Raw genomic sequence first — 55,680 nt, 5'->3', positions numbered from 1 at the left:
AACAAGCCTTCTTGGTAGTGTGGGCGGCCAATTAAATAATAGAGTTGGTCTTTGTTCATGCCCGCTTCAATTTGGCGCACGTTGTCCCAGTTTGGCCATGTACCGTATTGGGAACCAGAGAAGTTAACACTGGCATCTTCAATCTTCGGCCATTTTGGCTCATCGGTTGTGCCGTTCTTTTTCACATCACTTAAGTTGCCGCACGCTGCCACAACGCTGGCTGCCAACAATGGCAATGCCCATTTTGCTAATTTTTTCATTGCTTTTCCTTATCAAAAGTGACCGCACTTTAAGCAAAAAGTGCGGTCGTGGTGATTACCATTGATAGCCTACACCAACACCAGCGTTTGTGCCACCTTTAGAGTCGGTTGAACCGCTCAATTTGATGATCACATGGCCACTGTCAGAGATGCGTGAAACACCCACCGCTACAGCATTTGCGCCACGGTGTGTACCCGCTGCTACAGCTACCATAGAGTGACCTGGAATGTACGCTTGTGGCAAGTTCGCCATGGCGGTTGAACCTGCGATACCACCGCGTGCTTTGCGATCAACATCGCCAATGCGGTTGCCCACAGCGTTGAGTTGGTTCACGTTTACCGCATCAGTACCTTTCACACCTGGTGCTACGTTGGTGATACGGTTGCCACCGTTATCAAGACCATTAGCAGTCAAGCTCACGTTGCTTGGTTTGCCCGCTGCGTTAGTGCCAGTGATGTTCACGCCATTGCCAGTCACGGTGGTCGTGTTGCCTGCTTGATCTTTCAGCTCAACACTGTTAAGGCCTTTGAGGTCTTTCGCAAGGTCAACTTTCACTTTCGTGCCTTTCGGTGTATCCACTTTGCTCACCACAGTGTTGCTGCCGTTAACGAAGTCAACGGTATCGCCGTTTTTGATTTCTTTAGCTTGAGCATCATCACTATTTGCAGTCACTTTAAAGCCGGTCATTTTCTTATCTAACTGGCTCTTATTCACCGCATCATTCGGATTTACACCATCCGCCACATTAGTGATGGTATTGCCACCATTGTTCAAGCCGTTTTGAGTCAAGCTAACATTTTTCGGATTATCCGCTTTGTCATCAGTAGCGTCTTTACCTTTCAGCACAATGCCGCCATCTTTAACAATAACGGTGTTGCCGTCTTTGTCTTTGAACTCAGCACCTTCAAGGTCTTTCAGCATTTTCGCCATTTTGATGATTAACTCACCATTTTCAACATCCACACGGGTGTTGGCTGCGGTGGCATCAGCATCATTTGCCAATTTGCCTTTCACTGCCACGGTTTCGTTGAGTTTTTTCTCAATGGTGTCACCTTTATTGCCTTTAAATTTCAAGCCGTCGTTCAGTGTTGCTACTTCTTCTTGGCTGCCGTCTGGTTTGGTGTAAACCACGCGAGTTTTGCTTTCGCCGTCTTTACCGTCGTTGCCGTCAAGACCTTTAGCGCCGTCTTTCACGCTGATAGAAGCAGAAGCACCATCTTTGCCGTCGGCGCCTTTCGCACCAGTAAGGCCGATTGAGCCGTCTTTGCCGTTCAAGACCGCACTTGCGCCATCTTTGCCAGTGGCACCAATTGAGCCGTCAACGCCATCTTTGCCGTCTTTACCCACAGTGATGTTGTCAGCCAAGTTGACTTTTACATCCACGCCAGAACCATCTTTTTTCGGTTCAGTAGTCACTTTGGTGTTGTTGCCATCAGTGAAGTTTACTTTGTTGCCTTCGGTGATGGTGGTTGCATCGCCATCATTCGCCGTAACATCAAAGCCGTTCATGCCGCCTGCTTCAGCTGCTTTCACATCGATAGTGATGGTGCGAACGCCATCTTTGGTTTCGCCTGTTACTTTCGCAGCGCCAGTACCCACAAAGTTCACTTGGTTGGCATTTTTCACTTGCTCGGTGTAGCTGTTGTCTGGTGCGCCCACAATCCAGCCCATGTTGCGCAAATCGCCCACAGTGGCAGCAGAATTGTCAGGTACATTCGTGTTATCCAAGTTGACCAAACCATTTTTTGGCACGTCTGAATCAGGGTAGGTGTTCAGGCCATTATTGATGTTGGTAATCGGTTTGTTGCCCGCGTTGATGCCGTCTTTGCCGATTGACACCGTGTTGCTCGGATCAGTTGGTTTGCCTGTTTTCGGATCAACTGGGCCAAAGGTTACGCTGTCTAAATCTTTCAAGTCTTTAGCCAGTTTCAACACCAATTCTGCATCGTCGCCGCTTTGATTGGCTACCACACCGATATTGCCGTCTGAAAGTTTGTTTTCATCTTTGGCATTGCCTTTGATGTTGGTCACTTTATTCAGCTTGATGGCTGCGCCTTCGCCGAAGTCGCCAGCGTATTTGATGCCATCGTTGAGGGTGGCCACTTCTTCGCCGTTAACTTCAAGGCGAGGTTTGGTGTCTTTGCCATCTTTGCCTTTGCCGTCAACGCCTGGTTGGCCATCTTCTTTCACGGTGAGGCTCACGCCATCTTTGCCGTCTTTGCCAGCGATGCCAATGCCAGGTTTGCCGTCGCCTGCATCACCTTTGATGCTCACGCCGTCTTTGCCATCTTTACCAGCCACGCCGATAGAGCCAGCTTCGCCAGGTTGACCATCTTTTGCTGGTTTGCCGATGGTGATGTCTTTATCCAAACCAATTTGCAGATATTGATCGGTGATCTTGCCGTCATCATCTTTTTTGGTGACAACAGTTGAAGTCACACCACTGCCTTCTTTGCCTTTAATTTGGATTTGTTTGCCCAAATCTTGGTTGATAACGTTATTATTATCGTCTTTCAACCCAAAACCACCACCGTTGTTGGCGTTTTTGATATTGTCAGACACATTTTTCAGGTCAGAGACATTCACCGCTTTGTTTGGTGTTTTATCAGCAGCATCGTTTAAGGCATTAGTAAAGTCATCGCCTGATTTATTACCATCAGGGTCGACCGCACTTTTCACGCCATCAAGGGTTTGTGGATCTTTCTCACCCTTACCGTTCACCAAAGTGGTGCCTGCTGGCTCAACGTTAGCATTTTCTTTGCCATCGTTCACTTTGCCGTTAGTGACATCTTCTGCTTTATAGAATTTATCACCCACTTTCACCAATGGGTTGCCTTCAGTGTCGGTGTAGGCGATTGGCAAGCCTGTTACGTTGATGCGAATGTTGCTTAACAATTCGCTCGTAGTATCCACCACCGCGATGGTGTTTGCGCCGTCTACAAAGTTAACGGTGTCATACGGTTTCACGAAGTCTTTCGCTGTGCCGTTGTTTTGCAAGTTCCAGCCTGCGTTCAACACATCACCCACCGTGGCGGCATTGTTTTGCATTTTCTTGACTTCTTCCGCTGTCGGCGCAGTGCCTGCGGTCGTTGGTGCTTGTGTATCTTTCTTCGCACCTGGCAAGTTGCCTGCGATATTGGTCAATGTAGTTGGGGTAGTGGTTGTGCCATCTGGGTTGTTCATTGAGGCAATCACTTCGCCTGCTGGTACTTCTGTACCGTCAGCTTTCACAAATTTGCCTTCAGGTGTTTTATACACTTTATTACCATCTTTATCTGTATAAACCACTGGCATTTGGTTAGTTAACCCTTCAGACACCAAATACAATTGCGAACCGTTGATGGCATCAGTTGAAGTTTTAGAGATTTCACCTGGCGCAACATTGATGATTTGACGTTCAGCATCTTTTTTGCCCACGCTGACCACCGCACTTGCTTTACCAGCAAAACCACTGTACCTTACGCCTTCAACAGTTGCATCATTAATTTGTACCGCTTGACGATCTACAGATCCAGAACCAAGAGAAACGTTATTCGCAAGAGTTGCTTTAGCATTTTCACCAATTGCAACTGTTGCCTGATCCTCTGTTTTTGCACCTTGTCCAGCTGCAAATGAAGCTCTAGCCAAGGCTTGTGCCTTAAAACCAACTGCTGCTGCACCGACACCATCAGTCACAGTTTGTGGGCCAATAGCCGTGTTATAGAAATGCTGAGCTTTTGCATCTTTACCGATAGCGATAGAAGTGTGAGCATAGGTTCCAACTTTTGCATTTGTACCAATCGCAATTGCATCAGGTGCAAAATATTGAACGGTTGCACCATCACCCATTGCGATAGAGGATTTATTAGGTGCTTGCGCATTATTACCAATTGCAATTGCATTAGCTTCTGGCACATCATCTAGATTAGTTGCAAAACCTTTTGGACCGCGCCCGCTGCGTGCATTTTTACCAATAGCTACTGTGCCATCACCATAGGCCTTAGCTTCTGTGCCTTGTGCAATGCTATCTTGCGCTTGAGCACTTGATTGTTTACCTATCGCAGTTGAACGATCGCCAATGGATTCTGCTGCCGTTCCTACGGCAATACTATGTTCACCCGTAGCTACTGCTTGTTTCGTATCTTCATTAATAGAACTTTCTTTAATGGATGAGTCACCGTATTGATTGGATTCGGACGTATATTCTAATCCCGTCGCTGCCCCCAACGCAATCGCACCCACTGCTTTTGCTTCTGCATTAGAACCAATCGCAATTGCCGCTTCTTTCGTTGCTTTAGCGCGTTCACCAGCTGCTAAAGAACTACCGCCCAATGCTTCCGTACGGAAACCAAGTGCCGTATCATTCATCTTAGTATTGGCAAAACCACCAACACTACCGCCGTTGCCCGTCTTCACTTTGGCTTCTTCTTTAGTACCAGCCCAGCTATCACTACCTAGTGCTACGTTACCATTGCCCGTAGTGCGAGCGCCATTACCTAATGCTACTGTACGGGACGCCGTTTGATGACTACCTGCGTAGTTACCCATGGCTACGTTCAAATCGCCATTAACGAAACTGCCGGAGATATTACCCATAGCCGTGTTGCCACTGCCCAAGGAGTTTTGCAATGCTTTCCACCCCAAGGAAGAGTTAGAGCTACCTTGTGTATCCCATTGCGCATTAGGACCAATCCCTACGTTAAAGCCTGCCATGAAAGAAGCCGCTGGATTATTAAAAGATCCATCGGGTCTTAAATATTCTTTACCACCCCAGGAAGCTTGCTTGAAATTATTTCCATCCACAATGCCGGAACCACTGCGAACCCCCGCATCTGCACCGATGAACACGTTGTTAGTTCCATACGCATCCTTCATGTACGCAGCTGCATTCGTACCCATCCCGATATTGCCATAAGAAATGGTATCCGTTCCGGCATTTTTACCGATGAATACGCTTGGGATACGACCGCCATCATTAGGTTGTCCTAAATTATTAGTTCCCAAGGCTGGGTTATTAAGTTGCTCTTTTTGTTTCTTTTCTGAAAGTGCTCCAGCTTGAAACCCGATAGCAACACTGTAATCTTTTTTAGAACGAGCCCCTGCTTCAGTACCAATATTAACGTTTTGAATATTCCATGCATCTACCGTACCCGTTCCGGCATTTTCACCGACGGAAATATTACGACCACCCATAGCCGTCGCGCCAGATCCGATGGCAATATTATTTTGCTTGCCTATCCACGTACGCTTAACCACATCATTATCATTTGCTTTAAGGATGTAATCGCGCATTTCTTCAGCACTAGTAAATGGTGCTTTTGTCTTAGGGTTAATGACGCTAGCATAATTTGCCGTCATATCCGAGTTACCGGACACCGCGTTGTTACCGATTGCAATCGAACCTGTCGTTTCCGCTTTTGCTGGTACGCCAATCGCAATGCCACCATTTTGAACTGCTTGAGAACCTTCTCCATTAACGATATTATCCGCCATCACCGCACTTGAGCCGAGTGCGAGGCTCAATGCTGCGCCGATACGGGTGAGGTTAAATACGCGGCGAGAAGTACGCGCGCTGGATTTGGTATGGCCTTTCGCCAATTCGGAAGCCACCACAAATGATTGAGTGGCGTGGTTCCAAATAATTTTGAAAATTGTATTCATAATTTTTCCTATGTTGTTTCTAAATTTTAGTGATTAAATTTTGTCGTACTCTAGCACAAAAATTTTCCATTTGTAAGCCATAATGAAAATATTTACAAAACAGATTCTAACTCTAGATTATCGCCTATTTTTCATGTTTTTTCATAACTTATTTATTTTTAAATAATTTTTATTTTTTAAATGTAAAAATTTTGTTTTGTTTTGTTTTGTTTTGTTTTGTTTTGTTTTGTAAATTATGGTAATTTTTTAGATTAATGCAAGTTTGGTGGATAATTTAGAAAATTTACGATAAATTAGCTGTTTTCACTTGCCAAAAGCAAACAAGTGACTAAGCCGTAATTGCAGTCATGATACGGTATGATGAAAATAAAAGTGCGGTAAGAAAAAGGCAGTTGCCTAATCTATTTGTGCCAACACTCGACGTACAGGAGCAAAAGATCGCCTGTGCTCGCTCAATGGGCCAAATTCACGAAGTTTTTCTAAATGTAACGCTGTAGGATACCCTTTGTGCTTATCAAAACCATATTCCGGATACTTTTCATGCAAAGCCATCATCTCCGCGTCACGTGCCACTTTGGCTAGAATTGACGCAGCTGAAATCTCTGCCACAAGGCTATCACCCTTGACCACCGCCTGCGCTGGTTGCAGCAGATTTGGCGGCAGGCGGTTGCCGTCCACCAACACAAAGTGCGGTTGCACAGGCAAATTGACCACCGCACGCTGCATCGCCAGCAAACTGGCCTGCAGAATATTCAGCTCATCGATCTCACTAGCTTCGGCGCGGCCGTATGCATACGCCAATGCATTGGCTTTGATCACCTCTGCCAGCATCTGGCGTTTTTTTTCACTGAGTTTTTTAGAGTCCGCCAAACCTACAATAGGGCGTTTTGGATCTAAAATCACTGCCGCCGTCACCACTGCACCAATGAGCGGGCCGCGCCCGACTTCATCGACTCCTGCGATTAAACCGACGCCTTGTGGGTATTCAAAGCTGGCCATTAAGTACCTCCACCACCGCTTGTGCCGCTTGCGCGTCAGCATTGCAGCGAATTTGCTGATGCAGCTGTTTAAACCGCACTTTGAGCTGTTCGGTTTGTTCAGGGTTGCCGAGTATATGGCTAATTTCCTCGCAAATGCGCTCACTTGTGCACTCATGCTGAATAAGCTCTGGCACCAATGGTGCATTGGCAAGTAAATTCGGCAGTGAAATATAAGGCGTTTTCACCAGCCGCTTGGCGAGAAAATAAGTCAGCGGTTTCATTTTGTAGCACACAACCATCGGCGAATTGCACAGCATACACTCCAATGCCGCTGTACCTGAGGCTAACATTGTCGCACTGGCCAGCTGCATCGCCTCGCGGGCATGGCCGTCAAGGATAATGAGCGGAAGATCTGGCGCAATGCTGGCTTTCAGTTCATCAAATTGCGCTCGACGCTGGGCATTCACCAGTGGCACAAGAAATTGTATGTCACGGAAATGCTGTTTAAGCCATTGCGCGGCCTGCAAAAAAGTTGGCGTCAGTGCAGCCACTTCCGCGCCACGGCTGCCAGGGAGCATGGCAATATAGCGCTGATTGGGATCTAAATGCAGTTTTTGCGCCACTAAAGTGCGGTCAACATCAAGTGGAATGGCGTCTGCCAAGGTGTGCCCAACAAAACGGCACGGCACGTTAAAACGGTCGTAAAAAGCTTTTTCAAAAGGTAAAAATGCCAGCACTAAATGCGTCGCTTTGGCGATGGTATGGATACGATTTTGCCGCCACGCCCATACGGATGGGCTAACATAGTGAAGGGTTTTGATGCCCTGCTCTTTTAACACTCGCTCAACGGTAAGGTTGAAATCAGGCGCATCAATGCCGATGAAGACATCGGGCTTTTGCGCCAGCAGGTAAGCGATCAGTTCTTTGCGTCGTTTGAGCAAGCGCGGCAGATGTTTGACTACTTCAACTAGCCCCATCACCGCCAGCTCTTCCATATCAAATAAGCTCGACATGCCCGCTTGCTGCATCCGCGCCCCTGCAATGCCGATAAAACGCGCATTAGGATAATGCTGCTTCAGCGCTGTTATCAGCCCTGCTCCTAAAATATCACCTGAAACTTCACCTGCCACAATGGCAATACACGGCTGTTGTGTTGTCATCGTTTTCCTTATGCTTGTTGATCAATCCACGTGCGCAAGCGATCGAACTCTGCACGCCAGTCTTGCATTTGAGCCACCCATTGCGCAATGTGAGCGCCCCACTGTTCACGTTCACAATGTTGGGCAAGCTCCGCGACATCACGCAAAGAAGCCAGCCCAATTGAGGCAGCTGCGCCTTTAATTTTATGCGCGCACTCGCCGACACTGACCGCACTTTGCTTTTGCTCATCGACCACATAACGTTGATACGCCGTGTTAAGCTCATCAATGTAGCCTGGCATGCTGTGCTCAAACAAGGCTAAACTTTCTACCACTTGTGCCTTGCCTAAGAGTTCCAGCAGCTGATGCAATAACGGTTGATCAAATTCCCCCGTGGCTTGTGTCAGCTTTGTGCTGGCTGTGTTTGGCTCAATGCCATCAAATAGCGCGTGCAGCGTGGCATTGAGTGCATCAAGCGAAAGCGGCTTAGCGAGTGCGTCATCCATGCCATGCTCAAGATAATAGGTTTTATCACGCATCACATTGGCCGTCAGTGCTACCAATGGCGGAAGATAGTCAATTTCATCATTTTCATAACGCTCGCGTAGCATTTGGGCAATGTCAAAACCACTCATATCGGGCAGCTGAATGTCGAGCAACAGCAAGTCATAGCTGTTTTGTTCAAATTTAGCGAGCGCTTGTGCGCCGTTTATTGCCACGTCTACCCGATACCCCATTTTCTCAAGAATGGATTTGGCCACAATAATGTTGACTTCAATATCTTCCACCAGCAAGATGTGCAGTGCTTCAATATTCGGCGACAGCTCTGCTTCCGCCTCTGGCGCTAAGCTGGGGGCGAGAATATCTAGCGTGAAAGTGGTGCCCTGCCCTAGTGTGCTCTGCACTGTCAAATCGCCGTGCATTAATTGTGCGAGAGTTTTGGCCACATTCAACCCAATGCCACTGCCCAATGCGCGCATATTGCCATCGCCACGCACTTGGTAATACATTCCAAAAATTTTATCTTGCTCATCAGGTGCAATGCCAATGCCGCTGTCGCTAATCGCAAAAACGAGGCGATTTTCCCCCGATGGCGAAACAGCAAGTTTAACCCAGCCTTTTTGCGTGAACTTAACGGCATTATTGATCACATTCCACAAAATTTGATTAAGGCGAATCGCATCCACTAAAATCCAGTTTGGTAAATTAGGCGCTAATTCAAGTTTAAATTGCAACTGTTTTTGTGCCGCCATCACGGAGGCAATGTTGTTGATGTCGTTTAATAATTGATTGAAATCACAACGTTTTTCAAACAGTTCTATCCGTTGGGTTTCAATTTTTTCTAAATCCACTAAATCATTGAAAATATGCCCCAGCGACACGGCGCTGACTTTGATGGTTTGCAAGTAATCCCGTTGCTGCTCAGTCAAATGGCCATCGAGCAAAATACGACTAAGACCAATGATACCGTTAAGTGGTGTTTTCAACTCGTGGCTGATGGTAGTCATCATCTGGGTTTTATCGCGGCTATTTTTCTCCACCATCGCTTGGTAATTGTATCGTTCGGTAATATCTCGCCCAAACCCGATCACAAGACACTGTTCGCTGGCTTTATCGAAGTAAGGCACTTTCACAATCTCAAAACATGCCTGCTCGCCATTAGGGTAGATCAAATGCTGCTCATAGCTGAGCTTGCGCCGCGTTTGACGCACCAAAATATCGCTGGCTTGCGCCTGAGCGGCATTTTCATCACTGAAAATATCCATTGGCGTGAGATGCTTAAGCTCGGCTTCTGTTTTGCCCGTGAGCCGCTCCACCGCCTTGTTTGCGCCACGATAGCGGTGATCCTCTCCTCGATAAAACACCAAATCAGGCGAAGCATCAAAAAACGAACGTAACAATTGTGCGTTACGTTCTAATTCCAGCTGTACCCGCTCACGCTCCTTCACCTCAGCACTGAGTTGGCGGTTTTTTTCATTCAATTCACGGTTGAGTTGATTGTCATGCGCGCGCAACGTTTGCAGCTGCATCAGTGTTTTTTCGCTGTGCTGGCGTGACAGCTCTAAACGCTCAATGATGGCGGAAAAAAAGTAGATCGCAAAGGGCGCAGAACATAGCCCAAACACCACAGAGCGGATAATATCTTGCCAGTAGAGGTTGCCAGTGAAAATGAGTGTTGTGATTGCTTGGATAAGCAGCGCATAGCCTGCCAAAAAAATTAGCCCCAGCAGTGAGAAGCGGATTTTCCCAATACGGATTATCCAATCAATATAGCGTTGCAGGTAGGTTTTGACGTTTTTCATGGCGCTTGTTGGTGATTGCAGTTACCCCGATTGTAGGCAAAGGCACGCCATAAAGCAACCGCACTTTGACTGCAAAGTGCGGTTGTGACAATTAAGCGGTGAGAATATTGAGTGCTTCGCGGTATTTCGCGACCGTTTTTTCAATTACCTCAGCAGGCACTTTTGGCGCAGGTGGGCGTTTGTTCCAGCCACTTTGTTCAAGCCAATCACGCACAAACTGTTTGTCGAACGATGGCGGATTAGTGCCTTCTTGGTAATTTTCCACAGCCCAAAAACGGCTTGAATCCGGGGTAAGCACTTCGTCCATCAGCGTTAACGTACCGTTTTCATCAAGGCCAAATTCAAATTTAGTATCACAAATAATGATGCCTTTACTTAATGCGTACTCCGCCGCCGCAGTATAAAGCGCAATCGCCTTTTCTCGCACCTCGGCGGCCAATTCTTTGCCTATAAATTGCTCGCATTGCTCATAGGTGATGTTTTCATCATGATCGCCCACCGCCGCTTTGCTTGACGGGGTAAAGATAGGTTCAGGTAATTTGCTTGCCTCAACTAAACCTGCTGGCAATTTGATGCCGCAAATTTCGCCCGTCTTACGATAATCTTTCAAGCCACTGCCAGTTAAATAGCCGCGCACAATAGACTCAATTTTAATCGGTGTCAAGCGTTTGCACACCACTGCACGGTGTTGCAGCTGTTCAGCTTGGTCGTGAGGCAAGACATCAAACACCGTTTCTCCAGTAAAGTGGTTCGGCATGATGTGGGCGAGCTTATTAAACCAAAAATTGGAAATTTGGGTTAAAATTTCACCTTTTTTCGGAATAGGATCATCTAAAATCACATCAAATGCGCTGAGGCGGTCACTGGCCACCATAAGCATACGTTTATCATCGATTGCGTAAAGATCTCGCACTTTACCAGAATAAATTTTGTCTAAGCTGATGTCCATTTGCTGTACTCTTTTTGCCAATAAAAAAGCCATATTCGAAAATATGGCTTGAGTGATTAAATCATAATTTGTGCTGGGGCAACATAGCCTTGTGGAATACGAGTTTTTTCATCAAAGGTGATGTACTCCCAGGCCTCGCTGTCAGCAAGCAATGCGCGCAACAATTTGTTATTCAGCCCGTGGCCAGATTTAAATGCGCTATATTCGCCAATGATATTATGGCTTGCCATGTAAAGGTCACCTACGGCATCAAGCAACTTATGGCGCACCAATTCATCTTCAAAACGCAAGCCGTCTTCGTTTAAGATACGATAATCGTCTAGTACAATCGCATTGTCTAGGCTGCCGCCTAGTGCAAGACCTTGCGCTTGTAAGTATTCGATATCTTTCATAAATCCAAAGGTGCGCGCGCGGCTGATTTGCTGGATAAACGCTTGGCTTGAAAATTCCAACTCATAGTGCGTAACGTTTTCGGCAATCGCGGGGTGTTTAAAATCGATAGTAAAATTCAAACGAAATCCACTATAAGGTTTCAATTCTGCCCATTTGTCGCCGTCTTCTACTCGCACCGTTTTTTTCACGCGCAAGAATTTTTTCGCTGCGTTTTGCTCTTCGATACCCGCATCTAACAAAAGATAGATAAATGGCGCTGCGCTACCGTCCATAATTGGGATTTCAGGTGCATCAACTTCCACAATAATATTGTCAATGCCTAGTGCAGCAAGCGCAGCATTAATGTGTTCAACGGTTGACACCCGCACGCCGTCATCATTGACCAAGCAAGTGCAAAGCATCGTATCGCGAATAGCATCCGCATTCGCCACAAAACTCACAGGCGGGTTGAGATCAGTACGGCAATAAATCACGCCTGTATTTTCTTGCGCAGGACGCAATGTCAGGGTCACTTTTTTTCCACTGTGCAGCCCAATGCCTGTGACTTTAATACTTTGTTTCAGTGTTCGTTGTTTTAACATAACCGTTTCACTTAGCACTAAAAGTGCGGTAATTAATCTGCTTGTTTTCTTAAGAAAGACGGCACATCAAAAAGATCTTTTTCTTCTTTTGGTGCAGGGGCTTCGGCGCCAACCGCACTTTTATTATTATAATTGCTGCCAGTATAAGCGCTATTAGTTGGTGAGCTGAGACTACCGTTATCAAAGCCTGTATTTGGCTTAACCAACACCACTTCTTCTGTTTCACGCATACCACCAATGCCTGTTGCAACGATGGTAACACGGATTTCGTTTTCCATTTCTGGCACCAAACTTGAACCGACAACAATGGTCGCTTCAGAATCAGCAAAGGCTTTCACTGTGTCACCAATGGTGTAGAATTCATCCAAGCTCAAATCAGGCCCTGAGGTTACATTGACTAATACACCGCGCGCACCAGAGAGATCAATATCTTCCAATAATGGGCTTGCCACAGCTTCTTGCGCCGCTTGATCAGCACGACCGCTGCCAGCTTCACCTTGCCCGATACCTGTGCCCATCATAGCGTTACCCATTTCTTGCATCACAGTGCGCACGTCAGCAAAGTCAACGTTAATCAAGCCTGGAGAGGTGATTAGCTCTGAAATACCACGCACAGCGTTACGTAAAATTTCATTGGCGGTAGCAAAGGCATTAATTAGGGAGATGTTTTTGCCTAGCACCTTCAATAATTTATCATTTGGAATCACGATCAACGAGTCAACATGCTGAGAAAGGGCTTTGATACCTTGTTCTGCAAAGCTCATACGACGCTTGCCTTCAAAACCAAACGGCTTTGTTACCACCGCGACAGTCAAAATACCAAGCTCTTTGGCAATTTGCGCCACAACGGGAGCAGCCCCTGTCCCTGTGCCGCCACCCATGCCTGCGGCGATGAAAACCATATCTGCCCCATCAAGGCAATTACGAATAGCTTCTTTGTCGTCTTCTGCCGCTTGGCGACCCACATTCGGATTCGCGCCAGCCCCCAAACCTTTTGTGGTTGCACCACCAATTTGGATCGTTTGTTGCACGAGGCTTTTACGCAATGCTTGAGCATCGGTGTTGATTGAATAAAACTCCACGCCGTGCATATCTTCTTGCACCATGTGGTTGACAGCATTACCACCACCACCACCAACGCCGACCACTTTAATTACAGCATCGGTAATATCTTCATACACTGTAGGCTCAAACATAGATTCTCCCTATTATGTTTGCTTTCTAATTTTTTGCTAATTGTTTCTATTCTAAGCTAAATGCGCCAATTATCAAAACTGATTTTTCACCCAATTGGCCATTTTTTTGACACTGCCGAGGAAATTAAACCCATTTGCCCCTTTATCATGTCGGGTTAAATCGTCTGGCGTGTCGTAATTGTGGTGTAATAATCCCAGCACTGTTGCATATTGTGGCTTGTTGACGTAATCAGTTAGACCCGTCAAATTCAGCGGAGTTCCCACCCGCACTTGTGGGCCAAACACATTTTCAGCACAGCTCAAAATATCGTGAATTTGCGCACCGCCACCAGTGAGCACCACACCTGCGATCATATCGGATTTAATATGCTTAGCATCAAGCTCTTGTTTAAGTTTAGCTAACTCATTGTTGACTAAGCCTAAAAGCTCACTATAGCGATCTGAAATCACCTCAGATAGCATGCCACGTTTGAGCACACGAGGCGGACGATTGCCAATGCTTGGCACTTCAATTTTCTTTTCACTCTCAGCACGGAGCTCTTCATCTTTACCTAAATTAATCGCGCTACCAAAAGCTACTTTGATTTTTTCTGCCTCAATACGTGAGGTGCTGAAAACATACGCAATGTCATCGGTCACACGGTTGCCTGCGTAAGGAATCACCTTGCTAAAGCGCAACGCACCGTTAGTGTAGCCGATGATGTCAATGGTGCCACCGCCGATGTCAATCAAGCACACCCCGAGCTCTTTTTCGTCTTCGGTCAGTACGGAATAGCTTGACGCCAAACCTGAAAATACGACTTCATCAACTTTAAGGTTGGCACGCTCTACCGCTTTTTTCAAGTTGTTGAGCAAATTTTGGTTAGCTGCAATCAAATGCGCTTGTGCTTGCAAACGCACACCTTGCAGCCCTAGTGGGTTTTTAATATTCGGTTGATTATCGACCGAAAATTCTTGTGGAATAACGTGTAAAATGCTTAATCCTTCACCGATTTTGACTGATTGCGCAATTGTCATCGCATCATCAATTTCGTCTTGGGTCACTTCCCCATTACCAATCGGCACCCAACCACTTTCATTAAGGCTACAGATGTGATCCCCGGTAATAGCCAACGACACACTGACAATCTGACAATCCGCGATAGACTCCGCCCCTTCAATGGCGCGCTGAATAGAATTGACTACCGCATCAAGATCGGTAATGCTGCCGCGGTCAATGCCTTTTGATGGGCTACTGCCCACCCCTAGCACGTTGACAACACCATCGGGCAACACTTCCCCTACTACGGCAACGACTTTGGACGTGCCGACTTCCAAACCCACTTTAATTTTTGAATCAACGATTTTTGCCATAATTGTCACTTCTTGCCCATGGTTATTCTGTTAGCTGTTCAGATGCGCTGATCGGACGAAACCCTACCGCCGCACCACTTGCATAGCGTAAATCAATATAATCAATTGCCTGATTTTCAGGCACTTCAATCTGCGGAAAAATTGTCGCTAAGCGCTCAATCTTTTGCTTCCACTCACCGCGCCCCAGTTTTAGCGTCACGCCACTGTCAAGCGTGACCTGCCAAGCACCACGGTCATCAATCATCAGCGATTGCAGCGCCATATTTTTTGCCTTTAACGCTTGGCTAATTTGATGCCAAGCACTGAGCACTTCACGGCTTTGAAAATCATTACCGCGCAAAACTGGCAACATCAAATCTTGCCGTTTTTCCAGCGGCAGGCTGAAAATAGACCCGTCGGCAGCCAGCAGTTGGTTATCATTCCAATACGCCACTGGAATATATTCTGCCACGGCAATGCTGAGCTTATTCGGCCAAATTTTACGCACCAGTGCACCACGCACCCACGGCATCAGCTCAATTTGTTGTTTGATTTTGCTGACATCTTGGGAAAAATAGCCTTTAAGTTCGCCAAACTGCGTCAAACTGCTGCGAATATCTTCAAAAGTAGTGTATTTCGGATGACCAATAAGCCCAAAGGCACTGATCGGCTGGTTGTCTAATTTCTCCAAAAACTCGTCCCAGTGGGCATAAGCGAAATACGCAAGCACCATACATAGTATCATAAATAGCGATTTAAGCGGAAAAAACTTAAATCCACTTTCGCCTGCATACACTTTGGCTTTTTTCGGTTTTGGACGCGGTTTAACAGCCATATTATTCGCTCAATTGTAAAATTTTCACCACCAATTGAGCAAAGCTTAAGCCATGCACTTTGGCTGACATTGGGAACAGACTATGGCTAGTCATGCCTGGGTTAGTATTAACTTCAACCAACCGAAATGCGCCGCTCGCATCTTCCATCACATCAATTCGGCTCCAGCCCCGACAGCCCACACTCTCAAAGGCTTTTTTTACTAACGCGCGCAATTCGTGTTCGCGTGCTTCGCTCAAGCCTGCAGGGCAAAAATATTGGGTCGCATCAGAGAGGTATTTCGCCTCATAGTCATAAAATTCGCCTTGTGGCACAATTTTCACCGCAGGCAACACTTCACCGCCCAGCACGGGCACAGAATACTCTGCCCCGGCCAACCACTCTTCAATTAGTGCGGTTCGGTCAAATTCGAGTGCGTAGTCAACCGCACTTTTCAGTTGTTGTGCACTATTGACTTTCGTCAGCCCCACGCTAGAGCCTTCCAGCGATGGCTTCACCATCAACGGCAAGCCTAAACGGGCGACGACGGCATCCGTATCCAGTGCATCGACATTGTCGCGTGTCACCACTTCCATTTCAGCAATCGGCAAACCTAAACCTTTCCACAATAATTTGGTGCGCAACTTGTCCATCGTTAGCGAGGACGCCAGCACACCACAGCCCGTGTAAGGCACTCCGATACATTCCAAAAGCCCTTGTACAGTACCGTCTTCACCCCCACGACCGTGCAAAATATTGAACACGCGGTCAAAGCCGTCTTGCTTTAAATTCGCTAACGGATAATCTTGTGGGTCAATGCCGTGGGCTTCAAAGCCTGACGCACGTAAGGCCTCAATGATCGCGCGCCCTGAGGCAAGCGAAACGTCACGCTCTTCAGATGTGCCACCGTATAGCACGGCAATTTTTTGTTGTTCTAATGTTTTCATCGCACGACTCTTTTTATTGTTCGTATTTCCACAATTCCACTAATTGGCGCGATAGCTTACTCACATTGCCCGCGCCTTGTGCCAATACCAAATCACCATCTTGCAAAACTTGTTCCATAATTTCAGGCAATTTGCTGACATCTGACACCAAAATCGGATCTACCATGCCGAGATTACGAATAGAGCGACACAACGCACGACTATCCGCGCCTGCGATCGGCTCTTCACCTGCGGGATAAACATCCAGCATCAGCAAAACATCAACTTTTGACAACACCTGCACAAAATCATCAAACAAATCACGCGTGCGCGAGTAGCGGTGTGGCTGAAACAGCATCACCACGCGCTTATTTTGCCAGCCAGCACGCGCCGCTTGAATGGTGACATTCACTTCCGTTGGATGGTGGCCATAGTCATCAACCAACATCACGCTGCCACACGCGCGTTTGAACGTTCCAAGCTGATCAAAACGCCGCCCCGCGCCTTGAAAATCAGAAAGTGCGGTCAGAATAGAAGCATTATCAATCCCCTCTTCTTTCGCCACCGCCAACGCAGCTGTTGCATTAAGGGCATTATGTTTGCCAGGTACATTCAGTACCACGCTGAGCTTTTCACCGCTTGGGAAAACCACATCATAAAGCCCTTGAAACGCCGTTTGACGGTAGTTTTCAATGCGATAATCGGCTTTGTCACTAAAGCCGTAGGTGATCACCTGCCGCCCAATTTGTGGGATCAATTCTTCAATCGTTGCGTCGTCTGCGCACACCACCGCAAGGCCATAAAATGGCAAGTTATGCAAAAAATCAATGTAAGTTTGCTTCATGCGAGCAAAGTCGCCTTGGTAGGTTTCCATATGATCGGGTTCAATATTCGTGACCACAGACACCATCGGCTGCAAATGTAGAAATGAGGCATCGCTTTCATCGGCTTCCGCAATTAAATAGCGGCTCGCCCCCAAATGTGCGTTGGTACCTGCCGATTTCACTAAGCCGCCATTGACAAAGGTGGGGTCAAGCCCTGCTTGAGCGTAGATCATCGCAATCATCGCAGTGGTGGTGGTTTTACCATGAGTGCCTGCAATCGCAATGCCGTGACGAAAACGCATAATTTCCGCTAACATTTGCGCCCGTTGAATCACAGGAATGCGCGCTTGACGTGCTGCTTGCACCTCTGGATTGGTATTTTTAATCGCACTAGAGACTACCACCACGCTGGCATCAGTCACGTTTTCAGGTGCGTGTTGGAAATAAATCGTCGCCCCTAATTTTTGCAAGCGGTCGGTAACCGCACTTTGATTAATATCCGAGCCTGTGATTTTGTAGCCCTCATTGAGAAGCACTTCCGCAATGCCACCCATGCCCGCACCGCCAATGCCAACAAAATGAATTTGCTGCACGCGACGCATGCTTGGCACAAACTCACGGATTTTTTTGTGTAATTCGTTATTATTCATTGTTTCCTACTTATCTTTCGCCACGCTCACAATCACCTCAGCCACGCGCTGCGCAGAATCTGCTCTCGCCTGTGTTTTGGCATTTTGCGCCATTTCACACAAGCGCGCACGATCGAGCTGTTGCAGCAAGCCCACCATGCGATCAGGGTTTAGCTGTGCTTGTTCGATAATTTCCGCCGCGTCGCTGTCGGCTAAAAATTTGGCATTGAGATACTGTTGGCGATCTTTGTGTTGAAACGGCACAAAGACCGCACTTGCGCCCACTGCGGCAATTTCACACACTGTCAGCGCGCCGCTGCGACAAATAATCACGTCCGCTTCGGCATAAGCTGTTGCCATATCGTCAATAAATTCGCTGACCTCAACATCAACACCGTCGGGATAAAAAGCCTGCACGGCCTCCACGTTGCCCTTGCCAACTTGGTGGCGAATGCGCAATTCAGGCATTTTTTTGGCCACCTCAGGCATCAAAAAGTTTAACACGCGCGCGCCTTGACTGCCACCAACAACCAGCACTTTCAGCCCACCTGTACGGCTTGCAAACCGCACTTTAGGTTCACCCTGTTGGAAAAATTCGTCTCGTACAGGGTTGCCCACCACTTCAGCATCTTTAAACGCATTTGGGAAAGCCTGAAGCACGCGCGTGGCGATTTTTGCAAGCCATGAATTGGTCAGCCCCGCCACGGCATTTTGCTCATGTAATACAATCGGTACGCCACACAATTTAGCGGCAATGCCACCAGGACCTGACACATATCCACCCATGCCGAGCACGGCGTGCGGCTTGTATGCACGGATAATTTTCACCGCCTGCCATACGGCACGCGTGATAGCAAACGGTGAGCCCAAAAGTGCGGTCAGCTTTTTGCCACGCAAACCTGAAATTTTGATAAATTTGATGTCGATGCCGTGTTTGGGCACCAGCTCTGCCTCCATGCGATCACGCGTGCCTAACCAGCAGATATCCCAACCCAGCGCTTGTAATTTGCGTGCGACCGCAATGGCAGGGAACACATGCCCGCCAGTGCCACCCGCCATCACTAATAAGCGTTTTTTTTCCATTTATTCTCCTTAATCTTCCCGCAGGTGGGCATGCGCGCGTGCTAGGCGATTTTCATGATCGATGCGCAAAATCACCGCAATCACCAGCGCGCTGATCATCAAACTCGATCCCCCATAACTGATAAAGGGGAAGGTGAAGCCTTTTACTGGCAACACCGCCATGGTCATGCCAAGATTATAGCACCCTTGAAAGAAAAACCACGCCACCGCACCGAAGGCAAAATAGCCACCAAAGCGCTGCCCGAGCAGCAAAGACTCTTTACCAATTTTCAGCACTCGCATCAACATTAACGCGAACAGCACTAGCACTGCAATAATGCCAAGCAGCCCAAACTCTTCGCCGAGAATCGCCATAATAAAATCGGTGTGTGCCTCGGGTAAGTATTCCAATTTTTGAATCGAATTGCCAAGCCCCGTACCGAAAAATTCACCTCGCCCGTAAGCAATCAATGAGTTCGTCAGCTGAAAACCTGCGCCGAAAGGGTCGTCAAAGGGTGAGGCAAATGAGGTTAAGCGTTTTAAACGGTAGGCTGAATTTAAAATCAAAAAATACACGCCAACCATGCCCACCGCCGCCAGCGCTAAGAATTGCATTAATTTTGCGCCCACCAAAAACAGCATGATAAAAACAATGATGGCAAGCACAATAAAGCTCCCGAAGTCTGGCTGTAATAGCAAAAAGAAGCCCAGCACCACCAGCACAATGGCGGGTTTGACCGCACTTAATTGTTTTTCGCGCACTTGTTCATAACGGCGCACAAAATAGTTAGAGAGGTAACAAATCATGGCGAATTTGGCAAATTCTGCTGGCTGAAAATTTAAAAATCCCAAACCAATCCAGCGTCGCGCGCCGTTAACGGATTTCCCAATGCCAGGGATAAGCACGATGATTAATAGCAGAAAAGTGATGCCGAGAATAAGCGGGCTCCATTTTTCCCACTGCTCCACGCGGATAAATACAAAAGCAAACGCCACAAAACACGCCAACGCGATGTAAAGCATCTCGCGCACCGCGAAATAGAATGGATCGTCATAAAGCCGACTGCCTTCAGAGATGGACGCCGATGTGATAATGACAAAGCCAATGGCCATTAGGGAGATAAATTGCCACAGCAAAGTGCGGTCATAAAGCAGGTAATCGGGGGTTAAATTAAACCATTTACCCACACCAGTTCGCAGACGAGCACTTAGCGACATCACGCACGCTCCTTCTGAGCCAGCGCTTTAAACACCTCGCCACGGTGCTCAAATCCATTAAATTGGTCAAAGCTGGCACAAGCAGGCGAGAGCAGCACCATATCACCTGGTTTAAGCACGCGACGAATAGCCTCAATCGCCTGCGCCATCGTGTCAAAACGTTGGGTTCGCGGGGAAAGTGAGGTCATCAAATCGCCATCTTGACCAAAGCAGTAAAGTTGAATAAAGTCAGGCGCAACCGCACTTTTAAGTTCGTTGAAATCTTGCCCTTTGCCCAGCCCGCCGAGCAACAAATGCAACGTGCCGTCAAGCTGCAAACCGTGCAGGGCAGCTTGGGTGCTGCCAATATTCGTGGCTTTAGAATCATTAACCCAGCGCACGCCGTTGTGTTGATGCACCAGTTGAAAGCGATGATCTAACCCTTTGAAGGTTTTCAATGCACTAATCGCGCCTTCGCGGGCAATGCCTGCGGCATCCGTCAGCGCCAATGCAGCCAGTGCATTTAACTCGTTATGCCGCCCCACAATGCCCAGCTCATCACAGGCTAACACCCGCACGCCATGCGCGCATAGCCAAGTGCGGTTATCACTGGTTTGCAAGCTGTAATCGGCATCACATACCCCAAAGCTGATAGCGTTGACCGCACTTTGCGGGGTGGTTAAGGCATCTTGTGCGTTGAAAATCTTATATTGTGCACCGTCATAAATGCGCATTTTGGCCTGTTGATACAGCGTTAAGCTGCCGTTATAGCGATCAAGGTGATCGGGGCTAACATTAAGAATGGTCGCCGCCACCGCGCGCAGCGATGATGTGGTTTCTAGCTGAAAACTGGAAAGCTCAAGCACAAACAGTTCAGCGTCGTTATCAAGCAGTGAGAGCGCAGGAATACCAATATTGCCCCCCAAGCCGACTTTGATGCCTGCGGCTTTCGCCATTTCATACACCAATGTCGTGACGGTACTTTTGCCGTTAGAACCTGTAATCGCAATGATCGGCTTGGTGGTGGCGCGGCAAAATAGTTCAATATCCCCCACCACTTCCACGCCTGCGGCAATGGCATTTTGAATTTCAGGATTGGCAAGCGCAACACCTGGGCTGACAACGATTAAATCACACGCCGAAAGCCACTGGGCATTTAAACTGCCGAAGTGCGTTTCAACCCCTTGTGGCAACTCACCTTTACATTTTTCTTGCGTGCGGGTGTCGATCGCGCGCACGGTTGCACCGCACTTTATCAGATAAGCAATGCTTGACAGCCCACTTTGCCCAAGCCCAACAACACAAACGGTTTTGCCTTGATAATTCATCGCCTGCCCTTAACGCAATTTCAGCGTAATTAAGCCAATCAACACCAGCACCAATGAGATAATCCAAAAGCGGATAATTACCCGTGGTTCAGGCCAGCCTTTCAGTTCAAAATGGTGGTGAATAGGCGCCATGCGAAAGATGCGCTGTTTACGAATTTTATATGACCCCACCTGCAAAATCACAGAAAGCGTTTCCATCACAAACACACCGCCCATGATCACCAATAAAAATTCTTGTCGCACCAATACGGCAATCACACCCAGCGCACCGCCGAGTGCCAACGAGCCAACATCACCCATAAACACTTGCGCAGGATAGGTATTAAACCACAAAAAGCCTAAGCCTGCGCCTACAATCGCGGTGCAGACAATGGCGAGTTCTGCGCTGAGTTTAATGTAAGGAATATGCAAATATTCAGCAAAATTCACGTTGCCCGTTGCCCATGCAATCAAGGCAAACGCACCTGCCACTAATACGGTTGGCATAATTGCCAAGCCATCAAGCCCATCGGTTAAATTCACAGCATTGCTAGTACCGACAATCACAAAATACGCCAACACCACATAAAACAAGCCGAGTTGCGGCATCACCTCTTTAAAAAAGGGCACCACAAGCTGCGTGGCGGCGGTGTCTTTGCCTATGGCATACATCCAAAATACGGCAATCAACGCCACCACCGAGAGCCAAAAATATTTCCAGCGGGCAATCAGCCCGTCGGTGTTTTTACGCACCACTTTGCGGTAATCATCAAAAAAGCCAATCACGCCGTAGCCAAACAGCACAAACAACACACACCAAACGTAGCTGTTACTTAAGTCCGCCCACAAAAGAGTGCTCACACCGATGGAGAACAAAATCATAATCCCGCCCATTGTCGGCGTGCCGCGTTTGCTAAAGTGGCTCTCTGGACCATCATGGCGCACCACCTGCCCAATTTGCAACATTTGCAAACGGCGGATCACTTTTGGCCCAATCCACAAGCAGATCATCAGCGCTGTCAGTAACGCCACAATAGAACGGAAAGTAAGATAAGACACCACATTGAAAATTGTGTGGTATTGAACAAGATATTCAGCCAACCAAACTAACATACTTTATCCTTTAATTGCGCGATCACCTCTTCCATCCGTTGTGAACGCGACCCTTTGACTAAAATAACCATTTTTTCTTTTGCCGTACCGCACCTTTGAATGTCCTCTAGTAAGGCTTGGCAAAGTGCGGTTTTGTCATGAAAATGCCGCCCATGGCACAACGCGCTGATGACCGCACTTTCTTGCCCAAAAGTATATACCCCATCAAGCTTGGCGGCATGTGCGGCTTCGGCAACACTGCGGTGGCACGCTTGGGTGTTTTCCCCCAACTCGGCCATATCGCCCACCACCAGAATACGTTTGCCTTGCGTGACTTCAAGCACAGCAATGGCGGCTTTGAGGGAATCGACATTGGCATTGTAGCTGTCATCAATGACCAGCACATGATCATTGAGCGGCACAGGGAATAAACGCCCTTTCACACTGTTGCGCTGTTCAATGCCTGCTTTCACCTGTGCTAGGCTTGCGCCAGCTTGCATCGCCAATGCACTGGCAGCGAGAGCATTGCTAACATTGTGCTGCCCGAGATAAGGCGACTGAACAGTAATATTGCCCTGTGGGGTAACAAGCTCAAAATCTGCACCATTAGCGTGCAGTTGCACATTGCGCGCGGTGAAATCTGCACCTGTGGCAAACCCAAAGGAAAGGCACTTGCGTGCGCCAATGTCCGCACGCCAAAAGCTGTCTTTGTAGTGACAATCGGCATTAATAATCGCCACGCCCTGCGCAGGCAAGCCACGATAAATTTCGCCTTTGGCTTGTGCCACGCCTTCTAAGGAGCCAAAACCTTCCAAATGAGCGGGCGCCACATTATTCACCAAAGCGACATCAGGCTGCACCAATGCAGTGGTGTAGGCAATTTCACCTTTATGATTGGCGCCCAGTTCAATCACGGCAAACTCATGTTCTTCCGTCAAGTTAAGCAGCGTCAGCGGTACACCAATATCATTATTAAAATTACCCTGTGTGAACAACACCTTACCTTTGTGCGACAAAATCGCAGCGGTCATTTCTTTTACAGTGGTTTTACCTGAAGAGCCTGTCATCGCCACCGTTTTCGGCGCGAGCTTAGTTTTCAGCCATTTGCCCAGCTGCCCAAGTGCCAAACGCGTGTCACTCACCACCAACTGCGGCAGACGTAAAGTGCGGTCAGGTGTTTGCACCACCAACGCGCTTGCGCCTTGCTCGGCGGCAATGTTTAAATAATTGTGCGCGTCAAAGTTTTCACCCTTCAGTGCAAAAAACAGCGCATTCGGGCAGGGCTTGCGTGTGTCGGTACTAATCGCCGTACAGGCAACATCATCCGCCCCGATTAATTCGGCGTTGAGAATCTGCGCAAGCTGTGCCGTTGTCAGTGTTATCATAATTGTCTAGTCTTTTAAAAGTATCTCGACCTTTTCTCGGTCGGAAAAATGGTGTTTTTCATGCCCAATAATCTGGTAATCTTCATGCCCTTTGCCCGCCACCAACACCACATCATCGGCTTGAGCATGGCCAATGGCGTATGCCAATGCTTGCTCACGCCCACTGATGCTGACCGCGTTTGCTGGATTGTGCAACCCTTGTTGAATGTCGGCGAGAATCTGCTTAGCGTCTTCCGTGCGCGGATTGTCGTCGGTGATCACAATGCGATCGGCAAATTGCTCCGCCACACGCGCCATCAGCGGGCGTTTGCCTTTATCACGGTCGCCGCCACAGCCAAACACGCACCACAACTTGCCGTGACAATGAATGCGAGCGGCTTGCAATGCCTTTTCCAGCGCATCAGGTGTATGTGCATAATCCACAATCGCGGTGGGGCGATGGGGTGCGCTAAACATTTCCATCCGCCCGCAAACACCGTTGAGTTGAGAGACACTCTCGCAAAGTGCGGTCAGCGGATACCCCAACTGCAACAATGTGGCGCTCGCCAACAATAAATTGCTGACATTAAAAGCGCCAATCAGGCGGCTTTCCAAGACACCAGCCCCCCAACTGGAATCAATCACAATGCGCGCCCCTTGCGGGTGGAATGCGATCTCGCGCGCGCAAACAAAAGTGCGGTCGCGCAATGTGCGTGGTTGACAGCTCACCGCAACCGCACTTGGTAATTGATCACACCACTGTTTGCCAACAGCATCATCAATATTAATAATGCGATGTTTCACATCAAGTTCAGAAAATAAGCGGAATTTTGCCTCCGCATAGGCCGCCATCGTGTGATGATAATCGAGGTGATCGCGGCTTAAGTTGGTAAAGATCGCAGCATCGAACGCTAAGGCTTCAACGCGGTGTTGCACCAGGCCATGTGACGACACTTCCATCACAGCCACTTGCGCCCCTTGCGCTTTAAAAGCCTGCAAATTGGCCTGCACTTCCACGGCAGAACCCGTGGTGTTGACCGCACTTTTTACCTGACCATAAAGCCCATTGCCAATCGTACCCATCACAGCAGCCGTTTTGCCCAGCAGCTGCGACCATTGCGCTAACAACTGCGCGACGGTAGTTTTGCCATTGGTTCCTGTGACGCCAATGAGGCATAAATCACGGCTTGGGTTACCATAAAAATCGCCTGCAATTTGGCTGAGTTTGCTATCAAGCGCAAAAACGTGCACCACTGGCACGTTGTTTTGGTATTCAATGATGGCATCTTCGCTCACTTCATTGCTCTGAGCGAGCACCAAAGCCGCACCATTAGCAATCGCATTCGGGATAAATTGACGCCCGTCTATATTATGCCCCTCAAGCGCCACAAAAACATCCCCCTGCTTAACTGCACGGCTATCAAGCTGCATTGCCCGCAAGTGCGTGTTCGGCAAATTATCAAGTGCAAGCCAATTGGCTAAACGCTGCATACCGCCCCCTAATTGATTGGCTGAGATGGTGTCGCCACCGCGGATTGTTGTTGATCAAGGCGGATAATGCGAGTGGCGGTATCATTTTCGCTGATCGCATCGGGTTTCACATTTTGTGAGCGCAAAGTGAACTCCATCACTTTGGAGAACACTGGCGCAGAAATCGCACCGCCGTAATATTTGCTGCCTTTCGGTTCATTAATAAGCACCACGAGGGCAAAGCGTGGGTTGCTCGCTGGCGCGACACCTGCGGTATAAGCAATGTATTTATTAACATACTTGCCGTCTTCAATTTTTTTTGCTGTCCCTGTTTTGATCGCAACGCGGTAGCCCTTAACCGCCGCTGCCACCCCACCGCCACCTGGCAATGCCACCGTTTCCATCATATGGATAACATCGCGGGTGGTTTTTTCAGGAAACACACGGGTACCAATCACAGGTGGATCCACTTTGGTAATCGAAAGTGGGCGATAAATGCCAAAGCTACCCAGCGTGACATAGGCGCGCGCAAGCTGAATTGGGGTGACCATCAGCCCGTAACCATAAGAAATGGTCGCTCGTTCAATATCTGCCCAGCGTTTACGGTGTGGTAAAATGCCCTGTTGTTCGCCAATCAAGCCAAGATCCGTTGCTTTACCAAAGCCCGCTTTTTCATACGTTTCCACCAATGCTGTCGGCGGCATCGCCAAAGCAAGATGGCTCACCCCCACGTTACTGGATTTTTGTAAAATGCCAGCAATGGAGAGTTTGTCATAATTAGCCACGTCGTGAATAGTGTGCCCATTGACGGTAAATGGGCGTGTGTTCAGCACCGAATTTTTATTCACAATGCCCCGTTGAAGTGCGGTCAGCACCACAAAAGGTTTCACCGTTGAACCTGGTTCAAAGGTGTCAGTAATGGCACGGTTACGACGCAAATCCGCTTTTACGGTAGTGTTGCGGTTATTCGGATTGTATGACGGTGCATTCGCCATAGCAAGCACTTCGCCCGTGCGAATATCCACCAACACAATGGTGCCCGATTCCGCTTTATTTTCAATCACAGCTTCTTTGATGTAGCGATACGCCATTGATTGCAACTGATCATCAATGCTCAACGTAACATTGTGAGCATCGTATTTTTGGGTATCATCCACCGCTTCAACCATGTTACCCTGCCCATCTTTACGGTAAGTCCGCGAACCATCTTGCCCGAGCAGCAATTTGTTGAAACTTTTTTCAATCCCCTCAATACCCTCGCCATCAATATTGGTAAAGCCGATTAAGTGCGCTGTTTCTTCTACTTTTGGATAAAAACGACGAAATTCAGGAGTGAGTTGCACGCCCTGAATTTTCAACTCGCGAGCATATTTTGCCACCTCAGGTGTAATTTGGCGGGCAAGATAGATATAACGGCTTTTTGGATTTTTGCTAATTTTGGCTTTAATTTTTTTATAGGGTATTTTCAGCGCATCCGCTAATGCTTTCCAGCGGGCTTCATCTTGCAATGAGCCTTTTTCAAAAATGACTTTAGGGTCAGCTACTAGAGAATACATCTCCACACTCACTGACAACCATTTACCATTACGATCTAAAATCATTCCACGCGCTGAACGCAACGCTTGTGTGCGTAATGAACGTTTATCCGCCTCATAATTCATTTTATCCGAATTATTAATTTGCAAATCCACCGCGCGTGCCAGTAATAACGACATCGCAAGGAAAATCACACTAATCACGATATAGTAACGCCATCGGATAAACGCACTTTCTGGTGGCGAATGTTGTTTGATAGCTGAAGGCACTTTTCTATTCAATTGTGCGCCCTTTCGCTGATGTTTTTTCGAAAAAAATTTCATCGTGCTACCCTAATGACCTGGCTCAATAATAATTACTTGCTGCTCGTTGGCAATTTCACCCATGTGCATTCGGCGTGCCACCCCTGTGATACGCACATTGTCATCGAGTGCATGTTCTTCGAGCTTGAGATTGACATAATCGTTTTCTAACGCACGTTTTTCTAATATCAATTCGCCGTTATGTGCGTTAAGTTGACGCGTTTGATGAATCATATAAATCGTTGCGACCGCACTTAAGATCACCACAAGCAGCAACACCAACGCAATTTTATTAGCGGCAAGCAAATCATCTATGATGATTTTACGCAATGGGTGACGATCGCTCACGTTCATAGCTTTTCTCCCACTCGCAACACCGCACTGCGTGAGCGTGGATTTATCTCAATTTCTTGCGCACTAGGCTTGATCGCTTTGCCCACCAATTTTAATGTTTGCCCACGGTCAAATTCATCATCACGCACAGGCAAGCCTTTAGGAATTTCAAGTCCTTTGCTTTGTTTTTTGAAAAAATGCTTCACCATGCGATCTTCTAATGAATGGAAGCTGATAATAGACAGTCGCCCACCTGATCGTAACACGCTTAATGCGCCTTGAAGTGCGGTTTCCAATTCATCCAGTTCGCTGTTAATAAAAATGCGGATCGCCTGAAATGTGCGGGTAGCTGGGTGCTTGTGTTTATCTTTAAAAGGCACAGTTTGTGCAATTAATGCGCTAAGTTGTGAAGTGCGGTTAAGTGTAGGTTCACCATTTTGTTTCGCCAACTGATTAAAACTAACGATTGCACTAGCAATTCGTTTCGCAAAACGTTCTTCACCAAATGTCTTCAACACCCAAGTGAGATCGTCAACTGAAACTTGCTCAAGCCACGCTTGTGCGCTTAGGCCTTGGGTTGGGTCCATGCGCATATCCAGCGGACCGTCTTGCATAAAACTAAACCCACGCTCTGCATCGTCAAGCTGTGGCGAGGAAACACCAAGATCAAGCAAAATACCATCAATTTGACCTGTTAAATTATGCTGTGCGCAAATTTGCGTCAGAGTAGAAAATGGGCTGTGGATAATGGAAAAGCGTGGGTCATGAATGCGCTGGGCTTCTGCAATCGCACGCGGATCGCGATCGATGGCGAGCAAACGTCCATGCTCACCCAATTGTGAAAGAATTTTACGACTGTGTCCGCCACGGCCAAATGTGCCATCAATATAAATGCCGTTTTCTTTCACAGCCAGACCCGCTACGGCTTCATTTAGCAGTACCGTGATATGACCTGTGTTGGCATTTGGCGACGAACTCATATTAGTGAACTCATGTAAAAATGTATTAGATTAAATGGGTTCGCGGCGTATCCATATACGCCGCTTGCCCTGCTAGTGCAACTGACACTGTTGGAAAGATGCGTCTTTCTCTTGTTTAATTACAGTGACAGCGTCTTTAATTCTTCAGTGGCAAAAAATGCCTCGCTGCTGGCATATTCGATATCTTCGGTAATTTGCGCATTCCAACGCGCTTCGCTCCAAAGCTCAAATTTGTTGAGTTGACCAACCAGTTTGATATTTTTCTCAAGCTGAATCTGCTCACGTAGGGTCGGGCTTAACAAAATGCGACCATTTTTATCTAACCCACACTCGGTAGCAAAACCCAACATCACACGTTGTAGCCTGCGTTGATTAATATCAAAATTCGACAAGCTCAGCAGCTTTTGCTCAATGACTTCCCATTCATTTAACGGATAAAGCAGTAAACAGGGCTGGCGAATATCCACAGTGCAAACCATTTGCCCTTCATTTTGCGCCATGATTTCAGCGCGATAGCATGTCGGGATAGAAAACCGCCCTTTGCTATCTAAGCTGATGGATGTCGCGCCACGAAACATAATTTGCTCTTTTCAATTTACGTCAACTCGAGAAAAACTTCCACTAAATCCCACTTTTTCCCACCTTTGGCTTAAGTTTATTATCATAGCCCTTTTGTTGCAAGGTTTTTATACGTTTTTGTGCAATAAAATCTGACAATGCTGTTCACAGGGTAAACAAAAATAGATGATTTAATCATCAGATTTACCATAAATCAGAGGAGAATAAGGGTGCTTCAAATCGGTAAAATAATTGATATGATATGGTCTGGTTTGGGGTTGAAAACCGCACTTTGAGAAAAGTGCGGTTAAGATCATTAGCGGATGATGCCGCGAGTGGAGCGTTTGAAAAAGGAGAGGAAAAAACTTACCGCTGTTTCACTTTCAGCGAGTTGTTCAATTTCTGGGATGACTTCTTCTAAGCTCTTGCCACTGCGATAGATCAATTTATACACACTGCGCACGGCGCGCATAGCTTGTTTATCAAACCCACGCCGTTTGAGGCCCTCAAAATTGACACCAAATGGGCGAGCATGATTACCTTGCGCCATAACATAAGGTGGGACATCTTGACTCACCATGGAACCACCACCGAGCATCACATGCGCACCAACGATCACAAATTGATGAATAGCCGACATGCCACCTACAATCACGAAATCATCCAGTTCTACATGCCCTGCAAGGGTCGCATTATTGGCGAGGATACAATGATTTTTAATCTGGCAATCGTGTGCTATATGGGCGTTGATCATCAAAAGATTATCATCCCCCACCCGCGTTACACCGCCGCCTTGCACGGTACCACGATGAATGGTAACACTTTCACGAATGCGGTTGCGATCCCCAATAATGGTTTTTGTTGGCTCGCCTTTATATTTCAAATCTTGGTTAATTTCACCAATGCTGGCAAATTGAAAAATTTGATTATCACAACCAATCGTGGTGTTACCATCAACCACCACATGAGAATTCAATTTGGTGCGTGCACCAATTTCAACCTCGGGACCAATCACGCAAAATGGACCAATTTCAACCTCTGCACCAATTTTTGCGCCATCACTGACAATAGCTTGTGGGTGAATTTTGGCAGATGGATCGATCATGTTTGCTCCTTACATACCCCGACGGGCACACATTAGCTCTGCTTCACAAACGACTTTGCCATCAACGGTGGCCACGCCTGTAAAGCGAGTCACACCACGACGCTCTTTGATAAAGTGTACTTCCAAGATCATTTGATCACCTGGCTCAACAGGGCGTTTGAAGCGGGCGTTGTCGATTGCTGCAAAATAGAATAACTCATCTTTTGGCAAAGCGAGGGTTTTAAACGCTAACACGCCTGTTGCCTGCGCCATGGCTTCAAGAATCAACACCCCAGGAAATACAGGCTTTTGCGGAAAGTGGCCAGTAAAACATGGCTCATTAACAGACACATTTTTAATTGCTTTTAGCCATTTGCCTTCTTCAAAGTCGATAACACGATCAACGAGTAAAAAAGGATAACGGTGTGGCAAAAGCTGCATGATCTCGTTAATGTCCACAATTTTTTGTTTTTTTGATGTTTCAACTTGCTCTGTCACTATAAATTCCTTAAGGTTGCAAAAAATACAACTCCATCCTTTAGTTATTTTTTATTCTCTTTTTCTAACGATTTGAGACGTCTATTAATATCACTGATATTTAACGTCAAGGCAGCTGTTTTGCGCCATTCTTTATTCGTTTGCAATGGAATACCCGATGAATAAACACCTGGCTTGTCGATTGGACGCATCACCATACCCATGCCAGTGATGGTTACGCCATCGCAAATGCTCATATGCCCATTGATAACGCTTGCGCCGCCAATCAAGCAGTAGCGCCCAACATTGAGGCTACCCGCCATAATCACACCACCAGCCACCGCAGTCCCAGTGCCAATGTGCACATTGTGCGCAATTTGACAAAGATTATCAATGATCACGTTATCTTCGATCACTGTGTCATCAAGAGCACCACGGTCAATACAGGTACACGCGCCAATTTCAACGTGATTGCCAATTTTCACACTGCCCGTTTGCGGGATTTTCACCCATTTACCCTGCTCATTGGCATAGCCAAAACCATCTCCCCCGATGACGGTATTAGATTGAATCAAGCAATGCTGACCAATTTCTACATTGTGATAAACGCTGACATTAGCCCATAACTTGCTGCTGTCGCCAATGCGTGCATTTTGCCCAACAAAACAGCCTGCGCCAATCACCACGTTATCACCAAGTACCACGCCATCTTCGATCACAGCGTTGGCACCAATGCTAACGTCACGACCTAAAACCGCACTTTGTGCAATCACCGCACTTTCAGCAATGCCATCGGCAGGCTGCGGTGTGTTGTCAATCAATTGCGCAATTTTGGCGTAAGCGACATAAGGGTCTTGCGTGACAATCAAGTTGCTGTGCTCTGCGCAAAACGGTACATCGTCTTCTTTCACCAGCAAGCAACCCGCCTGACTTTGAGCGAGTAATTCTCGGTATTTTGCATTAGTGATAAAGCTCAGCTCATCCGCTGTGGCACGTTCAAGGGGTGCAATGCTCGTGATAACGGCACTTGCATCGCCACGCAAGCGCCCTTTCACATGCTCTGCAAGTTGCTTTAAGCTAAAACTTGCCATGATGGATTACTTCCCTGCTTTTTTCTCTTCTGCTTTCGCGGGTGCTTTTTCAGCAGGTTTAATGTGATCCAACACTTCTTTAGTGATATCTTTACCATCGGCTGCATAAACCAGCGCATTCGCATCGATCACATAAGTATAATTTTTCTCTTTAGCCACTTCATTGGTCGCTTCCTGAATACTTTGCAACAGTTTTGCACGCTCTTCATATTGCAATTTTTCATTTTTTTGCTGGAAAGCATTCACTTGTTCTTGGTAGCTTTGACGCAATTTGTTAATTTCGTCTTCACGTTTTTGAATATCAGCACGGCGAAGTTTTGGTGCTTCTTTTTCCAATGCTTTCATTTTATCAACGATTTTTTTCTCAGCAGCTTGTAATTTTTCAGCTGGACCTTTGAGTTCGTCATCAATTTTTTTGGCCACCGCTTCGCGATCTGGATGGCTTTGGAAGATGGCTGCAGAGTCAATATAAGCAATATTTTCTTCCGCCTGTGCAAACGCTGATGTGAGTGCTAATGCGAGAGTTAATCCTGCCACTTTTATAGTGTTTTTCATAATTATATCCTTTTTTGTGTTGTTAACGGGCAGAACACTCTGCCACATTGTTTAAGACCGCACTTTTAATAAAAAGTTCTTTTATTCTAATGAATTAGAACGTACCACCAATGCTAAATTGGAATTGTTCAATTTCATCACCTTCGTATTTTTTTACTGGCTTAGCATACGAGAACACCAATGGCCCAATTGGAGAATTCCATTGGAATGCAAGGCCAGCAGACGCGCGTACACGTTTCGGATTGCCGTAGTTGGCGATTTGACCTTGTTGAATATCAAACTCTTTACGAGTGCCTTTTTTCCATTTCGTGTTCCATACACTGGCTGCATCCAAGAATACCGAGGTGCGCACCACGTTTTGGTTTTTATCACTGACAAATGGGGTTGGCATAATCAATTCTACACCAGCTGTCGCCATCGCGTTACCGCCGATAACATCGTTGTTGATACATTGGTAAGCATTTTTGTTGGTGGTAACAGGGGTATTACGATCACCATCATTACAGCCTGGATAAATTGCTTTTGGCCCCACCGCACCGTAGGCAAAACCACGCAAGCTGCCGATGCCACCAGCGCTATAGTTTTGATAGAACGGCATTTCTTTACCACCAAAACCTTTCGCGTAAGACAAGCCCGCTTTACCCATCAATACCCAAGTTTGGTCATAGTTCAGTGGTTTGAAAGTAACTACATCGGCGTTGACTTTATAGTATTTATTGTCAGAGCCAGGAATGGTGATTTTACCGCCAATGCTCGCACGCGTACCATCGGTTGGTAAAAAGCCACGGTTTAAAGTGTTATAATTCCAACCTGCACTGAACTCAAAGTCATCAGTTTTCACCGTCCATTTATCAATATTCATGGAATGGAGATATAGCGCACGGTTATATTCAGGATACATATCCTTCAATTTATTACGCACCCAACCTAGCCCTAAATAGTAGGAATTATTTTCATTCACTGGGAAACCAAGCGTTCCATTAAGGCCATAGCTCGTACGAGAATAAGCCGCTGTGGTGCTGGAATCTGAGTAGTCATATTTGTCGTAAAACGCGTTGCCCCCTAGGCTAACGCCATCGCGGGTGAAGTACGGTTCGTTATAGCCGAGGTTGATGCTGGTGGCGTATTTATTTTTAGTCCCTGACAAACTCACAGACGATCCCATGCCGAGGAAATTATCTTGTTTGATACTCGCCTGATAACTCAAGCCACTTTCAGTACCATATCCGACACCAAAGTTAATACTGCCAGTGTTACGTTCTTTAACTTTGTAAACCACATCCACTTGGTCATCTACATTCGGTACAGCGAGCGTTTGCATATCGACTGTCTCATAAAAACCTGTGCGTTCTAGGCGGTATTTCCCTTGATCTAAAAGTGCGGTATTGAGCCACGCGCCTTCAGGTTGACGCATTTCTTGACGCAAGGTAGAGTCTGCACTGACATCGTTACCTTCAAAGCGGATACTGCGCACATAGTAGCGACGCCCCGCTTCCACCACGACAATCAAATCCACTGAATGTTGCGCATCATTGAATTCAGGTTGCACATGAATTTGCGGATTAGCATAACCACGCTCGCCGAGTGTGGATTTAATGCCCTCTTCAATGCGACGTACGGTACTACCACGGAATTGCTCACCACGTTTCACGTTAACAAGCAATTGATTTAATTCTTGATTCATGCCTGCGGTATCACCAATGATTTTGACATCATTAATGTTATATTTTTCACCTTCGTCCATTTTGATCGTGATATCGATGTTCTTCTTATCATCACTTAATTTGACATCCGTATCCAAAATACGGAATTTTGCATACCCTTGATTAAGGTAGAAATCACGCAATGTATTCAAATCTTTTTCAAATTTTGGCTCAGAAAAACGGCTGCTGGCAAAAATATTCCACCACGACACGTCAGGCTGAATGTCCACTTGTTGTAATAATTTACTGTCGCTAAAGGTGTTATTGCCTTCAAAGTTGATGGTTTTCACCAACGAAGATTTATTTTCCGTGATGTCTAGAGTTAATTTGGCACGACCTTGCCCAAGATCATCAATCACTGTTTTGACTTCTACATTATTATAACCCATGCTGTGATAATGCTTTTCCAACTCAGCTCGGAACGCTTCTAGTTTTTCTCGCTGTAGAATTTCGCCTTTCGCGATACCATTTTCACGCAAATTGCTTTCCAACGCGTCTTTCGGAATTTGTTTGTTGCCTTTAATATCCAGCTCAGTAATGTAAGGACGAGGTTGCACTTCCACCACTAAGGTGCTGCCATCGCGGCGCGCCACCACATTTTCAATATTATTGCGCTGGAATAACGTGCGCACAATTTTGGATAAATCTTGGTCATTGGCGCGTTGGCCCACTTTCACTGGCAATGCAGCACGAATGCGCTGTGCGGTTACGGGGTCTGTCCCTTCCACACGGATATCTTGCACGGTGAAAGTCGCCGCCATGACGGAACTACTCGCGAGGAGTAAACTGGTTGCTAAAAGTTTTTTCATTGTCCCTGAGTCCTATCCCTAAATTGTTGGTCACTTGTGGCAATCTGCCTTAAATAAAACGTATAATATCATTAAATACGGCAAAAACCGTCAACATTAAAAGTGCGGTTGCGCCAATACGAAAGAAGATCTCACGCACGCGTTCAGACACTGGCTTGCCGCGCACACCTTCCACTGCTAAAAAGAGCAAATGCCCACCATCAAGCACTGGCAGTGGAATCAAATTCATAATGCCAAGGTTGACGCTAATGAGCGCCATAAAACTTAAATAATACAGCAAGCCAATTTCTGAGGAAATGCCCGCGCCTTGTGCAATGGCAATTGGCCCGCCGATGTTTTTCAACGAAATGTCACCCGTGATCAATTTACCAACGAGTTTGACCGTCACCACGCTAAGTTGCCACGTTTTTTCAACCCCGTGCACAAGCGCCTCTAGCATACCATATTTTAACTCGCTGCGATACTTTTCAGGCAAAGGTTTCACGGTCGGCGCAAAGCCAATATACGCTTTATTTTGCTTGTTTAATTCTGGCGTGATGGCTAAATGCAGTGTTTCGCCATCACGCAACACCGCCACATCCAAAGTGCGGTTCAAGTTTGCTTCAATGATGCGCACCACATCTTGCCAGCTCAGCGCTTGATTATTAATGCTTAAAATTTCATCACCCACTTTCAATCCTGCACGCTGCGCGGGAGAATTTTCCGTGACTTTACTGACCACCAGCTGCACGTCATTATGCACTGGCGTAATGCCAACAGAGGTGAATGCCGCTTCTTTTTGCGGATCGTAATGCCATTGGCCTAAATCTAAAGTGCGGTTGCGCACTTGTTCAGAATCCACATTCGCCACAGTCAATGTCACCGCAGGCTTGCCAAGTTTGGCGGTCAGCAGCATGTTGATGTCGTTCCAATCCTGCACTTTTTCCCCATCAATGGCACGAATTTGCATATCGGGTGTCAGCTCAGCACGCGCTGCTATCGATTGCGACGCCACCTGCCCAATCACGGGCTTCACGGCGGGAATGCCAACCATAAAAATTACCCAATAGGCCAAAATAGCAAACAAAAAATTTGCTATAGGGCCCGCTGCAATCACGACGGCACGTTTGAGCACTGATTTTTGCTTGTAATCGTATTGGCTTAAATCGGCTGGCACGGGTTCTGCGGAGCTGTCGAGCATGCGTACATACCCACCCAGCGGAATAAGCGACACCACAAACTCGGTGCCTTGTTTATCTTTGCGACGAAATAACACCTTGCCAAACCCAAGAGAGAAGCGCAGCACTTTGATGCCACAACGGCGCGCTGCCCAAAAGTGCCCAAACTCATGCACAAACACCAAAACGCTAATAACAACAAAAAATGAGGCAAGCGACCACAAAAAATTCATGCGTATCCTTTTACTATTACGTCAACCAATAAAACATCAAGCAGAAAAACGGTAACGCGGCGGTTAGGCTATCAATGCGATCCAATACGCCGCCGTGCCCAGGAATGAGCTGGCTGCTGTCTTTGATACCCACATCACGTTTAAACATACTTTCGGTCAAATCCCCCAGAATGGAAATGAGCACTGTGCCTAACGACACCAGCAACAGGGTGGACAGTGGAAGCTGACGCAAAATAAAATCCGCGGGCGTAAGTTGAACATAGAACACGCCAACAATCAGCGCGCACACTACGCCGCCGACTAGACCTTCCCACGTTTTTTTCGGAGAGACAAGGCTGGCGAGCTTATGCTTACCGAACGCGCGCCCACAAAAATAGGCACCCGAGTCCGCCACCCAGACTAACACCAGCACATAAAGCAACAAAACCAACCCACTCCATGAATTAAGATTATAGTTATACAGCCGCAAGCTCAGCAGAGCGAGCATAAAAGGAGCTAAAGTGAAAAAGCCAAATAGCAACTGCCACAGTGCAGGTTTATCCCAATATTTCGCAGATGCTGGGTAGGTTAACACCATGCAAAGTGCGGTCAACCACCACAACATCGCGCCATACAACAGCCAGCTATTATTTGCTGTTAGCACAATGCCCGCATTGATTTTGTCTTGATAGGCATACAGCGTCAAATACAGCAAACAAGCACTTAAACCAGTGACGATATAACGCCAAATATCACGCTTATGCTTAGCAAACTGACACCACTCCCACACCCCAAGAAGCGCAATCACACCAACGGTCAAGGCAAACGCATAAGGCGAAAAATAGACTAGCGCAAGTAACACAAAGGCGAGTAATACAATGGCGGACATGACACGTTGCTTAAGCATCTTGCGCTCCTTTTTGTTGTTCTTGAGTTGCGCCAAAACGACGGTCGCGCTGGTTAAACGCCACAATCGCTTTAGCAAATTCGTCTTCGTTAAAATCTGGCCACAAACAGTCGGTAAAATACAGCTCTGCGTAGGCAATTTGCCACAGCAAAAAATTACTAATCCGCTGCTCGCCGCTGGTGCGAATCAGCAAATCCACACTCGGCTGCTCAGCGGTAATCAAATGTGCGTTGAATAATTCCGCGTCAATCGCCTCGACCTCAAGCTCGCCTGACCGCACTTTAGCACTGATTTTTTGCGCGGCCTGTACAATGTCCCACTGTCCGCCATAATTGGCAGCAATGTTTAAAATCAAGCCCGAATTGCCTGCGGTAAGGCTTTCTGCTTGTACAATTTTTTTTTGCAGTGCCGCACTAAAACGCGACGTGTCCCCTAAAATACGCAGCTGAATATTATTCTCACACAATTTTTTCACTTCACGCTGCAATGCCCACATAAACAGATCCATCAAATGATCCACCTCAGTTGCAGGGCGAGACCAATTTTCAGAGCTGAAAGCATAAAGCGTAAGGGAATGAATGCCGTTTTTCGCAGCATACGCAACCGCACTTCGCACAGCCTGCACACCCCGTTTATGGCCCGCCACGCGCAGCTTGCCACGCTGTTTCGCCCAGCGACCATTGCCGTCCATGATAATGGCGACGTGTTTTGGCATTGCGTTTGGTGTTGCTGTCATAGGGTTTCCAACATAAAATTTCACTCACTATACCACAAGCATGGGGAATATTAAATCGCCGCCAATTGATGCGCACGCACGCGCGCTTGATGGTCGATGGCAAACACATCAGCAATCTCGCTGATTACCTGCACAGGCGTGCTTTCCACCACTTGACGATTGATTTTGGCAATATCGGTAAACCGCACTTTGCCATTTAAAAATGCCTCAACGGCAACTTCATTGGCGGCATTCATCGCGGTGGTGGCATATTGCCCCGCCTCGAAACTGTCGATCGCCAGCTTCAAGCAAGGATAACGCGCAAAATCGGGTTCAATAAAAGTCAGTTCCTTGAGCTTGAAAAAATCCAGCTCACCCACGCCCGATAAAGTGCGGTCAGGGTAGCTCATGGCGTGCGCAATCGGCGTGCGCATATCAGGGTTGCCCATTTGCGCCAATACGGAGCCGTCCACATAGCGCACCATGGAGTGAATGATGGATTGCGGGTGAATAATAATTTCCATTTGCTCGGCACTGGCGTTGAACAACCAGCGCGCTTCTATGTATTCCAGCCCTTTGTTCATCATGGTGGCGGAGTCAACGGAGATTTTTTGCCCCATCGACCAATTCGGGTGCGCCACTGCTTGCGCAGGTGTGATGTCGTCAAACGCTGAAAGTGCGGTTTGGCGAAATGGCCCGCCCGATCCCGTGAGCAAAATGCGTTTAATCCCCGCGTACGCCAACTGACAATGCCCGACCCGAGCCTGCTCCGATTGTGGCAGTGCTTGGAAAATGGCGTTGTGTTCGCTATCAACTGGCAGCAACTGTGCACCGCACTTGGCCACTTCATCGATAAACAATTGCCCACAGGTGACCAGAGACTCTTTATTCGCCAGCAACACTTTTTTACCTGCACGAATGGCCGAAAGTGTTGGTGCAAGCCCCGCTGCGCCGACAATTGCCGCCATCACTTGGTCAGCTTGCTCGTGAGCGGCAATTTCACAAATCGCCTGCTCGCCTGACCGCACTTCGGTTTTTAAGCCCAATTGAGTGAGATTATCACGCAACGTTTGTGCCGCACGTTCATCCGCCATTACGGCAAAGTGCGGTTGGAATTGTTGGCATTGTTGCGTCATCAGTGCGGTATTTTGCCCGCCCACGAGCGCAAAGGCGCGGAATTTATCGGGGTTATTGGCTATCACCGACAGGGTGCTTTTGCCGATAGAGCCCGTGGAGCCAAGAAGGGTAATATTTTGCATGAGAAAATCGCGTTAGAAAACATGGTGCTCATTATAGCGAGAAACACGCTGCGGGACTATGATTTTCACCGCACTTTGTGTATTGAAAAGAAAGACGCTGAATGCTCAGCGCCTTGAGGATTAGAACTCCATCAGTTCTTTTTCTTTATCCGCCAACACGTCGTCAACTTTTTTAACAAAAGTGTCGGTCAGTTTTTGGATTTCATCTTGTGCGCGACGATCATCGTCTTCGCTGATTTCTTTGTCTTTCAACAAGGCTTTAATTTGATCGTTGGCGTCACGACGAATGTTACGCACGGCAATACGACCTTGCTCAGCTTCACCACGCACCACTTTCACCAAATCACGACGACGTTCTTCGGTCAATGGTGGCAATGGCACACGGATCACCGCACCCGCTGAAGAAGGATTAAGCCCTAAATCAGAACTCATAATTGCTTTTTCAACCGCGCCACCCAAAGAACGGTCAAATACAGTGATTGCTAATGTACGGGCATCTTCTGCCACCACATTCGCCACTTGGCGCAATGGCGTCGGTGAGCCATAATATTCCACCATAATGCCATCAAGTAGGCTAGGGTGGGCACGGCCAGTGCGCACTTTGGCAATTTGAGAGCGGAACGCGTCAACGCTCTTTTCCATACGATCTTCTGCTTCTTTTCTAATATCGTTTAACATAATTATCCTTATTTAAAAATCAGTTTTATTGATTTTACTGTAATTCGCAGGCTTGTTCGACTTATTTTTTATCGTCGATCAGCGTGCCTTCATCTTCGCCTAAAATCACGCGTTTTAATGCACCTGGTTTGTTCATATTGAACACCCGAATTGGCATACCGTGATCGCGTGCAAGGGTAAAGGCGGCTAAATCCATCACTTGCAGCTCTCGCTCAAGCACATCTTGGTAGCTCAAGTGTTTATATAATATCGCATCGGCATTCTTAGCTGGATCGCAATTGTAGACACCATCTACTTTCGTGGCTTTCAACACAGCGTCTGCTTCAATTTCAATGCCACGTAGGCAAGCCGCCGAATCGGTGGTAAAAAACGGATTGCCCGTGCCCGCGCAGAAAATCACCACTTGCCCTTGACGCAATAATCGAATGGCTTGCGCCCAGCTGTAGGTATCGCACACGCCATTAAGAGGGAACGCCGACATCAGTTTTGCGTTCATGTCCGCACGGTGCATTGCATCACGCATCGCAAGGCCGTTCATCACAGTGGCCAACATGCCCATGTGATCGCCCACCACGCGGTTCATACCCGCTTTCGCCAATTTGGCCCCACGGAACAAATTGCCGCCGCCAAGCACCACGGCAACCTCAACACCTAATTTAACAAGATCATCAATTTCTTTTGCCATGCGATCCAAAATCGATGGATCGATGCCAAAACCTTCCTCACCTTGCAAGGCTTCACCGCTGAGTTTTAATAAAATGCGTTTATAAACGGGTTTGTCGCTCATCTTATTCTCCTTTCAAAAATGTTGGTGAAATACGCTATTTCATCAGCACTTTTACACTAAAAAGGCGAGTTACCTCGCCTTTTATCAATTCACACGTCATTACACGCGAGACATTTTCGCTACTTCAGCGGCAAAATCGTCTTCTTTTTTCTCGATACCTTCACCCACTTCAAGGCGAACAAATGATGTTACTGTCGCACCTTTTTCTTTCAGTAAATCGCCAACGGATTTAGATGGGTCCATAACAAATGGTTGACCTGTCAGTGAAACTTCGCCAGTGAATTTCTTCATGCGGCCTTCCACCATTTTTTCAGCAATTTCGCGTGGTTTGCCTGATTGCATCGCGATATCTACTTGGATTTGACGCTCATGTTCTACCACATCCGCTGGCACGTCAGTTGGGTTGACATACTCTGGGCGGCTGGCAGCAATGTGCATTGCGATGTGTTTCAACAATTCTTGGTCAGCGCCTTCAGCAGCCACTAATACACCAATTTTGGCACCGTGCAAGTATGAACCCACTTCGCTACCGCTGATGGTAGCCACACGGCGAATATTCATATTTTCACCAATTTTAGCAACCAATGCAGCGCGCTCATCTTCAAAGTGTGCTTTTAATTCTTCAACGTTGCTCACTTTGTTGGCCAGTGCATAGTCTGCTACTTTATTCGCCAAGGCCTGGAAGCCGGCATCTTTGGCCACAAAGTCAGTTTCACAGTTCATTTCAACCAACACACCAAAGCCACCGTCGATGCGTGCGATGATCACACCTTCTGCTGCCACACGGCCTGCTTTTTTCGCCGCTTTGGCTTGACCTGATTTACGCATATTGTCGATAGCCAGTTCGATATCACCGTTTGCTTCAACTAATGCTTTTTTACATTCCATCATACCCGCGCCGGTACGATCGCGAAGTTCTTTTACTAATGACGCTGTAATCTCAGCCATGTTTTAATCCTCTTGTCAGTGCGCAAGGGCACTTTATATAAAAAAGCAGGGAACTTCAAAGCCCCCTGCTAACCCAATATTCATTGTGTGGTTAATAAGGGCAAATTGCCTTATTACGTCACGCTGCAACTTATTCTGCTGCTGGAGCTTCTTCTTTTGCCTCAGCTGCAAAGCTTTCTTCGGTAACTTGTGGTTTTGATTGCTCACGACCTTCGTTGACCGCAGCTGCTGCTGCTGTTAAATACAATTGAATTGCACGAGCCGCATCATCGTTACCAGGGATAATATAGTCAACACCGTCTGGGTTGGTGTTGGTATCCACCACCGCGAAAACTGGGATGCCAAGGTTGTTAGCTTCTTTGATCGCGATGTGCTCGTGGTCAGCGGCAATCACAAAGATCGCATCTGGCAAACCGCCCATATCTTTGATACCACCTAAGCTGTGCTCAAGTTTTTCCATTTCGCGAGTGCGCATCAAAGCTTCTTTTTTGGTTAATTTGTCAAATGTGCCATCTTGAGATTGGGCTTCTAAATCTTTCAAACGTTTGATGGATTGACGCACTGTTTTCCAGTTAGTCAACATACCACCCAACCAGCGGTGGTTCACAAAGAATTGGTTACAACTTACTGCGGCTTCTTGTACTGCTTCTGTAGCTGCACGTTTAGTACCAACAAATAAAATTTTACCGCCGTTGCTCGCAATACGAGTTAACTCAGCCAAGGCTTCGTTAAACATTGGAACGGTTTTTTCAAGGTTGATGATATGAACACCGTTGCGTGGTCCAAAGATGTATGATTTCATTTTTGGATTCCAGTAACGAGTTTGGTGACCGAAATGGACGCCTGCTTGCAGCATGTCGCGCATTGAAACTTGTGCCATAATAATTTCCTTCTATTTGGGGTTTAGCCTCCACATATCCTGCCTTATCGACCGTTTGGCACCCCGACAAGCAGTGCGTGATATGTGTGTGATGTTTTCGTTAAAAAATGTCTTGCCCAAAAGCATAGACGGCGCAATTTATACCATAAATAAAACCAAATAGCCACCCTTTTCTACGGGTAAAAAAATCCCCACTGCCGTGGGGACAATATTTAGTTATCGCGTTGTGAGATAAACTCATTGTTGATCTCAATTTTCGCTTTGTCGCGTAATGCTTGGATTAAGCGGCGATACGCTTGGCGTTGCTCGTTTTGCAAATAGCCCTCGCGAATGGCTTTCGCTTGTTTTTCATCGGCCTTGCCTTGGCTGACTTGCAGCAGCTTGGCGATAAACACCTCACCTTGACCATTATGCACCACGGCATAATCCCCCTGCGCTTTGGGTTGAATGCTGAAAATGCCATCACGCAGCTGCGCATCTTGGGTGTTGAGATAGACAAATTTTTCTACTTTGTCACTCAAGCTCACACCGTCAGGCAACGTTACTTTTTGCCCTTGGTTGAGGGCATCAACCGCACTTTTGGCTTCACTCATCAGCTGGTTTTGTGCTTTTTCATGTTTGAGGTAAGCGATAATATCAGCTTTGGCATCTTCTAGGCTGCGCGTGCCTGCTGGCTTATGATCAGCCACGCGCAAAATGATGGAGTGCTGGTCGCCCACATTAATCGCCTCTGAGTTCACGCCACCTTGCAACAAATCGGTATCAAAAATGTTATACACCACGTTGGAAAAGTTCAGCTCAGCTGGTACGTCTTGACGGGTGAAAAAGCCCGTGGTTTGCACTTTTTTGCCTACCACTTTTTCCACATCATCAAGCGAAGCTTGGTTTTCAAAGGCTTTTTCTGCGGCCTCTTTTTCCACACGGTAAAAATCCGTTGCCGCGAGTTCATTACGAATAGCCTGCTCAACTTGGCCTTTGACTTGCTCCAAACTTGGTGCATTGTCTTCGCGTGCTATCACTTTAATGATGTGATAAGCGCCATCCACTTCAACGGGCTTACTCACCTCCCCCACAGCAGTGGTGTTGGCGGCTTGTTCAAATTTTTCAGGGAATGCGCCTGCTTTGCTCCAACTGAGATCGCCACCGTTGACCGCACTTAGCTTGTCGCTGGAGTGAGCTCTGGCCAATTCAGCGAAATCCGCACCTTGTTGTAATTGTTGATAAAGCGCATTAGCCTGCTCTTCACTACCAACTTGAATATGCGCCAAATGCTGGCGATTTTGTGCAAAATCACTCTTATGGTCTTGATAATATTGTGCAATTTCCACATCAGTCACCTTGATATTTTTTTCAATATCTGGTTTAGCGATGTCGATATATTCCACTTTGACCTGCTCAGGCACAGCAAATGCAGATTTATGCGCATTATAATATTCGCTCACCTCTTGCTCGCTGACCTGTTGTGCACGCTCAAGTTGTGTGATAGGAAGTGCGGTCAAATTAACTTCACGGGTTTGATAAAGTTGCTCGTTTAGCGCAGCCAGCTGTGCATCACTTACAGCTAGAGATCCCAACAAACCTTGCTGCAATTGACTCATCACAATCCCGCCACGCAGGCTTTGGGCATAGTAATCGGCATTGATGCCATTAACGCGCAAAAATTGTTGATAACGCTCATTATCAAATTTGCCGTCTTTTTGAAAGGCGGGTTGGCTAACAATATAGCGTTTAATTTGTGCATCGCTGGCAACCAATCCCAGTTCATTGATGTATTGTGCCAACAACGTTTCGTCCACCAGGTTATTGATCACATCTTGGCGTAAACTGGCGACAAACTCAGGTGAATCCATCAATTGGGCAAACTGAGGCCCCATTTGCTCCCCCATGTTGCGAGTTTGTTGTTGCAACGTATTTTGAAATACGCGTTGACTGATCTCTTCACCGTTGACTTTGGCCGCCGACGTATCCACACGCCCCACCAAATAGGTGCCAACACCACCTAATACAAATGACACAGATACCAACGCGAAAATGACTTTCCATACCCAGCCACCAACGCCGTTGCTCAATTTCTCCATCATAACTGATTTACCACCTTTATGCTTATTTTTACGCAGTTCAAAACCCTTATGATCGGCTACTTTGCCAACGCTGTCAACAAGCAACCGCACTTTTAAAAAAGCCAAGCACGAGGCTTGGCTTTGGGATTAATTAACTGTTTTGGCGCTCGGCGTTTTACGCACGCGTTTTTTCGCTGGCGTCATCGCAGGCTTGACCAGCTCTACCCCTTCAGGTGGGTTAGCGAGTGCGTAAGAGAGCACTTGATCAATGCTTTCAACTGGGTGAATCGTGAGTTGTTTTTTCACATTGTCAGGAATCTCTTCCAAATCTTTGACGTTGTCTTTTGGAATGAGCACTGTCTTAATTCCACCGCGGTGCGCAGCCAGCAATTTCTCTTTTAAGCCACCAATTGGCAACACTTTGCCGCGCAACGTAATTTCCCCTGTCATCGCCACATCGGCACGCACGGGATTGCCCGTTAAACTGGAGACAAGTGCGGTACACATCGCAATCCCTGCACTTGGGCCATCTTTCGGTGTAGCACCTTCAGGCACATGCACATGAATATCCCGTTTTTCATGAAAATCAGGATTGATGCCTAAGCGATCCGCACGCGCACGCACCACGGTCATAGCTGCTTGAATAGACTCTTTCATTACATCACCCAAAGAGCCTGTGTAAACCAGCTTACCCTTGCCCGCCACGCTGGCCGTTTCAATGGTGAGCAAATCACCGCCGACTTCTGTCCACGCCAACCCAGTGACTTCTCCAATGCGATTTTCTGTATCCGCTTTGCCATATTCAAAGCGTTTCACGCCGAGATAATCATGCAGATTTTTCTCATTCACACGCAGGGATTTTTTCTTGCTGTTTAGCAGTAATGTTTTCACCGCTTTGCGACAAATTTTAGAAATTTCTCGCTCTAATGAACGCACGCCTGCCTCTCGAGTGTAATAGCGGATAATCCCCAAAATAGCACTGTCATCTACGATCAACTCGCTTTCTTTCAAACCGTTTCGCACCATTTGTTTGGCAAGCAAATGCTGCTTGGCAATGTTGAGCTTTTCATCTTCGGTATAGCCTGAAAGCCGAATTACTTCCATCCGATCCAACAGCGGCGTTGGGATGTTCATAGAGTTTGAAGTTGCCACAAACATCACATCAGAGAGATCATAATCCACTTCTAAATAGTGATCACTAAAGGCATTATTTTGTTCAGGATCCAGCACTTCAAGCAACGCGGAGGCGGGGTCACCGCGCATATCTGATGACATCTTGTCGATTTCATCAAGCAAAAAGAGCGGATTTTTCACGCCAACTTTAACCATTTTTTGCATCAATTTGCCTGGCAGCGAGCCGATGTAGGTTTTGCGATGTCCGCGGATTTCCGCCTCATCACGCACGCCACCCAGCGCCATGCGCACATATTTTCGCCCTGTGGCATTCGCGATGGATTGCCCCAATGAGGTTTTACCCACCCCGGGTGGCCCCACTAAACACAAAATTGGCCCCTTCACTTGATTTAATCGCGTTTGTACCGCTAAATATTCCAAAATGCGTTCTTTGACACGTTCAAGCCCATAGTGATCGGCATCAAGCACTTTTTGCGCGTTGTCTAAATCTTTTTTTACTTTACTACGTTTATGCCACGGCACTTGTATTAGCCACTCAATATAGCTGCGCACCACTGTAGCTTCTGCTGACATTGGCGACATCATTTTCAATTTTTGCAGCTCATTTTCTGCCTTTTCTTGCACGTCTTTTGGCATTTTCGCACTGAGAATTTTACCGTGTAACGTATCGATTTCGTCGCTGCCGCCTTCTCCATCGCCGAGTTCTTTTTGAATCGCTTTCATCTGCTCATTGAGATAATAATCCCGTTGGCTTTTTGCCATTTGCTCTTTCACACGATTGCGGATACGCTTGTCAACTTCTTGTAGCGCCAGTTCTGTTTGCATGGTGACGATCAAATATTCAAAACGCTCACACACGTTATTTTTTTCCAGCAAGGCTTGCTTGTGTTTTAATGCAACAGGCATGTGTGCAGAAAGCGAATCACTTAAACGCACAGGATCTGAAATTTTACGCAACGCACTGACCACCTCAGGCTGCACCTTTTTATTGCTAGCAATGTAGGCTTCAAATTCATCTAGCACCGTTTTGCTGAACACTTCAAGCTCTTGCTCATCGCCCAGCACCTCAGGCAGCACGCTGACATCAGCGCTAATGCGTTCACCATCGTCATCATAGCTTTTAATTTTGGCGCGTTTTTTGCCTTCCACGAGCACTTTTACTGTGCCATCAGGCAAATTGAGCAACTGGATCACGCTGACCAAAGTCCCGTAATCATAAATATCCTCACGTTGTGGATCTTCTTGATCGGGGTTCTTCTGCGCCACCAGTAACAATTCTTTACCATTATCCATGGCATATTTAAGACTATTTTTAGATTTGTCACGCCCAACGAATAATGGCATCACCATGAAAGGAAACACCACAACGTCACGCAGTGTTAACACGGGAATCTGTTTTTTGGTGGTTGTTCTTGCACTCATTATTCTTCTCTCTTGAAAATTGTCGTTAATATAGGCTATATGGGGATAGTTATTGTGAACTCAAGCCTGTTTGTGATTTTTCACTTAGTTTAATGTGCTTTTTTGAAATTGATAGTGGCTGGATAAAAAAGTGCGGTCATGACCGCACTTTTACACTTTTCATGAACTAAAACGTTCAATGTGCGCACCGAGTTTTTGCAGTTTTTCTTCAATCCGCTCATAACCGCGGTCAATGTGATAAATGCGATCGACAACCGTTTCCCCTTGAGCAATGCAACCTGCAATCACAAGGCTTGCAGACGCACGTAAATCCGTCGCCATCACTTCGGTGCCGTGTAAGGTTTCAACGCCATGACAAATCGCGGTATTACCTTCAATATCCGCTTTTGCCCCCATACGCACCAATTCAGGCACGTGCATAAAGCGATTTTCAAAAATCGTTTCGGTAATAATGCCCGTTCCTTCTGCAACCATATTAAGCAAGGTAAATTGTGCTTGCATATCGGTTGGAAAGCCAGGGTGCGGCGCGGTACGCACATTGACAGATTTTGGACGCTTACCTTGCATATCCAGCGTAATCGTATCATCGCTGATCTCAATTTTAGCACCTGCTTCTTGCAATTTTGCCAGTACCGCATCTAGCGTATTGGCGCGCGTGCCATGACAGGTAATTTTGCCACCCGATACCGCCGCAGCAATGAGGAAAGTACCCGTTTCAATTCGATCTGGGATAATGCTATGCTCACCACCACCTAAATGTTCCACACCCACGATGGTGATCATATCGCTGCCTGCGCCTTGAATATTGGCGCCGAGCTTGTTCAAAAACTCCGCTGTGTCAACAATTTCAGGTTCTCGAGCCGCATTTTCAATCACGGTTTTGCCTTCGGCAAGACTGGCAGCGATCATAACAGACAAGGTTGCGCCTACGCTAACTTTATCCATCATGATATGCGCACCTTTTAACCGTGATTGACGGCTGGCCTTGACATAGCCATCTTCTAATTTGATGTCAGCACCCAGTTTTTCTAAGCCAGAAATGTGCATATCCACAGGGCGTGCGCCCAAATTACATCCGCCAGGCAATGACACCTGTCCTTGAGCAAAACGCGCCACCAATGGCGCCAACGCCCAAATAGACGCACGCATGGTTTTCACTAATTCATACGGCGTGACAAAATGGCTGACCGCACTCGCGTCTAATACAATGGTGTTGCGATCGCGTTTTTCGACTTTCACACCGAGTGTGGTGAGAATGTTTAACGTGGTGGTTACATCGCGCAGATCGGGTACGTTGGTTAACGTGACGGGTTCTTCTGCCAAGATGGCGGCAAACAGAATCGGCAATGCCGCATTTTTGGCGCCTGAAATATCAACATCACCGCTTAAACAACTCTTCCCATAAACCCGAAACTTTTCCATTTTTTATCCTTAAACCGTCTGTTTTACGCTTGCACGCCATTAAGCAGGCACGCTTGTTTCCATTTTGCTTTAGTATACGTTTTTATTGACAATGCGTGAATATCATTGCTGGCAATATGTGCCATTAATGGGGCATAAATCAGCTGTTGTTGCTTCACTTTACTCATTTCAGCAAATTGATCGCTGACCGCCACCACATTGAAATGGGCATTTTCACCTTGTACATACACTTCATCCAGCGCCAATGCTTGGCGCAGAATCTGTTCTATTTCCGTTGCGTCCATCTTACTTCCTATTCAACAATAAAAGTCTCTAGCCAGCTATCTAAATCGTAGAGCTTCGCCAAGTCACGCAAAATCGCTGGCGCATGGTGTAACCGCACTTGCCCTTTTTGCGCATAAAAATGAATAATATCACACACTAACGCAAAGCCCGCCGAATCCAACACACTGAGATAGGCAAGCTCAATATCTAGCTGTGTTAAATCCTCAACAAGCCTTCCCCGCGCCTGCCACAGTTTTTGCAAAGTGTTACGAGTGAGTGCGCCTTGTAGAATTAATTGCGCCCCGTTTTCGCGTGTGGCGCTGTGCCAATGAAAATCCAATGTACGCCTACTTTATCACAACTGGCTGAGCTGCACTTTTTTCGATTTGCGCAGTCAGCGCATCAATGCCTTGAGTGCGTAAAATATTGCTCCACTCATTTTTCTTGGTTTCTACCATGCTCACGCCATCGGCAGCCATATCATAGGCTTGCCATTGACCCGTTTTGGTATTTTTACGCCATTTAAAATCAAGACGAATAGGTGCGCCACCTTGTTGCAAAATATTCACACGTTGGCTGATAATCGTTTGGTTTCCCAGCGGTTTTTCTTTCTCTAATTGGATTTTTTGCCCTTTATAAAGAGTTAACACCTGCGCATAGGTTTGTTCAATAAACTGACCAAACGCATTGAAATAGCGGGTGCGCTGCGCTGGCGTGGTGCTTTGATAATACTGACCAAGCACCAGTGATGCGGCATAGTTTACATGCACAAATGGCATCAAATCATTGCGCACAATGGTGCGTAAATAATTCGGATCTTGCTTAATTTTCGCCTGATTGGTGTTAATATCATTAAACAATTTATCTGTTGCGTTTTTCATCAGGGTGTAAGGGGTGTCTTGCGCTTGTGCCACATTCAATGCTAACAAGCCTGTCAGCAGCAGCGCGCCGAGTTTCAATAATTTTTGTGCGTGTTTTAACATAGTTTCTCCTTAAAGCGAGCCGCTTTATTGTGTATTCGTTTGTGCCTCAGGGCTGGCTTGTTTATCACCGTATAAAAATTGCCCAATCAAATCTTCCAGCACCATCGCTGAGGTGGTGTCGTGGATCGTATCACCATTTTTTAACATAGCAACACTGCCATCGTCAAAACCTATATTTAATGCAATATATTGTTCACCAAGTAACCCTGCCGTTTTAATCGACAATGAACTGGTGTCGGGAATGTGATTATAGGCTTGATCAATGTTAATTTTCACTAGTGGTAAATAGCTTTGTGGATCAAGGCTAATCTCACTTACACGCCCAATCACTACACCGCCGGCTTTCACCGGCGAGCGCACTTTTAGCCCGCCAATATTGGTGAAAGTCGCCTGCACAGTATAGCTTTTATTTTCACCAAAGCCTTGCACATTAGCCACCCGCAGCCCCAAAAACACCAGCGCGGCAATGGCGCATAATAAAAATAGCCCAACCCAAAATTCGTATTTAACTGCTTGACGCATGTTTTTTCCTTGTCTAATTTCCGCCGAACATTATTGCGGTTAATATAAAATCGAGAGCCAGCACGGCTAATGATGATTGTACCACGGTTTTGGTGGTGGCGTGACTAATGCCCTCAGAGGTTGGCAGTGCATCATACCCGTTAAACAGCGCAATCCATACCACGGTGATGGCAAAAACCGCACTTTTTATCATGCCATTACCAATATCTGTTCCCCAGCTGACCGCACTTTGCATCACCGACCAAAAGCTGCCACTGTCCACGCCTTTCCAATCGACGCCAACTAGCGCGCCACCCCAAATGCCAACTGCCATAAACAGCAGTGTCAACAGTGGCATACTCACCACGCCCGCCCAAAAGCGCGGCGCAATCACGCGTCGCAGTGGATCGACCGCCATCATTTCCATGCTGGAAAGCTGCTCGGTGGCTTTCATTAACCCGATCTCCGCCGTCAATGCTGACCCCGCTCGCCCTGCAAATAAAAGTGCGGTCACAACGGGGGCAAGCTCACGCAGCAGCGAGAGCGCAACCAACTGCCCCAAACTGGTTTCCGCCGAAAAGCCTGAGAGCACCACATAACCTTGTAAACCAAGCACCATGCCGATAAACAATCCAGAGAGCAAGATGATCAACATCGACTGCACTCCGAGCACATATAACTGTTTAATAAACAGTGGAATGTAGGTTTTCGGGTTCGGTACCCCCACCAGCGCGCCATAGAGCATCATGCCCGAACGCCCTAAGGATTTGAGCCAATTTATCGCCCAGCGGCCAACACTTGCAACCCATTCAATCATAAAAATAACTCATCTGTATATGACGCCGTTGCAGGATAATGAAACTGTACGGGGCCATCTTCTTGACCTGATAAAAATTGCTGAACGCGTGCATCTTGACTTTGCATCAACTCGGCAGGTGAGCCTTCGGCAATGACTTTTTTATCCGCTACGATGTAAGCATAATCAGCGATACTTAGCACTTCTTGCACATCGTGCGACACCACAATCGAGGTGAGCTTCAAGGTTTGATTCAGCCGTTTAATCAAGCTAATAATCACGCCCATGCTGATCGGGTCTTGCCCCGTGAACGGCTCATCATACATCACCAAGTCAGGATCCAACGCCACCGCACGCGCCAGTGCCACACGTCGCGCCATGCCACCTGAAAGCTCTGACGGCATTAAGTGCGCCGCACCACGCAGCCCAACGGCTTGCAATTTCATCAAGGTGAGCTGGGCAATCAATTCATCGGGCAGCTGGGTGTGCTCCCGCAAAGCAAACGCTACGTTGTCAAACGTGCTCATGTCGGTGAACAACGCACCTGACTGAAATAGCATACCCATGCGTTTGCGCAGCTGATAGAGCTTGCGGGTTGAAAGTGCGGTCAAATTAACACCATCGAACAAAATCTCGCCCGCATTTGGTGAAATTTGCCCACCAATTAATTTTAAAAGGGTGGTTTTACCAATCCCAGAAGGCCCCATGATCGCGGTGATTTTACCTGTTTCAACTTTCAAATTTAAGTTGTCATAAATCACGCGCTCACCACGTTTAAAGCTGAGATTGTTCACTTCCACTAAATAATCTGTCATAGTTTTCCTTAGTTTTGCCTGCACCTATTATTTCACAAAGCGCGGCTTAGGCAAAATGTGCTGTGATATTCTACGAATTGACGCATAATGTCAACTTTATCACACCAGTAACGCAAATCGATCGCACACATTGCTTTACCTTTGTGTTAGAATACTTTTAAAGTATTATTGAAAGGGAAAACAACGTGACCTCACGCTGGAATATAGTGTTACTGATTATCGCGCTGGCGCTAAGTGGCTGGTATTTCACCTTGCATCAACAAGACGATGCCAGTGCTCGCGCCCAAATCAAGCCACAAGACGCCCCCGATTACATTGCCGAACAAATGCAAACGACGGTGTATTCCATTGATGGAATGAAGCAATATGTGGCCGATGCCAGCAAGGTTACTTATTTTCAACACAGCGGTGAAACCCAATTCGATGCCCCTGAGGTCTTTTTATATCAAAAAAATAAACAAACTGGTGATCTAGTAAAAAGCTGGCGGCTGAGAGCAGATTTCGCCACTTTAAGCAAAGACAAAATGCTGTATCTCAACGATAATGTGTTGGTGCAAAGTTTACTGCCTGACAGCCGCATTCAAACACTCAAAACCCAAAGTGCGGTTGTCAATATAACGACACAAGATATAACATCTGATACAATAGTCAGCATTTATGGGCCACAATTCACCACAACAGGCAACATTCTGACGGGGAATTTACGCCAACAAATTGCGACTTTAAAAGAGCAGGTTAAAACACAATATGAAATTAACACTCAATAACTCACTCACTTTTGCCGCAGCGCTGCTGTGCTCTGTGTCGGCCTTTGCCTTAAAAGACGACACTAAACAACCGATTAATATCAGCTCTGACAATCAATCTCTTGATCTTGAGCACAATGTAGTCACTTTCTCCGACAATGTGGTGATCACACAAGGGTCGATTTTAATTAAGGCGGGTAAAGTGACCATCACTCGTCCTGGCGAAAACGAAAAAAATGGGCAAGAGAAAGTCGCCGCCTACGGCTCACCGGTCACCTTCCAGCAGCAATTAGACAATGGCAAAATCATCAATGGACGCGCCAATCAAGTTAATTACGATGTGGGTGCACAATTTTTAAAACTCACTGGCAACGCACAACTTAAACAAGAAGATAGCAAAATTGACGCACAAGTGATCACCTATGATGTACAAAAACAGCAAATGATTGCTAAAAATAACGGTAAAGGCCGCGTCAAAACCGTGCTTTACCCTGCACAATTGCAACAAAAATAGGGCGTAGATATGGCTATTTTGACCGCAAAAAATCTCGCCAAAGCCTATAAAGGGCGGCAAGTCGTGCAAAACGTCAGTTTGGATATTCACTCTGGCGAAATCGTTGGCCTGCTGGGGCCTAATGGTGCTGGGAAAACCACCACATTTTATATGATCGTGGGCTTAATCAAAAGTGATAGTGGCTCCATTGATGTTGACGGACAAGACATCACCCTACTGCCTATGCACAATCGCGCGCAAAAAGGCATTGGTTATCTGCCACAAGAGGCCTCTATCTTTCGTCGTTTAAGTGTGTATGACAACTTAATGGCGGTATTGCAAGTGCGCAAAGATCTCGACAACAGTGAGCGCAAAGCGCGCGCTGAAGAGCTGATTAGCGAATTTAATATTGAACATATTCGAGATAACCTCGGGCAATCCCTTTCGGGAGGGGAACGTCGTCGGGTTGAAATTGCACGCGCCTTAGCGGTCAACCCTAAATTTATCTTACTCGATGAGCCTTTTGCAGGCGTTGATCCCATTTCAGTGATCGACATAAAAAAAATTATTTTGCACCTCAAAGAACGTGGGCTTGGCGTGCTAATCACCGACCACAACGTGCGCGAAACACTGGATGTCTGTGAGCGCGCCTATATTGTGCGTGAAGGGCATATGATGGCGACAGGGACACCCGAACAAGTGCTCGCTAATGAGGATGTGAAACGCTTTTATCTTGGTGATCAATTCAAATTGTGATGGATGCCAAAATGCAATTTACGCAACTGCTTAGCCAAAAAACTGTACGTCAAGGAGTCTTGGCATCAAGCAAGAAACGCTTAATGGAAATTATCTGTGATATTTTTGCCACACAACAAAACAAAGCACAAGAGAAATATCCACTGCTTGAAACCTTGTGTGAGCGTGAAAAAGTCGGCTGTACCGCACTTGGAGCAGGTATTGCATTGCCGCACATCAAAACTGAACACGTCAATAAACCAACAGGTATCTTCTTACAACTGGCTAATGGCATCAATTACAATGCAAGTGACAACAAAGAAGTGGATTTAATTTTGGCACTATTCTTACCCGCCGAAAACGCACAAGAGTATGCACCACTATTACCTGAGATCGCACAAAAACTCACACAAAAAACATTAGCAAAGCAACTACGCAACGCCACTTGCGATGACGAACTATGGCATATTTTTGAAAATTTTGATCAACAAACAAACCTAGCGCAAGAGGTGGAAGTATAATATGAAATTGATTATCATCAGTGGTCGCTCAGGTTCAGGCAAATCCGTCGCGCTGCGCGCACTGGAGGATATCGGTTATTACTGTGTTGACAATCTGCCGCTGGTTCTGCTCAACCAATTAGTTGACATCTTAGCGAAAAACCAAAGTGCGGTCGCCATCAGCTTAGATATCCGCAATATGCCACACGATCCTGATGTGCTCAACCAAGTGCTCGCACAATTGCCAGAACCTGTGAACGTTAAAATTATTTTTCTCGACACAGATAAAAACGTATTAGTTCGTCGCTACAGTGATACTCGTCGCCTCCACCCTCTTTCAATTGAGAATATTCCGCTTGATAGTGCCATTGCACTTGAACGCGAACGACTAGATCCGCTATTTCAACATGCCGATCTAGTGATTGATACCAGCGCAATCTCAACTCATGATCTTGCAGAGAAATTACGCCAATTTATTCAAGGTACAGGCGAAAAGCCATTGAATATTGTATTCGAGTCTTTTGGCTTTAAATATGGCATTCCAATTAATGCGGATTATGTTTTTGATGTTCGCTTTCTCCCTAATCCACATTGGGATCCAGAGCTACGACCACAAACAGGACTTGACGAAGGTGTTATTGACTTTCTAAATCGCCACAGCGAAGTACATAATTTTATTTACACTACCCGCAACTATATCGAAACTTGGCTGCCAATGCTTGAACAAAATAATCGCAGCTACTTAACTATCGCTATCGGTTGCACGGGTGGTAAACACCGCTCAGTCTACATTGCCCAGCAGCTTGGTGAATACTTCAAAGGGCGCGGTAAAAATGTCCAAATTCAGCATCGTTCTCTTATGCACCACAAAAAATAACTTCACGCGAATGTGTAGCTCAGCTGGATAGAGCAATCCCCTCCTAAGGGATAGGTCGTCGGTTCGAATCCGACCACGTTCGCCAAATTTTTCAATAAGTTATAAAATAAAAAAGCCACTTACATAGTAAGTGGCTTTTCATAAGATTTTAATGGCAGGGGCGGAGAGGCTCGAACTCCCAACACCCGGTTTTGGAGACCGGTGCTCTACCAATTGAACTACGCCCCTAAAGCGTTGGCGGAATGGACGGGACTCGAACCCGCGACCCCCTGCGTGACAGGCAGGTATTCTAACCAGCTGAACTACCACTCCGCTAAATTTGTTTATTGGTAGTGACCTACTCTCACATGGGGAGACCCCACACTACCATCGGCGTTACAACATTTCACTTCTGAGTTCGGCAAGGATTCAGGTGGTTCTGTTGCACTATAGCTACCAAAAATTTTTATTTTATAAAAAGACTTTAAAAATCTGTTTATAAAATAAAACCCGGCGGTGTCCTA

The 55,680-nt window shown here is 46.8% G+C and carries 49 protein-coding genes, 3 tRNA genes and 1 rRNA gene; 6 read left to right on the top strand and 47 right to left on the bottom strand.

Annotated elements, in window-relative coordinates; all coding sequences use genetic code 11:
• From bamE to HPC38_RS07305, 44 genes are all read right to left on the bottom strand, one after another.
• Positions 1–260: outer membrane protein assembly factor BamE domain-containing protein (gene bamE, locus HPC38_RS07520; protein WP_208120677.1), on the bottom strand; the 260-nt coding region annotated here is incomplete at its 3' end.
• A 55-nt stretch (positions 261–315) separates the two neighbouring features.
• Entirely contained in the window at positions 316–5,901 is a 5,586-nt protein-coding gene (locus HPC38_RS07515; RefSeq protein WP_208120676.1) for a YadA-like family protein, read from the bottom strand.
• 396 nt (positions 5,902–6,297) lie between these two features.
• On the bottom strand, positions 6,298–6,900 hold the full coding sequence (gene rnhB / locus HPC38_RS07510) for a ribonuclease HII (protein ID WP_208120675.1): 603 nt from the start codon (positions 6,898–6,900) through the stop codon (positions 6,298–6,300).
• Positions 6,887–8,041: a lipid-A-disaccharide synthase gene (lpxB, locus tag HPC38_RS07505; RefSeq protein WP_208120674.1), complete on the bottom strand. Its 1,155-nt coding sequence runs from the start codon at positions 8,039–8,041 to the stop codon at positions 6,887–6,889. The genes rnhB and lpxB overlap by 14 nt, the downstream gene beginning before the upstream one ends.
• Positions 8,042–8,049: 8 nt before the next feature.
• Positions 8,050–10,323 (bottom strand): aerobic respiration two-component sensor histidine kinase ArcB, encoded by a 2,274-nt coding sequence (gene arcB / locus HPC38_RS07500; RefSeq protein ID WP_208120673.1) that lies wholly within the window; start codon positions 10,321–10,323, stop codon positions 8,050–8,052.
• Positions 10,324–10,414: 91 nt separating this feature from the next.
• Entirely contained in the window at positions 10,415–11,272 is an 858-nt protein-coding gene (locus HPC38_RS07495) for a phosphoribosylaminoimidazolesuccinocarboxamide synthase (protein WP_208120672.1), read from the bottom strand.
• A gap of 56 nt (positions 11,273–11,328) precedes the next feature.
• A complete protein-coding gene (gene lpxC, locus HPC38_RS07490) occupies positions 11,329–12,246 on the bottom strand; it encodes a UDP-3-O-acyl-N-acetylglucosamine deacetylase (protein WP_208120671.1) in 918 nt (305 codons plus the stop codon).
• 32 nt (positions 12,247–12,278) lie between these two features.
• Positions 12,279–13,442 (bottom strand): cell division protein FtsZ, encoded by a 1,164-nt coding sequence (gene ftsZ / locus HPC38_RS07485; protein ID WP_208120670.1) that lies wholly within the window; start codon positions 13,440–13,442, stop codon positions 12,279–12,281.
• A 72-nt stretch (positions 13,443–13,514) separates the two neighbouring features.
• Positions 13,515–14,795 (bottom strand): cell division protein FtsA, encoded by a 1,281-nt coding sequence (gene ftsA, locus HPC38_RS07480; RefSeq protein ID WP_208120669.1) that lies wholly within the window; start codon positions 14,793–14,795, stop codon positions 13,515–13,517.
• Between the two features lie 22 nt (positions 14,796–14,817).
• Positions 14,818–15,609 (bottom strand): cell division protein FtsQ/DivIB, encoded by a 792-nt coding sequence (locus HPC38_RS07475; protein WP_208120668.1) that lies wholly within the window; start codon positions 15,607–15,609, stop codon positions 14,818–14,820.
• A 1-nt stretch (position 15,610) separates the two neighbouring features.
• On the bottom strand, positions 15,611–16,534 hold the full coding sequence (locus HPC38_RS07470) for a D-alanine--D-alanine ligase (RefSeq protein ID WP_208120667.1): 924 nt from the start codon (positions 16,532–16,534) through the stop codon (positions 15,611–15,613).
• Between the two features lie 13 nt (positions 16,535–16,547).
• Complete coding sequence (gene murC / locus HPC38_RS07465; protein WP_208120666.1) at positions 16,548–17,987, bottom strand: UDP-N-acetylmuramate--L-alanine ligase; 1,440 nt, start codon at positions 17,985–17,987, stop codon at positions 16,548–16,550.
• A gap of 6 nt (positions 17,988–17,993) precedes the next feature.
• Entirely contained in the window at positions 17,994–19,049 is a 1,056-nt protein-coding gene (murG, locus tag HPC38_RS07460; RefSeq protein ID WP_208120665.1) for an undecaprenyldiphospho-muramoylpentapeptide beta-N-acetylglucosaminyltransferase, read from the bottom strand.
• A gap of 9 nt (positions 19,050–19,058) precedes the next feature.
• The gene (gene ftsW / locus HPC38_RS07455) at positions 19,059–20,246 is read right to left on the bottom strand and encodes a putative lipid II flippase FtsW (RefSeq protein WP_208120678.1); all 1,188 of its coding nucleotides are present in this window, start codon (positions 20,244–20,246) and stop codon (positions 19,059–19,061) included.
• Positions 20,246–21,553: a UDP-N-acetylmuramoyl-L-alanine--D-glutamate ligase gene (gene murD, locus HPC38_RS07450; protein ID WP_208120664.1), complete on the bottom strand. Its 1,308-nt coding sequence runs from the start codon at positions 21,551–21,553 to the stop codon at positions 20,246–20,248. Before murD ends, ftsW begins: the two co-directional genes overlap by 1 nt.
• A 9-nt stretch (positions 21,554–21,562) precedes the next feature.
• Positions 21,563–22,645 carry a phospho-N-acetylmuramoyl-pentapeptide-transferase gene (gene mraY, locus HPC38_RS07445; protein WP_208120663.1) on the bottom strand — a complete coding sequence of 361 codons (1,083 nt, stop codon included), beginning with the start codon at positions 22,643–22,645 and terminating at the stop codon, positions 21,563–21,565.
• Complete coding sequence (gene murF / locus HPC38_RS07440) at positions 22,639–24,009, bottom strand: UDP-N-acetylmuramoyl-tripeptide--D-alanyl-D-alanine ligase (protein ID WP_208120662.1); 1,371 nt, start codon at positions 24,007–24,009, stop codon at positions 22,639–22,641. Before murF ends, mraY begins: the two co-directional genes overlap by 7 nt.
• A 6-nt stretch (positions 24,010–24,015) precedes the next feature.
• On the bottom strand, positions 24,016–25,479 hold the full coding sequence (gene murE / locus HPC38_RS07435; RefSeq protein ID WP_208120661.1) for a UDP-N-acetylmuramoyl-L-alanyl-D-glutamate--2,6-diaminopimelate ligase: 1,464 nt from the start codon (positions 25,477–25,479) through the stop codon (positions 24,016–24,018).
• An 8-nt stretch (positions 25,480–25,487) separates the two neighbouring features.
• Positions 25,488–27,317, bottom strand: coding sequence for a peptidoglycan glycosyltransferase FtsI (gene ftsI, locus HPC38_RS07430; protein WP_208120660.1), 1,830 nt, complete (start codon positions 27,315–27,317; stop codon positions 25,488–25,490).
• A gap of 9 nt (positions 27,318–27,326) precedes the next feature.
• Positions 27,327–27,650: a cell division protein FtsL gene (ftsL, locus tag HPC38_RS07425; protein WP_208120659.1), complete on the bottom strand. Its 324-nt coding sequence runs from the start codon at positions 27,648–27,650 to the stop codon at positions 27,327–27,329.
• Entirely contained in the window at positions 27,647–28,609 is a 963-nt protein-coding gene (gene rsmH, locus HPC38_RS07420) for a 16S rRNA (cytosine(1402)-N(4))-methyltransferase RsmH (RefSeq protein WP_208120658.1), read from the bottom strand. The genes ftsL and rsmH overlap by 4 nt, the downstream gene beginning before the upstream one ends.
• A gap of 119 nt (positions 28,610–28,728) precedes the next feature.
• Positions 28,729–29,187 (bottom strand): division/cell wall cluster transcriptional repressor MraZ, encoded by a 459-nt coding sequence (gene mraZ / locus HPC38_RS07415; RefSeq protein WP_208120657.1) that lies wholly within the window; start codon positions 29,185–29,187, stop codon positions 28,729–28,731.
• A 296-nt stretch (positions 29,188–29,483) separates the two neighbouring features.
• The gene (gene lpxA / locus HPC38_RS07410; protein WP_208120656.1) at positions 29,484–30,272 is read right to left on the bottom strand and encodes an acyl-ACP--UDP-N-acetylglucosamine O-acyltransferase; all 789 of its coding nucleotides are present in this window, start codon (positions 30,270–30,272) and stop codon (positions 29,484–29,486) included.
• Positions 30,273–30,281: 9 nt separating this feature from the next.
• Complete coding sequence (fabZ, locus tag HPC38_RS07405) at positions 30,282–30,749, bottom strand: 3-hydroxyacyl-ACP dehydratase FabZ (RefSeq protein ID WP_208120655.1); 468 nt, start codon at positions 30,747–30,749, stop codon at positions 30,282–30,284.
• Positions 30,750–30,793: 44 nt separating this feature from the next.
• A complete protein-coding gene (gene lpxD / locus HPC38_RS07400) occupies positions 30,794–31,819 on the bottom strand; it encodes a UDP-3-O-(3-hydroxymyristoyl)glucosamine N-acyltransferase (protein ID WP_208120654.1) in 1,026 nt (341 codons plus the stop codon).
• A gap of 6 nt (positions 31,820–31,825) precedes the next feature.
• Positions 31,826–32,374, bottom strand: a complete 549-nt coding sequence (locus HPC38_RS07395) for an OmpH family outer membrane protein (protein WP_208120653.1) — start codon at positions 32,372–32,374, stop codon at positions 31,826–31,828.
• A 94-nt stretch (positions 32,375–32,468) separates the two neighbouring features.
• Complete coding sequence (bamA, locus tag HPC38_RS07390; RefSeq protein WP_208120652.1) at positions 32,469–34,886, bottom strand: outer membrane protein assembly factor BamA; 2,418 nt, start codon at positions 34,884–34,886, stop codon at positions 32,469–32,471.
• Between the two features lie 49 nt (positions 34,887–34,935).
• On the bottom strand, positions 34,936–36,276 hold the full coding sequence (rseP, locus tag HPC38_RS07385) for a sigma E protease regulator RseP (protein WP_208120651.1): 1,341 nt from the start codon (positions 36,274–36,276) through the stop codon (positions 34,936–34,938).
• A gap of 16 nt (positions 36,277–36,292) precedes the next feature.
• The gene (locus HPC38_RS07380; RefSeq protein ID WP_208120650.1) at positions 36,293–37,162 is read right to left on the bottom strand and encodes a phosphatidate cytidylyltransferase; all 870 of its coding nucleotides are present in this window, start codon (positions 37,160–37,162) and stop codon (positions 36,293–36,295) included.
• The gene (gene uppS, locus HPC38_RS07375) at positions 37,155–37,898 is read right to left on the bottom strand and encodes a polyprenyl diphosphate synthase (RefSeq protein ID WP_208120649.1); all 744 of its coding nucleotides are present in this window, start codon (positions 37,896–37,898) and stop codon (positions 37,155–37,157) included. The genes HPC38_RS07380 and uppS overlap by 8 nt, the downstream gene beginning before the upstream one ends.
• A gap of 50 nt (positions 37,899–37,948) precedes the next feature.
• Positions 37,949–39,136 carry a 1-deoxy-D-xylulose-5-phosphate reductoisomerase gene (gene ispC / locus HPC38_RS07370; RefSeq protein ID WP_208120648.1) on the bottom strand — a complete coding sequence of 396 codons (1,188 nt, stop codon included), beginning with the start codon at positions 39,134–39,136 and terminating at the stop codon, positions 37,949–37,951.
• Positions 39,137–39,256: 120 nt separating this feature from the next.
• Positions 39,257–39,814: a ribosome recycling factor gene (gene frr, locus HPC38_RS07365; protein ID WP_208120647.1), complete on the bottom strand. Its 558-nt coding sequence runs from the start codon at positions 39,812–39,814 to the stop codon at positions 39,257–39,259.
• 61 nt (positions 39,815–39,875) lie between these two features.
• Positions 39,876–40,601 (bottom strand): UMP kinase, encoded by a 726-nt coding sequence (gene pyrH, locus HPC38_RS07360; protein WP_208120646.1) that lies wholly within the window; start codon positions 40,599–40,601, stop codon positions 39,876–39,878.
• A gap of 99 nt (positions 40,602–40,700) precedes the next feature.
• Positions 40,701–41,549, bottom strand: a complete 849-nt coding sequence (gene tsf / locus HPC38_RS07355) for a translation elongation factor Ts (protein WP_208120645.1) — start codon at positions 41,547–41,549, stop codon at positions 40,701–40,703.
• Positions 41,550–41,679: 130 nt separating this feature from the next.
• Positions 41,680–42,429, bottom strand: a complete 750-nt coding sequence (gene rpsB, locus HPC38_RS07350) for a 30S ribosomal protein S2 (RefSeq protein ID WP_208120644.1) — start codon at positions 42,427–42,429, stop codon at positions 41,680–41,682.
• 212 nt (positions 42,430–42,641) lie between these two features.
• Positions 42,642–44,615 (bottom strand): SurA N-terminal domain-containing protein, encoded by a 1,974-nt coding sequence (locus HPC38_RS07345; RefSeq protein ID WP_208120643.1) that lies wholly within the window; start codon positions 44,613–44,615, stop codon positions 42,642–42,644.
• A 21-nt stretch (positions 44,616–44,636) separates the two neighbouring features.
• Positions 44,637–47,045, bottom strand: coding sequence for an endopeptidase La (lon, locus tag HPC38_RS07340; protein WP_208120642.1), 2,409 nt, complete (start codon positions 47,043–47,045; stop codon positions 44,637–44,639).
• Positions 47,046–47,204: 159 nt separating this feature from the next.
• Positions 47,205–48,467: a UDP-N-acetylglucosamine 1-carboxyvinyltransferase gene (murA, locus tag HPC38_RS07335; protein WP_208120641.1), complete on the bottom strand. Its 1,263-nt coding sequence runs from the start codon at positions 48,465–48,467 to the stop codon at positions 47,205–47,207.
• Between the two features lie 23 nt (positions 48,468–48,490).
• Complete coding sequence (locus HPC38_RS07330) at positions 48,491–48,751, bottom strand: BolA family protein (protein WP_208120640.1); 261 nt, start codon at positions 48,749–48,751, stop codon at positions 48,491–48,493.
• 8 nt (positions 48,752–48,759) lie between these two features.
• Entirely contained in the window at positions 48,760–49,071 is a 312-nt protein-coding gene (locus HPC38_RS07325; protein ID WP_208120639.1) for an STAS domain-containing protein, read from the bottom strand.
• Positions 49,072–49,078: 7 nt separating this feature from the next.
• Positions 49,079–49,714 (bottom strand): phospholipid-binding protein MlaC, encoded by a 636-nt coding sequence (mlaC, locus tag HPC38_RS07320; RefSeq protein WP_208120638.1) that lies wholly within the window; start codon positions 49,712–49,714, stop codon positions 49,079–49,081.
• 24 nt (positions 49,715–49,738) lie between these two features.
• Positions 49,739–50,236: an outer membrane lipid asymmetry maintenance protein MlaD gene (gene mlaD, locus HPC38_RS07315; protein WP_208120637.1), complete on the bottom strand. Its 498-nt coding sequence runs from the start codon at positions 50,234–50,236 to the stop codon at positions 49,739–49,741.
• Positions 50,237–50,249: 13 nt separating this feature from the next.
• On the bottom strand, positions 50,250–51,032 hold the full coding sequence (gene mlaE, locus HPC38_RS07310) for a lipid asymmetry maintenance ABC transporter permease subunit MlaE (RefSeq protein WP_208120636.1): 783 nt from the start codon (positions 51,030–51,032) through the stop codon (positions 50,250–50,252).
• Entirely contained in the window at positions 51,029–51,826 is a 798-nt protein-coding gene (locus HPC38_RS07305) for an ATP-binding cassette domain-containing protein (RefSeq protein WP_208120635.1), read from the bottom strand. Before HPC38_RS07305 ends, mlaE begins: the two co-directional genes overlap by 4 nt.
• 185 nt (positions 51,827–52,011) lie before the next feature.
• On the opposite strand from HPC38_RS07305, the gene lptC reads away from it, so the two are divergent.
• From lptC to HPC38_RS07275, 6 genes are all read left to right on the top strand, one after another.
• Entirely contained in the window at positions 52,012–52,593 is a 582-nt protein-coding gene (lptC, locus tag HPC38_RS07300; protein WP_208120634.1) for an LPS export ABC transporter periplasmic protein LptC, read from the top strand.
• Complete coding sequence (gene lptA, locus HPC38_RS07295; protein WP_208120633.1) at positions 52,574–53,086, top strand: lipopolysaccharide transport periplasmic protein LptA; 513 nt, start codon at positions 52,574–52,576, stop codon at positions 53,084–53,086. Before lptC ends, lptA begins: the two co-directional genes overlap by 20 nt.
• A gap of 9 nt (positions 53,087–53,095) precedes the next feature.
• The gene (gene lptB, locus HPC38_RS07290) at positions 53,096–53,821 is read left to right on the top strand and encodes an LPS export ABC transporter ATP-binding protein (RefSeq protein ID WP_208120632.1); all 726 of its coding nucleotides are present in this window, start codon (positions 53,096–53,098) and stop codon (positions 53,819–53,821) included.
• Between the two features lie 11 nt (positions 53,822–53,832).
• Positions 53,833–54,321 (top strand): PTS sugar transporter subunit IIA, encoded by a 489-nt coding sequence (locus HPC38_RS07285; RefSeq protein WP_208120631.1) that lies wholly within the window; start codon positions 53,833–53,835, stop codon positions 54,319–54,321.
• Position 54,322: 1 nt separating this feature from the next.
• The gene (rapZ, locus tag HPC38_RS07280; protein ID WP_208120630.1) at positions 54,323–55,177 is read left to right on the top strand and encodes an RNase adapter RapZ; all 855 of its coding nucleotides are present in this window, start codon (positions 54,323–54,325) and stop codon (positions 55,175–55,177) included.
• An 8-nt stretch (positions 55,178–55,185) separates the two neighbouring features.
• Positions 55,186–55,262: transfer RNA gene (locus HPC38_RS07275), tRNA-Arg, on the top strand.
• A gap of 67 nt (positions 55,263–55,329) precedes the next feature.
• Here HPC38_RS07275 and HPC38_RS07270 read toward each other — a convergent pair.
• The 3 genes from HPC38_RS07270 to rrf form a co-directional block, all read right to left on the bottom strand.
• A tRNA-Trp gene (locus HPC38_RS07270) sits at positions 55,330–55,405 on the bottom strand.
• Positions 55,406–55,412: 7 nt separating this feature from the next.
• A tRNA-Asp gene (locus HPC38_RS07265) sits at positions 55,413–55,489 on the bottom strand.
• A gap of 12 nt (positions 55,490–55,501) precedes the next feature.
• Positions 55,502–55,617 (bottom strand): 5S ribosomal RNA (gene rrf, locus HPC38_RS07260).
• Positions 55,618–55,680: the final 63 nt, after the last annotated feature.

Origin of the sequence: Spirabiliibacterium pneumoniae (genome assembly GCF_014884995.1) — a bacterium.
Lineage (GTDB): Bacteria > Pseudomonadota > Gammaproteobacteria > Enterobacterales > Pasteurellaceae > Spirabiliibacterium > Spirabiliibacterium pneumoniae.
Note: the sequence above shows the minus strand (reverse complement) of the source record. Positions and strands in the feature narration are given on the sequence as shown.

Bases quoted from the DNA above. Each gene is read 5' to 3' on its own strand.
- ftsL (WP_208120659.1), bottom strand. From the start codon at position 27,650: ATGAACGTGAGCGATCGTCACCCATTGCGTAAAATCATCATAGATGAT.
- HPC38_RS07475 (WP_208120668.1), bottom strand. From the start codon at position 15,609: ATGGCTGTTAAACCGCGTCCAAAACCGAAAAAAGCCAAAGTGTATGCA.
- murD (WP_208120664.1), bottom strand. From the start codon at position 21,553: ATGAATTATCAAGGCAAAACCGTTTGTGTTGTTGGGCTTGGGCAAAGT.
- uppS (WP_208120649.1), bottom strand. From the start codon at position 37,898: ATGACAGCAACACCAAACGCAATGCCAAAACACGTCGCCATTATCATG.
- ftsA (WP_208120669.1), bottom strand. From the start codon at position 14,795: ATGGCAAAAATCGTTGATTCAAAAATTAAAGTGGGTTTGGAAGTCGGC.
- rseP (WP_208120651.1), bottom strand. From the start codon at position 36,276: ATGAATTTTTTGTGGTCGCTTGCCTCATTTTTTGTTGTTATTAGCGTT.
- rsmH (WP_208120658.1), bottom strand. From the start codon at position 28,609: ATGAGTTCGTCGCCAAATGCCAACACAGGTCATATCACGGTACTGCTA.
- HPC38_RS07285 (WP_208120631.1), top strand. From the start codon at position 53,833: ATGCAATTTACGCAACTGCTTAGCCAAAAAACTGTACGTCAAGGAGTC.
- lon (WP_208120642.1), bottom strand. From the start codon at position 47,045: ATGAGTGCAAGAACAACCACCAAAAAACAGATTCCCGTGTTAACACTG.
- bamA (WP_208120652.1), bottom strand. From the start codon at position 34,886: ATGAAAAAACTTTTAGCAACCAGTTTACTCCTCGCGAGTAGTTCCGTC.
- ftsZ (WP_208120670.1), bottom strand. From the start codon at position 13,442: ATGTTTGAGCCTACAGTGTATGAAGATATTACCGATGCTGTAATTAAA.
- mraZ (WP_208120657.1), bottom strand. From the start codon at position 29,187: ATGTTTCGTGGCGCGACATCCATCAGCTTAGATAGCAAAGGGCGGTTT.
- HPC38_RS07330 (WP_208120640.1), bottom strand. From the start codon at position 48,751: ATGGACGCAACGGAAATAGAACAGATTCTGCGCCAAGCATTGGCGCTG.
- lpxC (WP_208120671.1), bottom strand. From the start codon at position 12,246: ATGTTAAAACAACGAACACTGAAACAAAGTATTAAAGTCACAGGCATT.
- ftsW (WP_208120678.1), bottom strand. From the start codon at position 20,246: ATGTCGCTAAGTGCTCGTCTGCGAACTGGTGTGGGTAAATGGTTTAAT.
- rpsB (WP_208120644.1), bottom strand. From the start codon at position 42,429: ATGGCACAAGTTTCAATGCGCGACATGCTGCAAGCAGGCGTCCATTTC.
- HPC38_RS07515 (WP_208120676.1), bottom strand. From the start codon at position 5,901: ATGAATACAATTTTCAAAATTATTTGGAACCACGCCACTCAATCATTT.
- HPC38_RS07305 (WP_208120635.1), bottom strand. From the start codon at position 51,826: ATGACAGATTATTTAGTGGAAGTGAACAATCTCAGCTTTAAACGTGGT.
- mlaC (WP_208120638.1), bottom strand. From the start codon at position 49,714: ATGTTAAAACACGCACAAAAATTATTGAAACTCGGCGCGCTGCTGCTG.
- arcB (WP_208120673.1), bottom strand. From the start codon at position 10,323: ATGAAAAACGTCAAAACCTACCTGCAACGCTATATTGATTGGATAATC.
- HPC38_RS07470 (WP_208120667.1), bottom strand. From the start codon at position 16,534: ATGAAAACATTAGAACAACAAAAAATTGCCGTGCTATACGGTGGCACA.
- lptB (WP_208120632.1), top strand. From the start codon at position 53,096: ATGGCTATTTTGACCGCAAAAAATCTCGCCAAAGCCTATAAAGGGCGG.
- rnhB (WP_208120675.1), bottom strand. From the start codon at position 6,900: ATGGCCAGCTTTGAATACCCACAAGGCGTCGGTTTAATCGCAGGAGTC.
- lpxB (WP_208120674.1), bottom strand. From the start codon at position 8,041: ATGACAACACAACAGCCGTGTATTGCCATTGTGGCAGGTGAAGTTTCA.
- lptA (WP_208120633.1), top strand. From the start codon at position 52,574: ATGAAATTAACACTCAATAACTCACTCACTTTTGCCGCAGCGCTGCTG.
- rapZ (WP_208120630.1), top strand. From the start codon at position 54,323: ATGAAATTGATTATCATCAGTGGTCGCTCAGGTTCAGGCAAATCCGTC.
- mraY (WP_208120663.1), bottom strand. From the start codon at position 22,645: ATGTTAGTTTGGTTGGCTGAATATCTTGTTCAATACCACACAATTTTC.
- murE (WP_208120661.1), bottom strand. From the start codon at position 25,479: ATGCAGCGTTTAGCCAATTGGCTTGCACTTGATAATTTGCCGAACACG.
- pyrH (WP_208120646.1), bottom strand. From the start codon at position 40,601: ATGAGCGACAAACCCGTTTATAAACGCATTTTATTAAAACTCAGCGGT.
- murC (WP_208120666.1), bottom strand. From the start codon at position 17,987: ATGAATAATAACGAATTACACAAAAAAATCCGTGAGTTTGTGCCAAGC.
- ftsI (WP_208120660.1), bottom strand. From the start codon at position 27,317: ATGAAATTTTTTTCGAAAAAACATCAGCGAAAGGGCGCACAATTGAAT.
- murA (WP_208120641.1), bottom strand. From the start codon at position 48,467: ATGGAAAAGTTTCGGGTTTATGGGAAGAGTTGTTTAAGCGGTGATGTT.
- lpxA (WP_208120656.1), bottom strand. From the start codon at position 30,272: ATGATCGATCCATCTGCCAAAATTCACCCACAAGCTATTGTCAGTGAT.
- HPC38_RS07495 (WP_208120672.1), bottom strand. From the start codon at position 11,272: ATGGACATCAGCTTAGACAAAATTTATTCTGGTAAAGTGCGAGATCTT.
- murG (WP_208120665.1), bottom strand. From the start codon at position 19,049: ATGGAAAAAAAACGCTTATTAGTGATGGCGGGTGGCACTGGCGGGCAT.
- lpxD (WP_208120654.1), bottom strand. From the start codon at position 31,819: ATGGCAAGTTTTAGCTTAAAGCAACTTGCAGAGCATGTGAAAGGGCGC.
- mlaE (WP_208120636.1), bottom strand. From the start codon at position 51,032: ATGATTGAATGGGTTGCAAGTGTTGGCCGCTGGGCGATAAATTGGCTC.
- ispC (WP_208120648.1), bottom strand. From the start codon at position 39,136: ATGCAAAATATTACCCTTCTTGGCTCCACGGGCTCTATCGGCAAAAGC.
- mlaD (WP_208120637.1), bottom strand. From the start codon at position 50,236: ATGCGTCAAGCAGTTAAATACGAATTTTGGGTTGGGCTATTTTTATTA.
- tsf (WP_208120645.1), bottom strand. From the start codon at position 41,549: ATGGCTGAGATTACAGCGTCATTAGTAAAAGAACTTCGCGATCGTACC.
- HPC38_RS07380 (WP_208120650.1), bottom strand. From the start codon at position 37,162: ATGCTTAAGCAACGTGTCATGTCCGCCATTGTATTACTCGCCTTTGTG.
- murF (WP_208120662.1), bottom strand. From the start codon at position 24,009: ATGATAACACTGACAACGGCACAGCTTGCGCAGATTCTCAACGCCGAA.
- frr (WP_208120647.1), bottom strand. From the start codon at position 39,814: ATGTTAAACGATATTAGAAAAGAAGCAGAAGATCGTATGGAAAAGAGC.
- HPC38_RS07395 (WP_208120653.1), bottom strand. From the start codon at position 32,374: ATGAAAAACACTATAAAAGTGGCAGGATTAACTCTCGCATTAGCACTC.